The organism is Actinokineospora sp. NPDC004072, from assembly GCF_053604195.1.
Map to the genome: position 1 here is coordinate 117,077 of NZ_JBSGHB010000001.1, position 57,671 is coordinate 174,747.

The window sequence follows — 57,671 nt, forward strand, 5'->3', positions numbered from 1 at the left end:
ACGACCCCGCTCGCCGTCGCGCCGCCGTGCCTTCCGCCGCTACCGCGCCCCCGCTGCTACCCGCCCGCTGCCGGGTCGCCCGCCACGACCCCGCTCGCCGCCGCGCCGCCGTGCCTTCCGCCGCTACCGCGCCCCCGCTGCTACTCACCCGCTGCCGGGTCGCCCGCCGCGACCCCGCTCGCCGTCGTGCCTTCCGCCGCTACTGCGCCCCCGCTACTACCACGCCACCGCTTCTACCCACCCACTGCCGCCCCGCCCGCCACCGCCCCGCCCGCCACCGCCCCGCCCGTCGCTGCGCTTCTTTGCTGCCCACTCACCTCGTTGCGGCACTAGCTGCGCCGCCTCGCCTCCGTGCCTTGTCTCGGCACCTGCGTCTTTCCGCTGCCCGCCCCCTCTCGGTCACACAATTTTCCTTTCCACTATTCACTATCTTGATAACGGGGAATCCCCCCCAGGGTGATGTGGAGGAGAGGGGCAAGGTGGAGTAGCTCCAGGCCCAAACAAAAGCGCCTCGAAGGGAGACCCGCTAAGGCCGACTCGCGTGAGGGCCGCTGCCTACACCAGTCGGCCGCCGCGGAGGCGGATGGTGAAGCCGGTGGGGGAGGGGGTGAGGGTGACCTCGATGTCCAACTGGTGGGTCAGCCAGAGGCCGAGGCCGCCCGATTCCTTCTGGACCGGCTGCAAGCCCGCGTACGGGTCCGCAGGACCGGGGCCCGTGTCGTGGACCGTGATCAACATTCGATCCGCCGTGGACCAGATTCGCAGGGTCGTCGGGGCTCCGCCGTGGATCAGGGCGTTGGTGGTGGCTTCGGAGGTGCCGAAGACCAGGTCGTCCTGGACTTGGGGTGGGAGGGCGGTGGGGGTGGTGGCTTCGACGGCTCGGCGGGCTTGGGCTGGGGACGGGTTGGTGAGGCTGACCTGGGGCGGGGTGGATTCCAGGGGATCGGGGATGGTGGGGGGCGGGGTGTAGGCGCTGGTGTAGCGGGGGTTGGGGACGCTCCGGCCGGACGGGGAGAGCAGGTGCGGATGGGTTCGCTCGACGGCGGATCTGACGTGGGGGGAGATCGCCGTCGCGTCGTAGAGGCAGACGCTGCGGATGGGGTAGTCGTCCCAGAGGGTGTTGACCGCCCATTCGTAGCGGTCCCAGCCGGTGAAGCGGCCGCCGTTGCCCTCGTGCGGGACGTCGCCCGCGATCCTGATCCGGGGGGCGCCCGCGGTGGTGTGCTCCTGGAACAGCTTGCGGTAGGAGGCGATCGCCCGCGCCGGGGTCGCGTACAGGGTGCGGCCGATGAAGCGGACGCCCGACGGGTTCGACACCCAGGTGCGCAGCAGCTCGGACTTGCGGTCGTCGTAGCCGATGATGATCGGCTCCCCGCAGGCCAGGCCCTCCTCGACGAACGGGACGATGAGCGCGCGGAACTCCGCGTCGGAGGCGTAGAAGCCCGCCTCGTGGTGGTGCCCTGCTCTCATGCCGCCACCCGTTCGACCCGCACGTGGCGCAGGTCGATGAAGTCGGACAGCCGGGCGGCGACCGGGCAGGGCGTCCACAGCACCGCCGACGAGCCCGCCCCGCCGAGGAGCGCGTCGAGGCGGGTGAGGGCGCGGTGGTCGATGAAGTGCAGGCCGCGGCCGTCGATCCGCAGCACGTCGGTGCGGAACAGGGGCAGGGTGCGGTCGAGGGTGGTGGTGAACGCGGTGACGCTGGAGGCGTCCAGCTCGCCGCTCAAGGCGAACTCGGCGGGGCCGTCGGCGTAGATGCGGAACAGGCTGGACCCGGCGTTGGTGAACGGGTGCAGGCAGACCAGCTCGGCGGCGGCCGACCGGCCCATCCGGTCGAGGTCGAAGGCGCAGGCCGCGGAGACCGGCCGCGTGCTCATCTGCTGGTCCATGAGGTACTCGAACCGCGCGTACGCCGCCCGGTGCTCGGGGGTGAGCGCCACGGCGGTGGCGTCCACGACCGAGCGGAGCCCGGTGCGCCCGTCGGCCACGGCCGCGTCCACCGCCCGCAGCCGCTTGCGGACCGTCGCGGCCGGGTCCACGGCGTCACCGTCGAAGTCGAAGAAGTCCTCGACCGCCGCGACCCGCAGGCCCGGCAGGTCGGCCAGCTCCCCGTCCCCGCCGACGAACTCCACGCGCTGGCCCTCCGCGATCCCGTCGGCGAGGTACTCCCGGGCCCGGGCGATGAACTCGGCGCGGTCCCGGTACGCCCAGCCCAGATGTCCGAACGGGCGCAGCCCGGCGGCCGAATCGACGACGCCGTGTGCGCGCATACGGGCACGATACCTCCCCCAGGTGCCTGCTCACCCGTCGGTGAGGAGCGCGTACGCCCGGACCGGGAACGTCCCCATCCCGACCATCGCCACCGGCGCGGCGTGGAAGCGGAACCCGGTGGCGGGCAGCCGGTCGAGGCCGCGCAGGTGCTCGACGACCGGCACGCCCGCGGCCAGCAGCGCGGTGTGGGTGGGCCGGGCCAGGTCGGCGAGGTCGTCGATGTTCACCGAGTCGATGCCGACCAGCGCGGGCTGCCGCTCGGCCAGCCACGCCGCGGCCGCCGCGGTGACGAACGGGTGGTCGGCCCCGCCGTAGGCCGGGGTGCGCCAGTGCCGGTCCCAGCCGGTGCGCACGAGCACGGCGCGGCCGGTCACGTCGTGGTCGGCGAAGGCGTCGACGTCGACGGCGCGGCCGGCGGCCTCGACCACCAGGCCGTCGAGGTCGACCAGCCGGGCGAGGTCGAGCCCGGCCAGGTCGGCGCCGCCGGGGAAGCGGTGGAAGGGGGCGTCGAGGTAGGTGCCGGTGTTGGAGAGCAGGGTGACGGTCCCGATCTGGAACTCCACGCCCTCGGCGTAGCGGCCGCGGGAGTCGGCGCGGCTGAGGTGGTCGCCGATCACCGGGCCGGGCAGTCCGGGGTAGGTGGTCATGCCGTGCTCGACCGCGTGGGCCAGATCGATGACTCGCTTCATGCGCCCATCATCGACGTATCGATGATGACTTCGAGCGTGCGGGGCCCGTGCACGCCCTCGACCCGCTCCAGCTCGATGTCGCTGGTGGCCGACGGGCCGCTGATCCAGGTCTGGGTGCGCACCCCGGCCAGCGCGGCCACCGCGTCGGGGACGCCGGGCACGACCTGGTCGGCGCGCACGACCACGACGTGGTGGTCGGGGACCAGGGTGAACGCGCGGGCGCCCTGGTCGGGGGCGTCGTGGTCGATGACGATCGTGCCGGTGTCGGCGATGGCGACCGCGCAGCCGGTGATGACCCCGGCGACCTGGTCCAGCTCGGCGACGGTGCGCGGGCGCCGGTCGCCGCCCCACGCGCGCGGGCAGCCGGGGGCGGCGGCGAAGGGCCTGCCGCCGATCGCGGCGGGGACGTCGTCGGTGAGGTGCACGATCGCCCGGTAGTCGCGCAGCACCTCGGCGAAGCGGTCGAGGTCGCCGGGGCCGCGGGAGCCCGCACGGCGGTACTCGCGGGGCACGATGGCGGTGGGCCGGTCGGTCAGGGCGCCGCGGATGCGGGCGAGGATGACGTCGCGGGCTGAGGTGGTCATCGGCTCTCCCACCAGTCGCGGAAGGGCTGGCGCGGGAACGGGGGCAGGTCGCGGGCGCGGGTCCAGCTCGACAGCGGGGGCGGCAGGGCGGAGCCGCGGCCGAGCAGGCGGCCGAGGCGGCCGGCGCGCAGGAGCCGCCGCCACCGCTTGTGGTCGGACATCGCCCACGCCGCGACGCGCATCGCGGCGGCCTCGGGGGCGGGCTTGGGGGCGCGGTCGCGCAGGTGCACCAGCATCGACGGGATGTCGATGGCGACCGGGCAGACCTCGTAGCAGACCCCGCACAGCGACGAGGCGAACGGCAGGGTCGCGTTGCGGTCGACCCCGGTGAGCTGGGGGGACAGGACCGCGCCGATGGGCCCGGGGTAGGTGGAGCCGTAGGCGTGGCCGCCGGTGCGCTCGTAGACCGGGCAGGAGTTGAGGCAGGCCGAGCAGCGGATGCAGCGCAGGGCGGCGCGGCCGCGGGGGTCGGCGAGGGTGGCGGTGCGGCCGTTGTCGACCAGCACGACGTGGCTGGTCTGGCCCTCGGTCGGCCCGGTCCACACCGAGGTGTAGGGGTTCATCCGCTCGCCGGTGGAGGAGCGGGGGAGCAGCTGCAGGAAGACCTCCAGGTCCTGCCAGCTGGGGAGCAGCTTCTCGATGCCGACCACGCTGATGAGGGTGCGCGGCAGCGTCAGGCACATGCGCCCGTTGCCCTCGGACTCGACCACGACCAGCGCGCCGGTCTCGGCGATGGCGAAGTTGGCCCCGGAGATGGCCACGTCCACGGTCAGGAATTTGTGGCGCAGGTGGGCGCGGGCGGCGTCGGCCAGCGCGCTGGGCTCGTCGGTCAGGCCGGTGGCGCCCATGCCGCGCTCGAAGATCTCGCGGATCTCGGCGCGGTTGCGGTGGATGGCCGGGACCAGGATGTGGCTGGGCCGGTCGTGCCCGAGCTGGATGATCAGCTCGGCGAGGTCGGTCTCCACGGCGTCGACGCCCGCGGCGGCCAGCGCCTCGTTGAGGCCGATCTCGGCGGTGGCCATCGACTTGACCTTGATGACCTCGCGCGTGCCGGTCGCGGTGACCAGGTCGGTGACGATGCGGGTGGCCTCGGCGGCGTCGCGGGCCCAGTGGACGGTCGTGCCGCGCTCGGTGAGGGCGGACTCGAACCGCAGCAGGTGGGTGTCGAGGTTGGCCAGCACGTCGTCCTTGATGGCCGCCCCGGCGGCGCGCAGGGCGGCCCAGTCGGGCAGCTCGTCGACGACGGCGGCGCGCTTGGCGCGGATCGTGCCGGTGGCCTTGGCCAGGTTGCGCCGCAGCTGCGGGTTGTCCAGCGCGGTGCGGGCGGCCTCGGGGAAGGGGGCGCCGGTGAGGTTGCCGGTGCCGCGGGGCATGCCGAGGTAGGTCATGTCGCCGCCAGGATCTCGGCCAGGTGCCGGGTCCGCACGCCGCTGCGCAGCCGGGACAGGCCGCCGCCGATGTGCATCAGGCAGGAGGAGTCCCCCGCGGTGAGCACCTTCGCGCCGGTGGCGGCGACGGCGGTCATCTTGTCGGCGAGCATGGCGGTGGAGGTGTCGGCGTTCTTCACCGCGAAGGTGCCGCCGAAGCCGCAGCAGGTCTCGGCGGCGGGCAGCTCCACCAGGTCGATGCCGCGCACGGCCCGCAGCAGCCGCAGCGGCCGGTCGCCGACGCCGAGGATGCGCAGCGAGTGGCAGGTGGGGTGGTAGGTGACGCGGTACGGGAAGTACGCCCCGACGTCGGTCACCCCGAGGATGTCGACCAGGAACTCCGAGAGCTCGTAGGTCTTGGCGGCGACGGCGGCCGCCGCGTCGGCCAGGCCGGGGTCGCCGTGCTCGCGGGCGACGGACTCGTGCTGGTGGCGGATCGAGCCCGCGCAGGAGCCCGACGGCGCGACCACGACGTCGGCGTCGGCGAAGGCGGCGACGTGGTTGGCCACCAGCGGCACGGCCTGCTCGGCGTAGCCGGTGTTGATGTGCATCTGCCCGCAGCAGGTCTGCCGCTGCGGCACGACCACCTCGTGGCCCAACCGCTCCAGCAGCGCCACGGTCGCCTTGCCGACGTCGGGGAACAGCCCGTCGACCAGGCACGTGACGAACAGCGCGACCCTCACACCCCGGCACTCTAGACGGCGATCGCCGAACCGACCCGCGGTGTCATTCGCGCGTGAGCAGGTCGGCGACGGCGTCCACCGAAAGGGTGCGGTAGCCGGCGTCGTCGAACAGGACGGTGATCCGGTCCTGACTGGACTCGGTGACCACGCCGTGCCCCCACTTGCTGTGGCGCACGGAGGCGTTCAGCGGGAACTCGGCGCTGGCCGGTCCCGTGGGGCGGGCGGTGCCCGCGTCGCAGTTGTCGCAGTTGCCGCACGGGTCGGGCAGGTCCTCGCCGAAGTAGGCGAGCAGGCGGATGCGCCTGCACCCGGTCGTCTCGGCGTAGGCGCGGACCATCTCCACCCGGGTGCGGACCAGCCGCTCGCGGGCCTCTGCGGTCTCGACCGCCCGGTCGACCGGGTCCGGGGCGTCGGTGGGGCGCAGCCTCCCCTCGGCGTCGGCGGTGACCGCGCCCGCCTCCTCCAGCAGGTTCATCGCCCGGGTGGTGCGGCCGGGGGCGGCGTCGACGGCGGCGCGGACCTCGCCCGGCGCCAGCGGCTCGTCGTGGGCGTCCAGCACGCGGGCGACCTCGCCGATGGTGTCCTCGGGGGTGCCCGACGCGGTGAGGAAGCGTTGCAGGCCCAGGTCCTCGGACCGGTAGCAGAGCACGGCGTCGGCGGGCTCGCCGTCGCGGCCCGCGCGGCCGATCTGCTGGTAGTAGGAGTCGAGGGAATCGGGCACCGAGGCGTGCACGACGAACCGCACGTCCGGCTTGTCGATGCCCATGCCGAACGCGGAGGTGGCCACCACGACGTCGACCGCGCCGCTCAGGAAGTCCTCGTGCACCCGCTCGCGGTCGCCCGCGGCCATGCCGGCGTGGTAGTGCGCCACCCGCACACCCGCGGCCGCCAGTTCCCCCGCGTAGTACTCGGTGTCCTTGCGCGTGGCGGCGTACAGCAAGCCGACGCCGGAGCGCTCGCGCACGGCGTCGACCACGGCGGCGCGCTTGCGGTCGTCGGAGGTGAACCGGTCGACGGCCAGGTGCAGGTTGGGCCGGTCGAAGCTGGCCATGACCTCGCGGTGGTCGCGCAGGCCCAGCCTGCGCGCGATGTCCTGGCGCACCGGCGGGGCGGCGGTGGCGGTGAGCGCGACGGCCCTGGGGTGGCCGAGCCGCTGCAGCACCGGTCCCAGGCGCAGGTAGTCGGGGCGGAAGTCGTGGCCCCAGGTGGAGACGCAGTGCGCCTCGTCCACCACGAACAGCGAGACCCCCAGCTCGGCCAGGGCGTCGACCAGCTCGTCCTTGGCCAGCTGCTCGGGGGAGAGGAAGACGTACTCGGCGGTGCCGTCGCCGAGCGCGGCCCACGCCGCGCGGTTCTCGGCCTCGGACTGCGCGGAGTTGAGCACCACGGCGTCGGGGGCGCGGCTGCCCTCGATGCCCTCCTGCTGGTCCTGCTGCAGGGCGATCAGCGGCGAGACGACCACCGTCGGGCCGTCGAGCAGCAGCGCGGGCACCTGGTAGATCGCCGACTTGCCCGCCCCGGTCGGCAGCACGGCGAGCACGTCGCGGCCCGCCATGATGTGCTCCATCGCCGCGAGCTGCTCGGGGTGCAGCCGGGGCCAGCCGAAGGTCTCCGCGGCCAGCCGCCGCAGCCGATCGCTTTGCGTCACCGCCCCGGCGTACCACCCGGGGCCGCGGTTCATGCCGGTCAGCGGGGGTGGTTGGGCAGGTTGTCCGGCGGCTCGATGCGCAGCGCCTTGGCGACGGGCACATCGGTGGAGGAGTGCAGGGCGATCGAGAGGGCGATGGTGACCGCCACCAGGTCGAACACCTCCTGGGCGTTGGGGATGCCCGACTGGAGGGCGAGCAGGCCGTAGATGACCGAGGCGAAGCCCTTGGGCCCGAACCAGGCCACGACGGTGCGCTCGGCGGGCGGCAGCGGGGTGCGCACCAGCGACAGCCCCATCGCCGCGGGCCGGACCACCAGGATGGCCAGGACCGCCACTGCCCAGGCGCCCGCGCCCAGGTGCAGCAGCCGGTCGGGGGTGATGAGCGCGCCGAAGACCAGCAGCGCGGCGAACTTGGTGACCTCGGAGAGCAGGTCACCGAAGCGCTCGAAGCAGGCGGCGGCCGTGGGGTCCAGGGTGGCCAGGGTGGACCCGGCGGCGAAGGCGGCCAGGTAGGGGTTGGCGTCGGTGAGGTGGCAGGTGGCGTAGAGGACGACCGCGACGGCCAGCGGGCCGAGGGCGTGCAGCCGCGGCTCCGCGGTGAGCACCCGCAGCCGCCACGCCGCGGTGACCACCGCGGGCACCGCGATCCCCAGCGCCAGCCCGGCGACCAGCTCCAGCGCGATCGTCCCCGGGTGCGGGTCCTGGTGGGCGGCGACGGCGAGGAAGACCAGCACGAACGGCAGCGCCAGCCCGTCGTTGAGCCCGGACTCGACGTTGAGCAGCCCCCGCACCCGGGCGGGGACGTCCCGGCGCCCGACGATCGCCGCGGCGAAGACCGGGTCGGTGGGCGACAGGATCGCCCCGAGCAGCAGCGCCGTCGCCCAGTCCAACCCGGCCAGGTAGTGCGCCGGGACCGCGATGCCGACCATCGTCAGCGGCATCGCCAGCCCCAGCGCCCGCCCGGACAGCCGCCACCCGTCCCGCAGCGCCCGCACGTTGGCCCGCTGCCCGTCGGTGAACAGCACGGTGAACAGCGCCAGGTCGGCCAGCCCGGTGAGGAACCCGCCGTCCACGGGCACCTCGACCCACCCCAACCCACCCGGCCCGATCACCGCCCCCGAGAGCAGGAACAGCAACGCCGTCGACAGCACCGTCCGCGCCGCCACCCCGGAGAGCGACACGCTCACCAGCAGCACCACGCCGAACGCCAGCACCAGGGCCACAGCCCCACCCTGCTGGACCCCGCCCCGCCGCGCTCGGCGGAGCTCCTCGCGCCGGTGCTCGACGCCTGCAACCACGCCACTGACGTGGCCTTCGGCGGTGGGGTGTTCTTCCGCCTACCGGCTGGCCTGCCACTCAGCCCGGGTGATGGCGTACTCGACCTCGCCGTGCTCGTCGCCGGGGATGGGGGTGGGCCAGGGCTGGTGGAAGGTGCGGATGTAGCGCAGGCCGGACTTCTCCATGACACGGCGGGAGGCGGTGTTGACGGTCATGGTCTCGGCGAAGACGCGGTGGACGCCGAGGGTGGTGAAGCCCTTGGCGATGAGCGCGCGGGAGCCCTCGGTGGCGAGGCCGCGGCCCCAGGCCGCGCGGCGCAGGCGGTAGCCCAGCTCGATGCCGTCGCGGTCGCCGTCGGGGTGCGGGCGGAAGTGGAACCAGCCGAGGAAGCCACCGCGCGCCTTGTCCACCGCGGCCCAGTAGCCGAAGTCGTCGCCGCGGTCGTAGTAGGACAGCCAGGCGGGGATGATCTCGTTGCGGACCTCCTCCCGCGGGGTGGGTTCGCCGCCGGAGAGGTAGCGCATCACCTCGGGGTCGCTGTCCAGGTCCACGATGAGGTCGACGTCGTCCGCGGTGAACCGGCGCAGGACCATCCGCTCGGTCTCCAGGTACACGTGCACGCGGCCATCGTCGGTGGCCGCGTGCACCGCGGGCCAGCGAATATCAGTAGACCGCCAGCTCGTAGAGCGAGTAGCCGTGCCGGGTGCCGCGCCGCTCGCCGTGCATCCGCACGTACCGCGCCTCGGTCGTCGGGAAGGTCAGCACGTCGAGGCCGCCGGTGCCTGCGGTCACCGCCGCTGCGGTGCGCCAGGTGGCGCCGTCGGTCGAGGTCTCGATGCGGTAGGCCGCGCCGTAGGCGGCCTCCCAGTGCAGGGCCACCCGGCTGACCGGCCGGACCGAGCCCAGGTCCACGCGCAGCCACTCGCCGTCGCGGTTGGTGCTGGCCCACCGGGTGCGCCGGTCGCCGTCGACGGCGCGGTGCGGCCGCAGGTCCTCCAGCAGGTTGAACTCCGAGCTGCTGGCCGTGGCGGCGCGCGCGAGGTTGACCGGCGGGGTGTGCGATTCCGCGGCGCCCATCGTGCGCAGGTACGCCTCCGCGCCGCGGATGAGGTCGTCGACGATCTCCGCGCCGCCCGCCTTGCGGATGTCCTCGATCCAGTCGGGCATCAGCCCGTAGTGGGCCATGCCGTCGTGGTTGACGTCCCAGGTGCGCTCGCCCATCGTGTACCGGTCGACCCGCACGGACCCGTCGGCGGAGGTGAACGGGTAGGTGACCGGGTCGCCGCCGGTGCGCGGGCCGGGCAGGCCGCCGATGCCGTTGGCGTCGATGCCGAAGCCGTAGCCGTCCACACCGTACTGGTCCCGTACCGGCTCGCTGCGCCGCCACTCCTGGGCGAACGCGGTCGCGCCGTGGCCGTACTGGGCGACCATGCCGCCGAGGGCGTAGATGCGCGGGAACAGCCGCGGGTCGCTCCAGCTGTGCGAGGACACCACGCCCGGGTAGCCCGCCTCCTCCAGGATGTCCAGCGTCCGGTCGGCGGCCTTGACGCTCATGTGGTCCAGCTCGACCAGCATCCCCCGCGCCATCATCCCGCGCACCATGTGCTCGCCGAGGTCCGACAGCCCGTTGACGTTGCAGTGCGGCGCGGGCGGGTACAGCGGCAGCGCGGGCACCAGCGGGGCGATCGGGTCGGGCAGGACGCCGTCGGGGGTGACGGTGTTGTCGGCCAGCTCGCCGGTGCACGTCCGCGCCTGCCAGAACCGGCCGGTGCTCAGGAAGTTGCCCGCGTTGACGAACACGCCCTGCGCCCCGGAGTCGAACCGCACGCCGCACAGCGCGTTGTCGTACTTGTGGCAGACGAACATCGACCGCACGCCCAGGGCGTGCATCTCGTCCAACCCGCGGTCGATGTCGGCCTTGCTGCACTGCGGGATGCCGAGGATCTGCCTGCACCCGAAGGGTTCCGAGGTCTCCACCCCGAGCAGCACGCCCAGCTTGCCGCTCTCGATGACCTGCCGGGCCTCCTCCTCGCTGCGCACGATCCGCAGCCACCCGCGCCCCGGGCCGCCGTTCTCGGCGTCGATGAACGCTTCCAGGTCGGTCATCATCCTGGCTTGCAGCCGCAGGGAGTCCATCTCCCCGCACGGCTGGCTCTTCAGCGGGTAGATCTCGCACAGCTGCCGGTTGGCCACCAGGTGGTTGACCATCAGCCGCAGCCCGCCGCGCCACGCCCGCTCAATCCACTTGTAGTAGGCGGCCTGGTGGGTCAGGGAGTCGTGGGCGGGCCAGTCGGCGAAGGTGGGCCAGCCGGTCGGGTCGTGGGTGCCCACGGGGCTGCCGTTGCGGGTGAAGTTCTCGAACCAGGCCAGCTCGCCGTTGGGGTGGTGGTCGCGGCAGTCGGTCAGCGCGGCGGCCGGGCCCTCCGGGTGGAACACCTCGCCGCAGATGAGGTTGCCGCCGAAGGCCACGTCCGACATGACGTGGTTGTGGGCGTCGAGCAGCCCGGAGACGCTCCCGTCGGGCAGCGTCCCGGCGAACGGCTCGCCGACCACCCCGACCTCCGACCCGGCGGCCGATGCCGGTGGCGACCCCTGCGCAGGCGGGGCGGCCAGCGCGCCGACGGCGGCCAGCACGGCCATCCCGAGGATCAGTGGACGACGGGACATGGCGGCCTCCTCCGCACCGGGGTGACGGCCGACCATACTCGTGAATCCGATTCACGTATAGGTCCGTTCCGGGGACGTGCGAAGGCCCGGCGCGCGGTGCGCGCCGGGCCTTGGCGGAAAGCGCCCGTCAGGCTTGCGTCGGGGACTTCAGGCAGTACAGCGTCTTCGGCTCCGGGTAGTCCAGCACGACGCCGTCCGGGCAGTCGTCCTCGGACTGGATCTTGGCGATCTTCATCGCGCCCGGGGTCGTGCACGGCGCCTTCGGGTAGCCCATCGACGAGCCCTCCAGCTGGTGGCACTCGCCGTCGAACAGGATCGGCACCAGGCACAGCTTCGAGTCCGGGCCGCGGCGGTTGCTCTCGGTGTACTCGTCGTACTTGCCGCCGCAGCTCTCCGAAGTGGACGACAGCACCTTGCCGACGGTGTAGTTCGCCTCCGGCGCGGTGCAGTCCACGGTGCTGAAGTCGGGGCTGCTCGCCGTGCCGGTCACGCTGGCGCAGTCACCCGCCTTCGTCTGCGCGGCGTCGCTGCCGAAGTAATTGATCGCGTAGGCCACGCCACCGGCAACCACGAGCGCGACGACGAAACCGAGCACGCGCTTGGCCACGCTCGGCTTCTTCCCGGGCGTGGTCGGCTGACCGGGCGTTTCAACAGTCATTTCAGAATCCCAGATATCCGTAGTTCCCCAGTACCTCGGTTGAGGTGCGCGGCGGATGTTAGCCAGGTCACGATCAGGTGTCGGACGCGGGGGCATCACCGGAACAGCCGGACCGGGACCGCGGCCGCCATCGCCGCCATGCCCGCGTCGTTGGGGTGCAGGTGGTCGCCGCTGTCGTAGTCGGGCCTGAGCCGCTGGTGATCGGCCGGATCGCGCAGCGCGCGGTCGAAATCGATCACGGCGTCGTAGTCGCCGCTGCCGCGGATCCAGGCGTTGACGGCTTGGCGCTTGGCCTCGTTCTCCGGGCTGTAGAAGCCGAGCGTGTCGTTCTTGAACGGCGTGATGGTGCCGCCGTAGACGCGCAGGCCAGCCGCGTGCGCGCGGGCGATGAGCTGCTGGTGCGCGCCGATGATCTCCTCGGCGGTGACCGCCTCCGACAGCGGGGCCGAGGTCCCCGGGTGGCCGAGGTCGTTGACCCCGAGCAGCACGATGACGTGCTCCACGCCGGGCTGGGCCAGCACATCCCGGTCGAAGCGGCGCAGCGCGGCCTGCCCGAAGTACGCCGCGTAGCCCTCGGCGGGGTGGCCTGCGGGCGGGTTCGGGTCGTGCAGCAGCCGGTTGCCCGCCACGCCCAGGTTGAGCATCCCGGTGTGCGGCAGGCGTTCGGCGAGCAGGTCGGGGTAGCGGTGGTTGGCGCCGACGGCGGTCTCGGCGCCGTTGGTGATCGAGTCGCCCAGCGCCACCACCGCGGCCGCACGCGGGTGTCGGGTGTGGACGATCACACCGGAGAGGAAGTACCACTGGGTGATCGTGTCCGTCGCCGTGACCGATCGATCACCCGTGGTGTTGCCCGATGAGATCACGTTCTCCTGGTAGGCGAATCCGTGCACAGTGGTCACCCGGGTGGCCGCCGGCAGGTAGATGCTGATCACCAGGTCGGCGGCCGCGGGCAGGCGCAGGTCCACCGGGTCGCTGAGCAGGGGGGCGCCCGCGGGGACCGCCACCGCGCGCAGGCCGCCGAAGGTCACCGCGCGGTCGGTCGCCGGATCGATGTCGGTGCCCGTCGCGCCCGCGCGGCGGGCGACCCGCACCTCGCCGACGCGCAGCGGGGTGCTGCCGAACTCGTTGGTCAGGCGCAGCCGCACCCGGTCGCCGCCGATGCTGGTGCGCACGACCTGCCGCACGGTCTGGTCGCGCAGCTCCCTGGTCGCGGACGCGGGCGTCGCGGTGGGCACGGCGGCCCAGGTGCCGACCCACTTCGGCTGCGGGCTGGCGGCGCCCGTCGTCGTCCAGCCGCCGAGCAGCAGGGCCAAGGCGGTCAACAGCAGGACCAGGCGAGAGGATCGGGGCATGGGACGCCTCCTCGGCGATCCGGAAAGTTTCCGGAAGAACCTAGAAGCGCTCGCCCCGCGGTGTCAACGATCGGCGGGCGGGGCCGTGCTGTCGCGGACCACCAGCTCGGTGGCCAGCTCCACGCGCGGGCTGTCGATCTCCTCGCCCGCCAGCAGCCGCCGCACCGTGCGCACGGCCAGCTTGCCCATCTCGGCCATCGGCTGGCGGATGGTGGTCAGCGGCGGGGCCGACCAGCGCGCCTCCGGCAGGTCGTCGAAGCCGACCACGCTGACGTCCTCGGGCACCCGCAGCCCCCGCCGCCGCAGCGCCTCGCACACCCCGAGCGCCATCTGGTCGCTGGCGGCGAACACCGCCGTCGGCGGCGCGTCCAGCGCCCACAGCCGCTCGCCTGCCCGGAACCCGGACTCGTAGTCGAACGCGCCCGGGGCGATCAGCTCCGGGTCGACGGCCAGGCCCGCGGTCTCCAGCCCGGCCCGGTAGCCGTCCAGCCGGGCCCGGCTGCACCACAGCTCCGGGCGCCCGGCGACGAACCCGATGCGCCGGTGGCCCAGCCGGATCAGGTGCTCGGTCGCGGTCAGCCCGCCCGCCCAGTTCGTCGCGCCGATGGTCGGCACGTCCAGGCTCGGCACGCCGGCCGGGTCGACCACGACCGCGGGCACGTGCAGGTCGCGCAGCTCGGCGTGCAGGGCGGGGTCGAGGTCGGTGGTCACCAGGATCGCCCCGTCGCTGGCCCGCGCGCGCACGTTGTCCAGCCACTGCCGCGTCGAGCCGGAGTGCCGGTGGATCGCGGAGACGACGGTGCCGATCCCGGCCGCGTGCGCGGCGTCCTCCACGCCCCGGATGATCTCCACCGCCCACGGGCTGTCCAGGTCGTTGAAGACCAGGTCGAGCAGGCCGATGCCGCTGGGGGCCGCCCCCCGCCTGCGGTAGCCGTGGTCGCGCAGCAGGGCCTCGACCCGCTCCCGGGTCGCCGGGGCGACGTCGCCCCGGCCGTTGAGCACACGCGAGACCGTGGGGGCGGAGACCCCGGCCGCCGCGGCGATGTCCGAGATCGTCACGGCGGGACGCTGGCTGGCCACGGGCTCCTCCTTCTCGACCGATCGGGCCTTGACGGTCGCACAGCGCGCACTCTAGCGTTCCGCGGCAGCGCATTCCGGAATATTGCCGAAATTTATCGCTGGGGATACCGGAGAAGCAGGAGACTCGATGAAGCCCCTCCGCATGGTCACCACCGCACTGCTCGCCACGGCGCTGGCCGTCCCGCTCGTGGTCCCGGCCACCGCGACGGCCCTGGAGCGCCCCCAGCCGCCCGGCCAGGCCAAGAAGGACACCCTGCGGTGGGCGGCGCCCAAGGGGTTCGTGATCGGCACGGCGGTCGCGGGCGGCGGCCACCACGAGAGCCAGCCCTACCCCGACCCCTTCAGCTCCGACCAGCCCTACCGCGCGGCGCTGGCCGCGGAGTTCAGCTCGGTCTCCCCCGAGAACCAGATGAAGTGGGAGTACATCCACCCCGAGCGCGACCGTTACAACTTCGCCGCCGCCGACGCCATCGTCGACTTCGCCCGCCGCAACGGCCAGGTCGTGCGCGGGCACACCCTGCTGTGGCACAGCCAGAACCCGGCATGGCTGGAGCAGGGCGACTTCACCGCCGAGGAGCTGCGCGCGATCCTGCGCGAGCACATCACCACCGTCGTCGGCCGCTACAAGGGCCGCATCCACCAGTGGGACGTCGCCAACGAGATCTTCGACGACGCGGGCAACCTGCGCACCCGGGACAACATCTGGATCCGCGAGCTCGGCCCGGGCATCGTCGCCGACGCCTTCCGCTGGGCCCGCCAGGCCGACCCCAAGGCGCAGCTGTTCTTCAACGACTACGGCGTCGAGGGCATCAACGCCAAGAGCAACGCCTACCTGGCGCTGGTCAAGCAGTTCCAGGCCGACGGCGTGCCGGTCGACGGCTTCTCCGCCCAGGCGCACCTGAGCCTGCGCTACGGCTTCCCCGCCGACCTCGCCGACAACCTGCGCCGCTTCGCCCGCTTGGGCCTGCGCACCGCGATCACCGAGGTGGACGTGCGGATGGACCTGCCTGCGAGCGGCGCCCCGACCCAGGAGCAGCTGGCCAAGCAGGCCGAGTACTACCAGCGCGCGCTGGACGCCTGCCTGAGCGTGCGCGGCTGCGACTCCTTCACCATCTGGGGCTTCACCGACAAGTACTCGTGGGTGCCGGTGTTCTTCCCCGCCGAGGGCGCGGCCACGGTCATGTGGGACGACCTGACCCGCAAGCCCGCCTACTCCGCGCTGCGGCAGTCGTTGCAGGAAGCCGCGGACTGGCGCAGGTAGCCCCCGCCCGCTCCGCTAGCCCCAGATCCGGCGCCCCGCGAGCCAGGTGCCCAGCACCTCGACGTCCGCGGGGCGCTCGGCCGTGGTCGGGTCGGCCGACAGCAGCACCAGGTCGGCCTGCTTGCCCACGGCGATGGCGCCGCGCTCGTGCTCGGCGAAGGCCTGGTAGGCCGAGCCCGCGGTGTAGGCGGTCAGCGCGGTCTCGCCGTCGATGCGCTGCTCGGGGACCCAGCCGCCGGGCGGGTCGCCCGCGAGGGTCTGCCGGGTCATGGCGACGTGGATGCCGTCGAGCGGGCGCAGCGAGTCCACCGGCCAGTCGCTGCCGAAGGACACCCGGGTCGCCGCGGCCAGGGTCCGGATCGGGTACTGGGCCGCGGCGCGCTCGGGTCCGATGCGGGGGATGGTCAGCTCGGTCTGGGCCGGGTCGAGCTGGGCCCAGTACGGCTGCAGGTTGGCGATCACCCCCAGCGCGGCGAACCTCGGCACGTCGGCCGGGTCGACCAGCTGCACGTGGGTGATCACCGGCCTGCGGTCCCGCGGCGGGTTCACCGCGGCCGCGTGCTCGATGGCGTCGAGCGCCATCCGCACGCCCGCGTCGCCGATGGCGTGCAGGTGCAGCTGGAAGCCGTCGGCGTCGAAGGCGGCCGCCGCGGCCAGCAGCTCGGGCCGGGGCCACACCGGCGCGCCGTGGGTGCACGAGCCCGCGTAGGGGGCGAGCAGCGCGGCGGTCTCGGTCTCGATCACCCCGTCGGTGAAGAACTTGACCGCGCCCGCGGTGACCAGGTCGGTGCGCACCCGCTCGCGTTCGAGCCGGAAGAGGGGGCGCTGGTCGCGCCAGTGGTCGGGGTCGGCGCGCAGGGCCAGCGACACCCGCAGGCCGGGGTTGGCCAGGTAGGCGTCGGCGAACCCGGAGCCGAGGTCGACCCAGGCGTCCTGCACCCAGGTCACCCCGGCGGCGGCGTAGTCGGCGAAAGCCGAGCGCACCGCGGCGCCCAGGTCGGACAGGCCGGGCGGGACACGGCGCAGCACCAGGTCGCAGGCCGCCCACTCGCGCAGCGTGCCCATCGGCTCCCGCACGATGCCCTCGACCGGCGAGTCGAGCGCCCCGGCCAGCTCCAGCGCCACCGTGTTGCACCAGACCGCGTGGTAGTCGCCCGCCCGCAGCACCACGGGCCGGTCGGGCACCGCGGCGTCGAGCCAGCGGGCGTCGAAGACCCCGTCGGGCGCCAGGGTCGGGTCGTAGCCCGCGCCCACGATCCACGGCTCGTCCGGGTGGGCGTCGGCGTAGTCCCGTACGGCCGCGACGACGGCATCGATGCTGCCGCGGCCGCTGACCGGCGGGCCCTGCCGCTGGAGCCCGCCGAAGATCGGGTGGGCGTGCCCGTCGCCGAAGGCGGGCATGAGGAAGCCGCCCGCCAGGTCGACTTCCACGTCACCGCGCGCGTCCGCCCCGACGGCGACCACCCGCCCACCACGCACGGCAATTGCGTCGGTGCGCCCAGTTCGCCCGGTCCACACGGTCCCGCCGCGGAAGACGGCGGTCGAGGTCTCGATCACGCCCGTATCCTGCCCGGCAGTGCTCCACGTCATGGGGTGCGGGGCAGTTGATCACGTAGTATGCCCAACCGAGTACTCGCGTCCCCCGGGGGAAGTCCGGTCGAATTCCGGCGCTGTCCCGCAACGGTAGGCCACCTCGTGGCGAGCCCGAACACCCGAGGACGCGATCTGCTCCGGACACCGTCGAGGACAGCGGGTCGGGGCCTGGCAACCGGGCTTCGTTCGCGCCATTTGAAGGGCGTGATCACATGGGCGTGCGCACAGCCGCCGGGGTCGCCATCGCGTTGGCGCTGGTCGTGGGGACCGCGCCGGTCGCAGCGGCGCAGCAGGAGCGGGTGGCCCCCGCCGAGGCCGCGGCCGCCTGGCTGGCGGGCCGGTTGGTCGGCGGCACCCACATGACCACCGAGTTCGACGGCACCGCCTACCCCGACCACGGCCTGACCGCCGATGTCGTGCTGGCCCTCGACGCGGGCGGCGTCGCCCAGGACGCCGCCGCGGCGGCCACCGGCTGGCTGGCCGCCAACAGCGGCGCCTACCTCGGCGAAGGCGGCGAGGCCTACGCCGGGGCGCACGCCAAGCTCGCCATCGTCGCCCAGGCCCAGGGCGCCGACCCCACCGACTTCGGCGGCGTCGACCTGATCGCCCGGCTCAAGTCCCTGCAGACCGAATCCGGCCGGTTCAGCGACAAGTCGGAGTTCGGCGACTACAGCAACGGCATCAGCCAGTCCCTCGCCGTGCTGGCCCTGCACCGCGCGGGCGGCGCGCCCGCCGAGGCCGTCGACTTCCTCGCAGGCGCGGCCTGCCCGGACGGCGGCTTCCGGCTGTTCATCGACGACAGCCCCTGCGTGTCCGATGTGGACACCACCGGCTACGCCGTCCAGGCGCTGCTGGCCGTCGGCCGCGACGCGGACGCGGCGCTGGACTGGCTGGAGGCCAAGCAGCAGGCCGACGGCGGCTTCCCCGGCTCGGGCCCGACCCCGGGCGTCAACGCCAACAGCACCGGCCTCGCCGCGACCGCGCTGGCCGCGGGCGGCCGCGACGCCGCCGCGGCCAAGGCGGTGGCCTACCTGCTCAAGCGCCAGGTCGACTGCGGCGGCGCGCCCGCCGCGCGCGGCGCGATCGCCTACGACACCAGCGGCTTCGACGCCGCGACCGCCGCCCGCGCCACCTCGCAGGCGATCTCGGGCTTCACCGGCGTGTCCCTGGCCGAGGTGACCGCCGACGGCGCGTCGGCCGACGCGCGCGGGCTGGTCTGCGCCACCCGGCCGCCCGCGTCCAGCACCACCACGACCACCACGACCGCGACCACCACGCCCGTGACGACCGCGCCTGCCGCGACCACGACGACGACCGCCGGGGGCGTCGTGCCCGCCGGGGACATCGACGACCTGGCCGACACCGGCGTGGAGGTCGGCCCTGCGGTCGGCCTGGGCGCGCTGCTGGTGCTCGCCGGCGCCGGGCTGCTGATCGTCGTCCGCCGCCGACTCGCGTCGTGAGGCGCTGGTCCGCCCTGGTCGCCGCGCTGGCCGCGATCGCATCCGCCGCGGCGTGGACGCCCGCCGCGGCGGCCGCGCCGTGCTCGGCGGGCGGCGGGGTGACCGTCGTGGTCGACTTCGGCGCCCTGGGCGGGGGAGCCCAGGTCGGCTGCGCCCCCGGCGACCCGGCCAGCGGGCTGCGGGCGTTGGCCGGTGCGGGCTACGGCTACACCGGGGTGCAGAGCCACCCCGGCATGGTGTGCAAGATCAACGGCCAGCCCGCGGCCGACCCGTGCAGGCGACCGCCGCCGACCACGGCGTACTGGTCGTACTGGTACGCCACCCCGGGCGGCTCCTGGACCTACAGCTCGGCCGGGGGCGGCTACCGCGACCCGGCCCCGGGCACGGTCGACGGCTGGGCGTTCGGCGCGGGCTCCCCGCCCGGCATCGCCCCGCCCGCCGCCCCGGCCCCGCCCAAGCCGCCCGCGCCGAAGCCGCCCGCGGCCACGGAGACCGCCCAGCCCACCCAGCGCCCGGAGCCGACGAGCCGGGGCCAGGCCGCGGGCAGGCCCTCGACCAGCGCCGCCACGGCGACGCCTACGGCAACGTCCACCGCGTCGTCGCCGACAACCGCATCGGCGACGACCGCCCCGGCGACCAGCTCAACGGCCACGACGACCACCACGACAGCGGTCCTGGCCGACGTGGCCCCGAGCGCGGCCGAGCCCGCGGGCGGCGGGCCGACCGGGTTCGTCATCGGCGCAGGCGCCGTGGTCCTGCTCGGCGGGCTCGCCGTCGGCGCGGCGCGGCGGCGGGCCAAGGCCGACCGGTGACGATCCACCCCGGCGCGTGGTGGCTGTGGGCGCTCGGCCTGGCCGCGCTGGCCGGGCGCACCACGAACCCGCTGCTGCTGGGGCTGGTCGCCGCCGTCGCGGGCTACGTCGTCGTGCGCTGCCGCACGCCCGCGCCGTGGGCGGCGGCCTACGGCATGTTCCTCAAGCTCGGGCTGGTCGTCATCGCGATCCGGGTGCTGTTCCACGTCCTGATCGGCGGGGTGACCGGGCCGACGGTGCTGTTCAGCCTGCCGGAGGTGCCGCTGCCGGGGGACATCAGCGTTGGCGGGCCGGTCAGCGCGGAGGGGCTGGTCTTGGCGCTCTGCCAGGGCATGCAGCTGGCGGTGCTGCTCGGCTGCGTGGGCGCGGCCAACGCCCTGGCCAACCCCAAGCGCCTGCTCAAGACGCTGCCCGCCGCGCTGTACGAGGTGAGCGTCGCGGTGGTGGTCGCGCTGACCGTGGCTCCGCAGCTCGCCGTCGCCGCGCGCGATGTGCGCCGGGCGCGGCAGCTGCGCGGTGATCCCGCGCGCGGGCGCCGGGCCGTGCGGACGCTGCTGGTGCCGGTGCTGGAGGACGCCCTGGAGCGCTCGCTGACCCTGGCCGCGGCGATGGACTCGCGCGGCTACGGGCGCACCGCCGGGCTCCCGCCGCGCACCCGGCTGCTGACCTCCGCCCTGGTCGTGGGCGGTCTGCTGGGGCTGTGCGTGGGCGCGTACGGTCTGCTGGACGTGAGCGCGCCCGCGGTCGTGGGGGTGCCGATGCTCGTGGCGGGCGTCCTGCTCGCCGTCGCCGGGCTGCGGCTCGGGGCGCGCCGGGTGCGGCGCACGACCTACCGGCCCGACCGGTGGAGCGCGCCCGCCGCGCTGATCGCCGCCTCGGGCCTGGCCGCGCTCGCCGTCACCGTCGTCGCCGAGATCATGGGGGTGGGCCTGGTGCCGCCGACCGTCCCGCTGACCTGGCCGCAGCTGCCGCTGCTGCCCGCGGCCGGGGTGCTGCTCGCGCTCGCGCCGATCGCCGTGCGGGGGCGGGCGTGATCCGCTTCAGCGACGTCACCTTCGGCTACGGCGGGCCGCCGGTGCTCTCCGGCGTGGACTTCGAGCTGCCCGAGGGCGAGCTGTGCCTGGTCGTGGGCGGCACGGGCGCGGGCAAGTCGACGCTGCTGCGCGCGATCAACGGGCTGGTCCCGCACTTCACCGGCGGCACGATGACCGGCCGGGTGACCGTCGCCGGGCGCAGCACGCGCGAGCACCCGCCGCGCGAGCTGGCCGACGTGGTCGGGATCGTGGGGCAGGACCCGGCGGCCGGGTTCGTCACCGGCACCGTGGAGGAGGAGCTGGCGTACTCGATGGAGTCGCTGGCCCTGCCCGAGCCGGTGATGCGCAAGCGCGTCGAGGAGACGCTGGACCTGCTGGGCCTGGCCGACCTGCGCGCCCGCACGCTCAGCACGCTGTCGGGCGGGCAGCAGCAGCGCGTCGCCATCGGCGCGGCGCTGACCGCCCACCCGCGGGTGCTGGTGCTCGACGAGCCGACCAGCGCGCTGGACCCGGGCGCGGCCGACGACGTGCTGGCCGCCCTGCACCGCCTGGTCCACGACCTGGGCATGACGGTGGTGATCGCCGAGCACCGGCTGGAGCGCGTCGCCCAGTACGCCGACCAGGTGCTGTGGCTGCCGGGCGGGGCGGGCGCCCCGGTGCTCGGCGACCCGGGCCCGGTGCTGGCCGCCGCGCCGGTCGCCCCGCCGGTGGTGCGGCTGGGCAGCCTGGCGGGCTGGTCGCCGCCGCCGGTGTCCATCCGGGACGCCCGGCGCAAGGCGGGTCCGCTGCGCGAGCGGCTGGCGGGGGTGGAGCCGGTCGCCCCGGTGGCCGCGGTCGGCGACGTGCTGCTGACCGCGGAGCAGGTCAGCGTCCGCTACGGCGACGCGGTGGCCGTGCGCTCGGCAGGCCTGGCGGTGCGGGCGGGGGAGCGGGTCGCCCTGATGGGCCGCAACGGGTCTGGCAAGTCCAGCCTGCTGTGGGCGCTGCAGGGGACTGGCAAACGTTCCGGAGGGACGGTCGAGGTCCTGGGGGACGACCCGGCAGCGCTCAAGCCGGCCCGCCGCCGCGCCCGCGTCGGACTGGTCCCGCAGCGCCCCGCCGACCTGCTCTACCTGCACACCACCGCGGCCGAGTGCGCCCAGGCCGACCGCGAGTCCGGCAAGCCTGCGGGCACCTGCCGGGGGATCCTCGACCGGCTGGCCCCGGGCATCGCCGGCGACAGCCACCCGCGCGACCTGTCCGAGGGCCAGCGGCTGGCCCTGGTGCTGGCGATCGCGCTCACCCCGGAGCCCGACGTGCTGCTGCTGGACGAGCCCACCCGGGGTCTGGACTACCCGGCCAAGTCCCGCTTGGCCGAGGCGCTGCGCGAGCTGGCCGCCGCGGGCCACGCCGTCGTGCTGGCCACCCACGACGTCGAGTTCGTCGCCGAGACCGCCACCCGGGTCGTGGTGCTGGCCGACGGCGAGGTCGTCGCCGACGGCTCGGCCGCCGAGGTCGTGACCGCGTCGCCGGTGTTCGCCCCGCAGGTGGCCAAGGTCCTCGCGCCTGCCCCGTGGCTCACCGTCGCCGACGTGCGCATGGCGCTGGAATCGGTCAGGGCGGGGGAATGAGCAGCCGAGTCAACGCTGTGCGCATCGGGCCGCGGGCGGCGGTCGCGGTCGGGCTGTCCGGGGTGCTGGGGATCGCCGCGTTCTGCTGGCCGCTGCTGGTCGACCCGGGCGCGGGCGTGGCGCAGGGCGGCCACGCGCCGCTGACCTTCGCGCTGCTGCTGCCGATGGCGCTGGCCGTGGTGCTCGCCGAGGTCGGCGAGGGCGGGATGGACGCCAAGGCCGTCGCCATGCTCGGGGTGCTCAGCGCCCTGGGCGCGGCCATCCGCACGCTCGGCGCGGGGACGGCCGGGATCGAGACGGTGTTCTTCCTGATCATCCTGGCCGGGCGGGTGTTCGGGCCCGGCTTCGGCTGGGTGCTGGGCAACACCACGCTGTTCGCCTCGGCGCTGCTGACCGGGGGCGTGGGGCCGTGGCTGCCCTACCAGATGCTCGGCGCCGCGTGGGTCGGCATGGTCGCCGGTCTGCTGCCCCGGGCGCGCGGCTGGCTGGAGCTGGCCATGCTCGCCTGCTACGGGATGGTGGCCTCGCTGGTCTACGGGATGCTGCTGAACCTGTCCTTCTGGCCGTTCGCCCTGGGGGCGGGCACCGAGCTGTCGTTCGTGCCGGGCGACCCGGTGTGGGACAACCTCGGCAGGCTCGTGGCGTTCAGCCTGGCCACCTCGCTGGGCTGGGACATCGGCCGGGCGGTCACCACCGTCGTCCTGGTGCTGGCCACCGGCGCCGTCCTGCTGCGCGTGTTCCGCCGGGCGGCCCGGCGCGCGAGCTGGGGTGTGGCGCAGGACGCTTGATCGGCCCTATGGGCGGACGCGGCCTTCCGTTATGTTAGGCACGCCTAACTAAGGCTAGCTTTACCGATGTCGGGGCGCGCCGTTCGAAGGGAAGTCCATGTCCATCATGTCCACCGGGTCGAGGCGCCTGCGCCTGGTCGCCGCCGTCCTCACCGCGGGCTTCGCGCTCGCCGCGTGCGGGGGTGGCGGCGGGGCCGCCCAGCCGCCCGCCGAGTCGATTACCGCCCCGACCGCGGCCGCGGGCAACTCCCTGCCGGTGACCGTCGAGCACAAGTACGGCAGCACGACCGTGGAGAAGGCCGACCGGATCGTCACCCTGGGGCTCTCCGACCACGAGATCGTGCTGGCGCTCGGGGTCAAGCCGGTCGGCGTGGTGGACTGGTTCGGCGAGCGGCCCTTCGGCGTGTTCCCGTGGCAGGCCGAGAAGTGGGCGGGCACCCAGCCCGAGATCGTCGGCGTGCGCGACGACTACGACATCGAGAAGATCATCGCCCTGCAGCCCGACCTGATCGTCGCGCAGTACTCGGGCATGTCCAAGGAGCAGTACGACACGCTCTCGGAGCTGTTCGACGTCGTCGCCCAGCCCAAGGACCACGCCGACTACGCCGCCCCGTGGCAGGCCATGACCCGCGCCGTCGGCGCCGCGATGGGCAAGGCCGACCAGGCCGAGGCGCTGATCAAGGGCATCGACGAGAAGTTCGCCGAGGTTCGCGCCGAGCATCCGGAGTTCGCGGGCAAGACCGTCGTGGTCGCCGACGCCTTCCAGCCCGGCACCTACTCCGCCTTCGCCGCGCACGACCCCAAGGTGGTGTTCATGAACGAGATCGGCTTCCAGTCCCCGCAGCGCATCAAGGACGTGCCCAAGGAGAAGAACGTCATCGATGTGAGCTCCGAGGGCCTGGACCTGTTCGAGTCCGACAAGCTCATCTGGCTGACCTCGGACCCGGAGGCGGAGAAGCGCATCAAGGCCGACCCGCTCTACGGCAAGCTCAAGGTCGCCAGCGAGGGCCGCGACCTCTTCGTGCCCTACTCCGACCCGCCGGTCGGCGCCGCGATCTCCTTCAACACCGTCCTGAGCATCCCGTACGCCATCGACAACATGGTGCCGCTGCTCGTCGGCAAGTCCTAACTCGACCTCGCACGTGATCCCCGCCCACTACGGGGGCAGCCCGGCCGAGTCGTGCCGACCAAGCTATCGATCACGTGTTCGACATGTCAAGCGAGTTTCTTAGTCCGAAAGGGACAATGGTGGGGATCTCCGCGGCAGGCCTTCCGCTGACCGGCGCCCAGCTGGGCGTCTGGCAGGCGCAGCGCATCGACCCGGACGGCGCGACCTTCCGGATCGCGGGGGTGCTGGAGATCGCCGCCGACACCGCGGTCGACGTCGACCGCCTGGCCGCCGCGGTGCGCCGGGCGGTCGACGAGACCGAGTGCCTGCACGTGGTGTTCGCCGAGGTCGACGGCGAGCCGCGGCAGTTCCCCACCGCGCCCGCCTGCCCGCTGCCGGTCGTGGACCTGCGCGCCGAGGCCGACCCGCAGGCCGCGGCGCTGGCGTGGGTGGCCGCCGAGCGGGCCCGGCCGCTGGACCTGGCCACCGGGCCGCTGTTCGCCCACGCCCTGCTGCGCCTGGCCGACGGCCTCGTGTGGTGGTACGTCGGCGGCCACCACCTGCTCTACGACGCCACCGGCTCGATGCTGCTGGCCCACCGCGCCGCGGCCCGCTACTCGGGCCGGGAGATCGACCCCGCCCCGTCCTACGCGGCCCTGGTCCACGCCGAGCAGGACTACCTGGCGGGCCCGAAGCACCGCACCGACGCCGACTTCTGGACCGGGGTGATGGCGGGCGTCGGCGAACCCGCCCGCGTCCTGCCCGCCGCCGAGCGCCCGGCCGACCACTCGCACCGGGAAACGGTGTGGCTCGACGCCGAGCGGACGGCGGCCCTGCGCGCGGTCGCGGCCGCCCGCGGCACGCGCCTGTCCCGCCTGCTGATCGCGGGCGTCGCCGCCTACACCCACCGCGTCACCGGCGCGTCGGACATCGTCATCGGCCTGCCGGTCACCGCCCGCCCCGATCCGGTCACCCGCGCGACGCCCGCCATGCTGGCCAACGTCGTTCCGCTGCGGCTGACGGTGACCCCGGACCAGAGCGTCGGTGACCTGCTCGACCACGTGGCCGCCCGCATCAGCGGGGCGCTGCGGCACAGCCGCTTCCGCGGCGAGGAGGTCGCCCGCCTGGTCGACGCGGCCGCGGGCGTGCACGGCCTGGTCGGCCCGTCGGTCAACGTGATCCCCTACCACCCGCCGCTGCGCTTCGACGGCCTGCGCACCACCGTCCGCCCGCTCTGGTACGGCCCGGTCAGCGACCTGAGCGTCTCCGTCTACGACGATCCCGCCGAGGGCACGCCCACCCGCGTCGACCTCGACGCCGACCCGGGGGTCTGCCAGCCGCGGGAGCTGGCGGCCCACGCCGCCCGGCTGGCGGCCGTGCTCGACGCGCTCGCCGAGCCCGATCGCCGCATCGCCGACATCGAGCTGCTCGCCGCCGACGAGCGCGCCCAGGTGCTCGCCTTCGGCGTCGACGAGCACGACTCGCCGGAGGTGACCTGGCCGGAGGCGTTCGAGCTGCAGGCCGCGCGCGACCCGGACGCCGTCGCCGTGGTGTGCGAGGACGTCCGGCTCACCTACGGCGAGCTGGACGCGCGGGCCAACCGGCTGGCCCGGCTGCTGGCCGCGCGCGGCATCGGCGACGAGGACGTCGTGGCCGTCGCCGTGTCCCGCTCGGCCGACCTGGTCGTGGCGCTGCTCGGCGTGCTCAAGTCGGGCGCGGCCTACCTGCCGCTGGATGCCGACCACCCCGTCGACCGGCTGTCCTACATGGTCTCCGACGCCTGCGCCGCCGCCGTCCTCACCGACGGGGAGCTGCCCGACCTGGGCGCCCCGGTGCTGGACCTGGCCGACCTGGCGGGCTTCGACCCGACCCCGCTGGACGTGCCGCGCCGCCTCGACGCCGCCGCCTACGTCATCTACACCTCCGGCTCGACCGGCAGGCCCAAGGGCGTGGTGGTCACCCACGACGGCATCGGCAGCCTGATCACCACCGCCGTCGAGCGGCTGGGCGTGGACCGCGGCAGCCGGGTCGCCCAGTTCGCCTCGGTCGGCTTCGACGTGGCGGTGTGGGACCTGGTCATGGCGCTGGGCACCGGCGCGCGGGTCGTCGTCGTGCCCGTCGAGCGGCGCGTGGCGGGCCCCGAGCTGACGCAGTACCTGGCCGACCACGGCGTCACGCACATGATCCTGCCGCCGTCGCTGGTGGCCGCGCTGCCCGCCGGGTGCGCGCTGCCCGAGGGCGGCGTGCTGGTCGTGGGCACCGAGATGGTGCCCAACGAGCTGATCGCCCGCTGGTCGGACCGCATGCGCGTGGTCGTGGCCTACGGCCTGACCGAGGCGACGGTCAACTCCACGCTCTGGCCCGCGCAGCAGGCGTGGGAAGGCGCCCCGCCGATCGGCGGCCCCGACCCCAACACCCGCTGCTACATCCTGGACTCCGCGCTGCGCCCGGTCCCGGTCGGCGCGGTCGGCGAGCTGTACGTGGGCGGGCGCGGCCTGGCCCGCGGCTACCGCGGCAGGCCCGACCTGACCAGCGCCCGCTTCGTCGCCGACCCCTACGGCCCGCCGGGCGCGCGGATGTACCGCACCGGCGACCGCGCCCGCTGGCGCGCCGACGGCGCCATCGACTTCCTCGGCCGCTCCGACGGCCAGCTCAAGATCCGCGGCCACCGCATCGAGCCGGGCGAGGTGGAGAACGCGCTGATGACCCACCCCGCGGTCGCCGCGGCGGCGATCGCGGTGCGCAAGGACCACCGGGGGACCGACCGGCTCGTCGGCTACGTCGTCGCCGCGGGGGCCACCCCCGCGCAGGTGCGCGCCCACGTCGGCGGGCTGCTGCCCGCGGCGATGGTCCCCTCGGCCGTGGTGCTGCTTGACCGGCTGCCGCTGACGCCCAACGGCAAGACCGACACCGCCGCCCTGCCCGACCCGGACTGGGCCGCAGGCGCCTCCGACGTCGCCCCGCGCACCCCGGCCGAGGCGGTGCTGGCCGACTGCTTCGCCGCCGTGCTCGGCCTGGAGTCGGTCGGCGCGCACGACGGCTTCTTCGACCTCGGCGGCGACAGCATCGTCGCCATGCAGCTGGTCAGCCGGGCCCGCGCGGCCGGGCTGGCCATCACCCCCCGGCAGGTCTTCCAGCACCGGACCGTCGCCGCGCTCGCCGCGGTGGCGACCCCGGTCGAGACCGCGCCGGACGAGTCGGGCGTGGGCGAATCGGGCGTGGGCGAGGTGCCGGTGACGCCGATCGTCGGCTGGCTGCGGAACTTGGGCGCGGCCTCGATCGACCGCTTCCACCAGTCGGTGCGCGTGCGCGTGCCCGCATCGGCCGACCACGCGCGCCTGACGGCCGCCCTGCAGGCGGTGCTCGACCGCCACGACGCGCTGCGCGCGACCCTCATGCCCGACTGGGAGCTGCGCATCGCCCCGGTCGGGGCGGTGCGGGCGCAGGTCGAGGTGTCCGACGAACCGGTCGACGCCGCGGCCGGGCTGGACCCGGCGGGCGGGGTGATGCTGCGGGCGGTCTGGTCGCCCGCGGCGGGCACCCTGCTGCTGGCCGTCCACCACCTCGTGGTCGACGGCGTTTCCTGGCGGATCCTGCTGGAGGACCTGGCCGCCGCCTGGGCTGGCGAGCCGCTGCCCGCCGGGGCGCCGCTGCTGCGCTGGGCGCGCACCCTCACCGAGGCGTCCTTCGAGGACGAGCTGCCGCACTGGCTGGCGATCGAGCCCGACGCGCCGATCGGGGCGCGCGCGCTGGACCCGGCGCTCGACCTGGCGGCCACCGCGCGCCACCGGGAGATCGCCCTCGACGCCGCGACCACCGAGCCGCTGCTGACCACCCTGCCCGCCGCCTACCACCTCGGCACGCACGACGTGCTGCTGACCGCGTTCGCCGCCGCCGTGGCGCGCTGGCGCGGCGGCGGGTCGCGGGTGCTGGTCGACGTCGAGGGGCACGGCCGCGAGCCGATCGCGGGCGTGGAGCTGGACACCACCCGCACGGTCGGCTGGTTCACCAGCGTGCACCCGGTCGCGCTGGACCCGGGCGCGCTCGACTGGGCCGAGTTCGCCGCGGGCGGGCCGGTCGCCGGGCGGGCGCTGGCCGCGGTCAAGGAGCAGCTGCGCGCCGTCCCCGGGCACGGGCTCGGCTACGGCGTGCTGCGCCACCTGCGCGGGCAGGACCTGCCGCAGGCCCACTACCTGGTCAACTACCTCGGCCGCCTCCCGGCGACCGGCGGCGACTGGACCCCGGACGGGCCGCTGGGCGCCGGACCGGACCCGGCGATGCCGCTGGGCCACGCCGTCGAGCTGAACGCCGCGGTCGCAGGCGAGCGGCTGACCGCGACCCTGTCCTGGGCGGCCGGGGTCCTCACCGACGCCGAGGCCGCCGAACTGGCCGAGCACTGGCTGACCGCGCTGCGCGGGCTCGCCGCGCACGCCGCCCGCCCCGGCATCGGCGGGCACACCCCGTCGGACTTCCCGCTGGCCGGGCTCGACCAGTCCGGTGTGGACGAGCTGGCCGGGCCGGGGGTGGTCGACATCCTCCCGGTCACCCCCGCCCAGCGCGGCATCTACTTCCACTCGGCGACGACCGCCGACGACGTCTACACCGTCCAGCAGGTCATCGAGCTGGCCGAGCCGGTCGACCCGGGCGCGCTCGGCGCCGCGGTCACCGCGCTGGTCGCCCGGCACGCGCCGCTGCGCACCGGGTTCGTCCGCGCGGGCGACGGCCGGGTGCGGCAGGTCGTGGCCGCGCCCATGCCGATCCCGGTCAGCGCGGTCGACGCCGACCCCGCCGCCTTCGCCGCCCGGGAGAAGGCCGCCGGGTTCGACCTGGCCACCCCGCCGCTGCTGCGCTGCGCGCTGGTCGGCGGCCGGACGGTCGTGCTCACCCTGCACCACATCGTCGCCGACGGCTGGTCGGTCCCGCTGATGCTGCGCGACCTGCTGGCCCTGCTGCGCGGCGCGGCGCTGCCGCCGGTCGCGCCCTACCGCGACCACATCGCCTGGCTCGCCGCCCAGGACGCCGAGGCCACCCGCGCGGCGTGGCGCTCGGCGCTGGCAGGCGCGGAGCCGACGCTCCTGGTCGACCCGGGGCCGCCGTCCGGGCGGACGCGGGCGGTCGACGTGCCGCTGTCGGCGCCTGCCGCGGTGCTGGCCGCCGCGCGCGAGCTGGGCCTGACCGCGAGCACGGTCGTGCACGGCGCGTGGGGCCTGCTCCTGGCCGCCGAGACCGGCAGGCCGGACGTCGTGCTGGGCAGCACGGTGTCCGGGCGGAACACGCCGGTGCCGGGGGTGGCCGACATGGTGGGCCTGTTCATCAACACCGTGCCCGTGCGGGTGCGCGCCGCGGCGGGGGAGACGCTGGCCGCGGTGCTGACCCGGCTGCAGGACGAGCAGTCCGCGCTGATCGAGCACCAGCACCACGGCCTCGGCGACATCCAGCGGGAGACCGGCGAGCTGTTCGACACCCTCGTGGTCGTCGAGAACTACCCGGTCGACCCCGAATCGCTGCGCGCGGCCGGGATCGCCGACGTGCAGGTGCACGACGCCACCCACTACCCGGTGTCGCTGATGGCGGTCCCGGACCCCGCGCGCGGGCTCGTGCTGACGCTGGAGCACGACCCGGCGCGCGTCGGCGTGCGCGCCGCCGACGGGCTGGCCGCCCGCCTGGGGCTGCTGCTGGACACCTTCGCCGCCGACGCGGCCACCCCGGTCGCCGCCGTGCCGCGCACGGCGGACCCGGCGAGCGGCACGCTGGCGGGCGCGGTCGTCCCGCTGCCCGAGGAGTCCATCGTGGACATGGTCGCCCGGGTCGTCGCGGCGACGCCCGACGCGATCGCCGTGCAGGGCGACGGCGGCGCGCTGTCCTACCGCGAGCTGGACGAGCGCTCGGACGCGGTCGCGGGCGCGCTGCTGGAGCGGGGCGTGGTCCCCGGCGACGTGGTGGCGGTGGAGCTGCCGCGATCCCCGGAGTGGGTCGTGGCGCTGCTGGGCGTGCTCAAGACCGGCGCCGCCTACCTGCCCGTCGACGGCGACCTGCCCGCCGAGCGGCGGGAGTTCCTGCTGGCCGACTCCCGCGCCCGCGTCGTCATCGACGCCGGGTTCACGCCGCGCCCGGGTTCCGCGGGCATCCGCCCGCACCCCGACCACGGCGCCTACGTGATCTACACCTCCGGGTCCACGGGCAGGCCCAAGGGCGTGGAGGTGACCCACCGCGCGGTGGTCAACCAGCTCGCCTGGCTGGAGGGCGCCTTCGGCCTCGCGCCGGGCGACCGCGTGCTGCAGAAGGCCCCCGGCGGCTTCGACGTCGCCGTGTGGGAGCTGTTCTGGCCGCTGGTGCGCGGGGCGACGGTGGTGCTGGCCCGCCCCGGCGGCCACCGCGACCCCGCCTACCTCGCCGAGCTGATCCGCCGCGAGCGGATCACGGCGGTGGAGTTCGTGCCGTCGCTGCTGGCGGCTTTCCTCGACGGCGACCCCGGTCCGCTGCCCGGCCTGCGCCTGGTCTTCAGCGGCGGTGAGGCCCTCCCCGGCGAGCTGGCCCGCCGCTGGGTCGACACCACCGGCATCCCGTTGCACAACATGTACGGGCCGACGGAGACGACCATCGGCGTCACCAGCCACACCTTCGCCGAGGACGCGCCGCAGGTGCCCATCGGCGGCCCGGTGTGGAACACGACCCTGCACGTGCTGGACGCCTGCCTGCGCCCGGTGCCCCCGGGCACGCCCGGGGAGCTGTACGTCGCGGGCGTGCAGCTCGCGCGCGGCTACCTCGGGCAGCCCGCGCTCACCGCGGCCCGGTTCGTGGCCGACCCCTTCGCCGCCGACGGCTCCCGGCTGTACCGCACCGGCGATGTCGTCGTGCGCGGCGACGACGGCGCGCTGACCTACCTGGGCCGCACCGACGACCAGGTCAAGATCCGCGGCAACCGGGTCGAGCTGGGCGAGGTGGAGGCCCGCGTGGCCGCCCTGCCCGGCGTCGCCCGCGCCGCGGCCGCGGCCCGCGGCGGCAGGCTCGTCGCCTGGGTCGTCCCGTCCGGCCGCGACCTCGACGTGCGCGCCTTGGCGGCCGCGGCGGGGGAGCGGCTGCCCTCGGCCCTGGTGCCCTCGGCGTTCGTGGTCGTCGACGACTTCCCGGTGACCGCGGCGGGCAAGCTCGACCGCGCCGCCTTGCCGGAGCCCGCGGCGCGCCCCGCCCCGGTGCCCCAGCCGTCGCGCAGCGCTCCCACCAGCGCAGTTCAGATGCTGTGCGAGGTGTTCTCCGAAGTCCTCAACGTCGCCTCCGTCGAGGCCGACGACGATTTCTTCATCCTTGGCGGCGACAGCATCCTGTCCATGTCCGTCTCGACGCAGGCGCGTCGACGCGGGCTGGACGTCAGCCCCACCGACGTCTTCACCCACCGCACCCCGGCCGCCTTGGCCGCGCGCCTGCCCGAAGCACCCCCGGCGCCCGCGCCGGTCGCCGACTCCGACGGCGTCGGCGACGTGCCGCCGCTGCCGATCGTGCACCAGCTCCGCGAGGACGGCGGCGGGATCGACCGCTTCACCCTCCCCGTCCTGGTCCGCACCCCCGCCGACGCCACGCTGGAGCGGCTCACCCGCGCCCTCGACGCGCTGATCGCCACCCACGACGCCCTGCGCCTGCGGCTGACCCGCATCGCCTCGGTGCTGTGGACGCAGGAGATCACCGCGTCGGCGCAGGCCGAGATCACCCGCGTCGACGCCCGCGGCCTCGGCGACGCCGACCTGCGCGCCCTGATCGCCGCCGAGGCCGACGCCGCCGCTGGCAGGCTCGCCCCCGACGCCGGGGTGGTCCTGCAGGCGGTCTGGTTCGACCGCGGCAACCAGCCCGGCAGGCTCGCGCTCATCGCCCACCACCTCGTGGTCGACGGGGTGTCCTGGCGCGTGCTGCTCGGCGACCTCGCCCGCGCGTACGCGGGGCTGCCGCTGGAGCCGGTGCCGACCTCGCTGCGCCGCTTCGCCCGCATCGCCCACGAGCAGGCCGCCAGCCCCGCCCGGCTCGGCGAGCTGGCCCACTGGGCCGAGACCCTCGCCCCCGGCGCCGACCTCGTCCCCGCGCACACCCCGGCGACCGCGGCCGAGGCCGCGGTCCACCGGGTGGCGCTGTCCGTCGAGGACACGCTGCCGCTGCTGACCACCGTCCCCGCGGCCGCCGACGCCGATGTCACCGAGGTGCTGCTCGCCGCCCTGCGGGTGGCGGTGCGCCGCTGGCAGCAGGCCCCCACCGACGACCTGTTGGTCGACCTCGAACGCCACGGCCGTGAACCCCTCGACGGGGTGGACCTGTCCCGCACGGTCGGCTGGTTCACCAGCGTCCAGCCGGTCCGCCTCCCGGCGGCCGGCACCGCGGCGGCCACCCTCGACCTGGTGCGCGCCGCCGTCCGGGCCGCGCCCGACCACGGCATCGGCCACGGCCTGCTGCGCCACCTCAACGCCCAGGCCGCGCCGGTGCTGGCCCGCATGGCCCGCGCCCAGGTGCTGTTCAACTACTACGGCCGCTTCGCCGCAGGCCACGACGCCGACTTCGCACCCGCGCCCGAACCGCTGGTCATCCACCCCGACGCCGACCTCGCCCTGCCCTACGCGCTGCAGGTCGACGCGGTCTGCGACGACACCCCCGACGGCCCGGCCCTCACCGCGGCCTTCACCCGCGGCCCGAGCCTGCCTGCCGCCGACGCCGCCGCCATCGCCGAGGGCTGGATCGCCGCGCTCAAGGAGCTGTCGGCGCAGGTCAAGCCGCGCGCGCTGATCGAGCTCACCGACGCCGAGGTCGAGCGGGTCACCGCCCGCGGGGACGTCGAGGACATCTGGCCGCTGTCGCCGCTGCAGGAGGGCCTGTACTTCCACGCGGGCTACGACCAGGGCGACATCGACGTCTACACCGCCCAGGACTGCTACGACTTCGCCACCCCGATCGACGTCGACCGGCTCAAGGCCGCGCTGCGCGCCTTGGCCCGCCGCCACCCCAGCGTCCGGGTCGGGTTCACCAGCGACGGGCTGTCCCGGCCGGTGCAGTTCGTCGCAGCCGACCCGCAGATCCCGGTCACCGAGATCACCACCGACGAGGCGGGGCTGGACCGCATCCTCGCCGAGGACCGCACCACCCGCTTCGACCTGGCCAGCCCGCCGCTGCTGCGGGTGCTGGTGCTGCGCCTGCCCGACCGCGACCGCCTGGTCGTCAGCCACCACCTGCTGCTGTGGGACGGCTGGTCGGCCGGGATCTTCACCAGCCAGCTGCTGGCCCTCTACCGCGACCCGCACGCCGACCTGCCCCCGGCAGGCACCTACCGCGACTACCTGGCCTGGCTCGCCGAGCAGGACGAGCGCTCGGCCCGCGAGGCGTGGAAGGCCGCGCTCGCCGGGCTGGCGGAGCCCACCCTGGTCGCCCCCGACCCCGGCCACCCGGCGGTCCCGCGGCAGCGCCGGATCGCGCTGTCCGAAGCGGACACCCGGCGGCTGCGGGAGGCGGCCAGGGCCAACGGCGTCACCCTCAACACCCTGCTCAGCGCGGCGTGGGCGCTCACCCTCACCGCCGAGACCGGCCGCGACGACGTCGTCTTCGGCACCACCGTCGCGGGCAGGCCCGCCAGCGTGGCGCATGTCGAGACCGTCATCGGCATGTTCCTCAACACCGTCCCGCACCGGGTCGCGCTGCGCCCGGACGAGTCGGTCGCCGCCCTGCTGCGCCGGATGCAGGACGAGCGCACCGCGCTCATGGCCCACGACTACCTCGGCCTGGGCGAGATCCAGCGCGAGGCGGGCCACGACCGGCTCTTCGACACCCTCTACGTGCTGCAGAACTTCGCCGACGAGGACGCCTCCGCCGCGCTCATGGCCGAGCACGGCATCACCGCGGGCACCGGGGTCGACGCGACCCACTACCCGCTGACCGTCGTCATCACCCCCGGCACGGCGATCAAGGTCAAGCTCGACCACCGCCCCGACCTGATCGACGACGAGCGCGCCGAGGCGATCCTGACCCGGTTCGCCACCATCGCGGGCAGGCTCGCCGAGCAGCCGGGCGCCCTCGTCGGCGCGATGGACCTGCTGCTGGAGCGCGAACGCGCCGAGCTGGCCGCCGAATGGGGGGCCAGCGCCAACCCGGTGGTCGACAAGACCATCGCCCAGCTCTTGGCCGAGCAGGCCGGGCGCACTCCGGACGCCACCGCGCTGGTCTTCGGCGAGCAGCGCCTGACCTACGCCGAGCTCGACGCCCGCATCAACCGGCTCGCCCGCCTGCTCATCGAGCGCGGCGCGGGGCCGGAGCAGGTGGTGGCGCTCGCGCTGCCGCGGTCGGTGGAGATGGTCGTCGCCCTGTTCGCCGTGCTGCGCACGGGCGCTGCCTACCTGCCGCTGGACCTCGACCACCCGGTCGACCGGCTCCAGCTGATGATCGACGACACCCGCCCGCTATGCCTGCTGACCACCTCGGCGCAGCGCTTCACCGCCGACACCGTGTGCCTGGACCAGGTGGACCTCGACGCCTACGACCCCGGCCCGGTCGAGGTCGCGCCGTTCAGCCTCGACCACCCGGCCTACGTCATCTACACCTCCGGGTCCACCGGCCGCCCCAAGGGCGTCGTCACCCCCTACCGGGGCCTGACGAACATGCAGCTCAACCACCAGGAGGCGATCTTCGGCCCGGCCATCGCGGCCGCGGGCGGGCGCAGGCTGCGCATCGCCCACACCGTGTCCTTCGCCTTCGACATGTCGTGGGAGGAGCTGCTCTGGCTGGTCGAGGGCCACGAGGTGCACGTCTGCGACGAGGACCTGCGCCGCGACGCCGAAGCGCTGGTCGCCTACTGCCAGGCCCACCGCGTCGACGTGGTGAACGTGACCCCGACCTACGCCGCGCTGCTCATCGAGCAGGGCCTGCTGCGCGGGCACGTGCCGCCGCTGGTCCTGCTCGGCGGCGAGGCCGTGGCGGACTCGGTGTGGACGGCGCTGCGCGACACCGACGGGACCTACGGCTACAACCTGTACGGCCCGACCGAGTACACGATCAACACCCTCGGGGCGTCCACGGAGGACAGCGAGACCCCGGCCGTCGGGCGGCCCATCTGGAACACCCGCGCCTACGTCCTCGACCCGCACCTGCGGCCCGTGCCGCCGGGCACCCCGGGTGAGCTGCACATCGCGGGCATCGGCCTGGCCCGCGGCTACCACGACCGCCCCGCCCTGACCGCCGCCCGGTTCGTGGCCGACCCGTTCGGCGCGCCCGGCGACCGCATGTACCGCACCGGCGACCTCGTGCGGGCCCGCCGCGACGGCATCATCGACTTCCTCGGCCGCACCGACGACCAGGTGAAGATCCGCGGCTACCGGGTCGAGCTGGGCGAGGTCACCTCGGCGGTCAGCGCCCACCCGGCGGTCGCCCACGCCGCCGTGGTCGCCACCGGCGAGGTCAAGAAGCTGGTCGCCTACGTCGTGTGGGCGGGGCAGGAGCGCCCCGACGAGCTGCGCGCCCACCTGCGGACCCGGCTGCCGGACTACATGGTCCCCGCCGCGATCATGGCCGTCGAGCGCATCCCGCTGACCGTCAACGGCAAGCTCGACGTCCGCGCCCTGCCCGCCCCGCGGGTCGAGGCCGCCGCGGCCGGGCGCGAGCCCGCCACCGAAGCCGAGCGCGTGCTCTGCCAGCTGTTCGCCGAGGTGCTCGGCGTGCCGCGCGTCGGGCCGCTGGACAACTTCTTCGAGCTGGGCGGGCACTCGCTGCTGGCCACCCGGGTGATCAGCCGCGCGCGCACCGCCCTGGGCGCGGAGCTGGCCATCCGCGACCTGTTCGAGGCGCCCACCCCGGAGGAGCTGGCGGTGCGCGCGGGGCGCACGGGCGAGACCCGGCCCGCCCCGGTCGCCGCCGCGCGCCCGGCGCGGCTGCCGCTCTCGCCTGCGCAGCGGCGGCTGTGGCTGCTCCAGCAGTGGGAGGCGGGCTCGCCCGCCTACAACTTCCCGCTGGCGCTGCGGCTGCGCGGCCCGCTGCACGTGCCCGCCTTCCGCGCCGCCGTCCGCGACGTGGTGGGCAGGCACGAGGCGCTGCGCACCCGCGTCGAGGTGCACGAGGGCGTGCCCTACCAGCACATCGTGCCCGCGGCCGCCGCCGACCCGGCCTTCGAGCTGGCCCGCGTCGACGACCTGGCCGCCTTCGTCCAGGAGCGCGTGGACCGGCCCTTCGACCTCGCCGCCGAGCTGCCCATCCGGGTGTCGGTGGGCCGCATCGGGCCCGACGACCACGTGGTCGTGGTGCTGCTGCACCACATCACCACCGACGAGTGGTCCGACCTGCCGTTCCTGCGCGACCTCAGCCACGCCTACACCGCCCGCGCCGCGGGCCGGACCCCGCAGTGGACGCCGCTGCCGCTGCAGTACGCCGACTACACCCTCTGGCAGCACCGCCTGCTCGGCGACCCGGCCGACCCGACGAGCCTGGCCGCCCGCCAGCTCGACTTCTGGCACCGCGCCCTCGACGGCGCGCCCGAGGACCTGGAGCTGCCCGCCGACCGCGGCAGGCCTGCCCGGCCGACGTTCACCGGGGGCGAGGTCGACTTCGCGCTCTCGGCCGCCGGGCTGCGCGCGATCGCCGCCGACACCGGCGCCAGCATGTTCATGGTCCTGCACGCCGCCGTCGCCGCGCTGCTGCACCGGCTCGGCGCGGGCACCGACATCCCGCTGGGCGCGCCGGTGGCAGGCCGCACCGACGACGCCTTCGACGACCTCATCGGGTTCTTCGTCAACACCCTGGTGCTGCGCGCCGACGTCTCCGGCGACCCGCGCTTCACCGAGCTGGTCGGCCGCGTCCGGGAGACCGCGCTGGCCGCGCTGGAGAACCAGGACGTGCCGTTCGAGGCGGTCGTGGAGAAGGTCAACCCGGCCCGCTCGCCCGCCCGCAACCCGCTGTTCCAGGTGATGGTCGGCTACCACGCCCGCACCGGCGACGGGCCGCGGCTGGGCGGCATGCGCGCGGAGTGGGTCGACCACGAGACCCGCGGGGCCAAGTTCGACCTGGTCTTCAGCTTCACCGACCAGCTCGACGCCGACAGCCTGCACTGCCGCCTGGAGTTCGCCCGCGACCGCTTCGACCCCGCCACCGCCGCCCGCCTGGCCGAGCGGCTGCGCGGCCTGCTCGACGCGGCCGCAGCCGACCCCGGCATCCGCGTCAGCGCGCTGGACGTGGTCACCGACGCCGAGCGCAAGCAGGTCGTCGACCTGTTCAACGCCACCGACCGGGTCGTCCCGGCCCTGACCCTGCCCGAGCTGTTCGCCCGCTGCGTGGCCGACGGCCCGGCCAAGACCGCGGTCGTGGACGGCTCCGGGGTCACCGACTACGCCACCCTCGACGCCGAGTCCGACCGCATCGCCGCGCTGCTGGCCGCGGGCGGCGTCGGGGAGGGCGCGGTCGTCGCCATCGCCGTGCCGCGCTCGGCCCGCATGGTCGCCACCGTGCTCGCGGTGCTCAAGCTGGGCGCGGCCTACCTGCCGCTGGACCTGGCCCACCCGGCCGACCGCATCGCCTACATGCTCGCCGACTCCGGCGCGGCGGCGATGGTCGCCACCGCGGCCGAGGCCGCGCGCGTGCCCGAGGTGGGCGGTGTGCGGCGGATCGTGGTGGACCACGTGCCCGACGCACCGGCCCCGGCCTACCCGGAGCTGACGCTGGCGCACCCGGCGTACGTGATCTACACCTCCGGGTCGACCGGCAGGCCCAAGGGCGTCGTCGTCCCGCACGACGGCATCGCCAGCCTGGCCGCGACCGCGCTCGACCGCATGCGCCTGACCCCGGACGCCCGGGTGCTCCAGTTCGCCTCCGTCGGGTTCGACGTGGCGGTGTTCGAGCTGGTCATGGCGCTGACCGTCGGGGGAGCGCTGGTGTTCTGCCCGGCCGAGGCGCGGGTGGCCGGACCGGCGCTGACCGACTTCCTCGCCGCCCAGCGGATCACCCACATGATCCTGCCGCCGTCGCTGGTGGCCGCGCTGCCCGCTGACTGCGAGCTGCCCGCGGGGTCGACGATCCTGGTCGGCACCGAGGTCGTCCCGCCCGCGGTCATGGAGCGCTGGGCAGGCAAGGTCAACATCCTGTGCGCGTACGGGCTGACCGAGGCCACGGTCAACTCGACGCTGTGGCAGGCCGAGCCGGGCTGGACCGGCGCGGTCCCGATCGGCGTCCCCGACCCCAACACCCGCTGCTACATCCTCGACGAGTACCTGCGGCCGGTGCCGCCCGGCGTCGTCGGCGAGCTGTACGTCGGCGGGCGCGGCCTGGCCCTGGGCTACCTGGGCAAGCCGGGGATGACCGCGGGCCGGTTCGTGCCGAGCCCGTTCGGCCCGCCCGGGGCGCGGGTCTACCGCACCGGCGACCGGGCCCGCTGGCGCGCCGACGGCAACATCGACTTCCTGGGCCGGGCCGACGACCAGGTCAAGGTGCGCGGCTTCCGGGTCGAGCTCGGCGAGATCGAGGCCGCCCTCGCCGCCGACCCGGCGGTCAAGCAGGCCGTGGTCGTGCCCGACCGCGACGGCGACATCGTGCGCCTGGCCGGGTACGTCGTGCCCGCCGACGGCGCGACCCCCGACCCGGCTGCCCTGCGCGCCGCGGTGGCCGACGCGCTGCCGGAGTACATGGTCCCGGCGGTCGTGCTGGTCCTCGACGGCCCGCTGCCGCTGACCCCCAACGGCAAGCTCGACCGGCGGCGGCTGCCCAAGCCCGACTTCGCCGCGCTCGCGGGCGCCGACGCCCCGACCACCCCGCAGCAGGCGGCGCTGGCCGCGCTGTTCGCCGAGGTCCTGGGCCTGCCCCGGGTCGGCGTCCGGGACGGGTTCTTCGACCTGGGCGGGCATTCGATGGCCGCGATGCGCCTGCTCAGCCGCATCCGCGCCACCTTGGGCGTCGACCTGTCCATCCGGGACGTGTTCGACGCGCCCTCGGTGGCCGCGCTGGCCGAACGCCTCGCGGGCGCCACCGCGGCCCGCCCGCCGCTGGTGGCCACCGGCATCACCGGGCCGCGCCCGCTGGCTCCGGTCCAGCGGCTGCACCTGGGCGGCGACCGCTACGACCACACGCTGCTGCTGCGCCTGCCCGAGCCGTTCGACGTGCCCGCGCTGCGCGCCGCGCTGGCCGACGTCGCCGCCCGGCACGCGCCGCTGCGCACCTCTGTGGACGCCACCGGCCAGACCCCGTGCGACCCGCCCGAGCTGGAGATCGCGCTCGGCGCGGACCCCGCCGCGACGGCGCGCGCGGCGGTGACGACGCCGTGGCGGCCGGTCCTGGTCGCCGAGGACGCGCTGCTGCTCCTGCTGCGCTACACCGTCGTCGACGAGTGGTCGGTCGTCCCGCTGGTCCGCGACGTGGGCACCGCCTACACCGCCCGCCGATCCGGCTCCGCCCCCGCGTGGGCGCCGCTGCCGGTGTCCTATGGGGACTACACCGACTGGGCGCTGCGCGTGGCCGCCGACCCGGCCCAGCTGGCGTACTGGCGCCGGGAGCTGGCCGGGCTGCCCGACGCCGGGCTGGCGACCGGGCAGCGGCGGGGCAGCGGGGACGCCGTGGCCTTCGCGCTGCCCGCGGACCTGCGCGCCGACCTCGACCGGCTGGCCGCGGCCACCGGCACGAGCCTGTTCATGCTGCTGCACACCGCCTTCGCCACCCTGGCCGCCCGCCACGGCGCGGGCACCGACCTGGGCATCACCGCCCAGGTCGCCGGGCGCGGCGACGACCAGCTGCTCGACCTGGTGGGCTCCTTCGCCAACCACGTCGTGCTGCGCGTGGACGCCGCCGGGGACTTCCCGGACGTGCTGGCCCGGGTCCGCGCGGCCACGCTGCGGGCGCTGGAGCACCAGGACGTGCCGCTGACCGACGTCCTGGCCGACCTGGGCCTGCCCCGGCCGCGGCTGGCCGTGGTGCACCACGAGCAGACCGTGCTCGGCGGCGAGGCGGGCGCGCGGGTCGACGCCCTGCCCACCGGCGTGGTGCACGCCGACCTCACCCTCAGCGGCTACGAGACCCCGGCGGGCCAGCCCGTGCCCTGCTACCTGGAGTACGCCGACGACCTGTTCGACCGCACGACGGTCGAGGGCTGGTCGCGCGAACTCCTGCGGATCTTGCGCCGGGCCGCGGGCAGGGAAGGCTAGGCTAACCACATGGCGGTCCTGTCCCCACCGGCCAAACGGGCCGACGCGGCGCGCGTCGCCGGGCTGCTCATCGCCCTGGGCGTGCTCGTGCTCGTCGTCGGCCTGAGCGTGTGGGTGGGGCTCAAGGACATCCCGTTCGCCACCGTGCTCGCCGCCCTGTTCGACGGCGGCGACAGCACCGCCGCGGTCACCATCCGCGAGGTGCGGCTGCCGCGCGCGCTGCTCGGCGTCCTGGTCGGCGCGGCGCTCGGCCTGGCAGGCGCGGTCATGCAGGCGCTGACCCGCAACCCGCTGGCCGACCCCGGCCTGCTCGGCGTCACGATGGGCGCCTCGACCTCGGTCGTGCTGGCCATCGCCGTCTTCGGGGTCGGCAGCGTCCTCGGACACGTGTGGTTCGGCCTCGTCGGCGCGGCCCTCGCCGCGCTGCTGGTCTACGCCCTCGGCGCGGTCGGCAGGCAGGTCGCCAGCCCCGACCGGCTGGTCCTGGCAGGCGCGGCGGTGACGGCGGTGCTGCTGGCCGTCAACTCCGCGATCCTGCTGCTGGACCCGCAGGCGTTCAACCAGTTCCGGTTTTGGAACGTCGGCTCGCTGGCCGGGCGCGAGGTCGGCGTGCTGCCGGTCGTCGCCTGGTTCCTGGTGCCCGGGATCGCGCTGGCGGTGCTCATGGGCCGCTCGCTCAACGCCCTGGCCCTCGGCGACGCCGCCGGGCGCGGCCTGGGCGCCAACGTCGGCCGCATCCGGCTGGTCGGCGTGGTGGCGATCATGGTCCTGTGCGGGGCGGCCACCGCGGCCGTCGGGCCGCTGGTCTTCGTCGGGCTGGTGGTGCCGCTGGTCGCCCGGCTCATCGTCGGCGTCGACCAGCGGTGGGTGCTGGCCTACTCCGCCGTCCTCGCCCCCATCCTGCTGGTGGCCGCCGACATCGTGGGCAGGCTCGTCGTGCAGCCCTCCGAGTTGCAGGTCGGGATCGTGACCGCGGTGCTGGGCGCGCCGGTGTTCATCGCGCTGTGCCTGCGCAAGCGGGTGGGCCAGTGGTGAGCGGGCGGGTCACCTCCGGGGTGATCGTCGAGGGCTTCGGCGTCAGCCTGCGCATCGCGCCCCGCGCGCTGGTCGTCACCGCGGTGCTGGCCGGGCTCGCCGCGGTCGTCTCGGTGCTGTCCATGACCGTGGGCAACGTCCCGCTCAGCCCCGGCGAGGTCGTCGCGGCGCTGTTCGGCGACGGCACGCCCGTCTCCGAGACCGTCGTGCTCAAGCTGCGGCTGCCCCGCGCCCTGACCGCGCTGCTGGCGGGCGCTGCGCTCGCGGCCAGCGGCGCGCTGCTGCAGAGCATCACCCGCAACGTCCTGGGCAGCCCCGACTTCATCGGCATCACCACCGGCTCGGCCACCGGCGCGCTCATCACGATCCTGCTGCTCGGCGGCGGCCTGCACCAGACCTCCATCGGCGCGCTCGTCGGCGGACTGGCCACCGCCGCGGTGATGTACGCGCTGGTGCTGCGCCGGGGCATGCAGGGCTTCCGGTTCGTGCTCGTCGGTGTGGGCGTCTCCGCGCTGCTGCTCGCGCTCAACCACTACCTGATCACCCGCGCCACCCTCTACGACGCCGTGGCCGCCCAGGAGTGGCTGACCGGCAGCCTCAACCTGCGCACCTGGCCGCAGGTGGTCGCCGTCGCCATCGCCGTCGCGCTGCTGCTGCCGCTGGGCGCGGCGTGGTCGCGCAGGCTCACCGCGATGGAGATGGGCGACCCGCTCGCGGGCGCGCTCGGCGTGCCCGTCGTGCCCACCCGGCTCGCGCTGATCGCCGCGTCGACCGGCCTGGCCGCCGTCGCCACCGCCGCCACCGGCCCGATCGCCTTCGTCGCGCTCGCCGCGCCGCAGCTGGCCCGCGCCCTGGTGCGGGCCACCGGGCCCGCCGTGCTGACCTCCGCGCTCATGGGCGCGGTGCTGCTGGGCGCCAGCGACTTCGCCGTCCAGCGGATCTTCGGCTCCGCCCAACTGCCCGTCGGCATCGTGACCAGCGCCGTCGGCGGGCTCTACCTGGCCTGGCTGCTCGCCGCGCGCTGGCGCGGCCGGACCTAGAGGAGACCCCGTGACCCGGCTGACCGCGGAGCACCTGACCCTGGCCTACGACCGGCGCATCGTCGCCCGGGACCTGGACGTGGCCATCCCCGACGGCTCGTTCACCGTCATCATCGGACCCAACGCCTGCGGCAAGTCCACCCTGCTCAACGCCTTCGCCCGGCTGCTGCCGCCCGCCGCGGGCCGGGTGCTGCTGGACGGGCGGCTGATCTCCGACTACCGCTCCAAGGAGGTCGCCCGCAGGCTCGGCCTGCTGCCGCAGTCCTCCACCGCGCCCGGCGGCATCACCGTCGGCGACCTGGTGGCCCGCGGCCGCTACCCGCACCAGAAGCTGCTGCGCCAGTGGTCGGCGGCCGACGAGGAGATCGTGCGCGACGCGATGGCCCGCACCGGGGTGCTCGACCTGGCGGGCAGGCCGGTCGACGAGCTGTCCGGCGGGCAGCGCCAGCGGGTCTGGCTGGCGCTGGTGCTCGCCCAGCAGACCGACATCCTGCTGCTGGACGAGCCGACGACCTTCCTCGACATCGCCCACCAGTTCGAGGTGCTCGACCTCTGCGCCGACCTCAACGAGCGCGAGGGCCACACGCTGGTCGCCGTGCTGCACGACATCAACCAGGCGTGCCGCTACGCCACCCACCTCATCGCGCTGCGCCCCGGCGGGGTCGTCGCCGCGGCGGGCCACCCGTCGGAGGTCGTCGACGCCGAGCTGATCGCCGAGGTGTTCGGCATCCAGGCCCGGGTGCTCCCCGACCCGGAGAGCGGCACGCCGATGATCGTGCCGATGGCCAGGACCCGGGTGTCAGCCCCGAGCCTGGCCTAGCTTCCAGTAGCCGGAGTAGAGCACCTGCCTGCGGTCCATGCCGCACTCGTGCAGCAGGTGCCTGCGCACCCGCGCCACCATCCCGGCCTCGCCGCACACCCAGGCGAACTCGGGGGCCGCAGGCGGGTCCGCCACGAGCGCTGCGACGACCTGCTCACCGTGCTCACCATCGCGGCGCAGCACGGTCGGCTGGACGGCCGCGGCGATGGGGGAGGGGGCGAAGTCCGCGCCGACCTCCAGGTAGACGCGCAGGTCGGGCGCCTCGGCGGGCAGCGCCTCCAGGATGGCCGAGAGCGCGGGCAGCGCGGCCTCGTCGGCGACCAGCACCTGCGTGCCGTCCGACCGCTGGTAGCCCGAGCCGCCCCCGCGGAAGCCGACCTCGTCGCCCTGGCGCGCGCCAGCGGCCCAGCGGGTGCCGGGGCCCGCGTGCTCGTGCAGCACGAAGTCGACGTCGATCTCGCACACCGCGGGCCGATGGGCGCGCACGGAGTACCAGCGCAGCTCGGGCCGCTCGTGCTCGGCGATGCGGTGCACGGCCTGGCGGGTGTTGAGCCGGTGCGGGTCCGGCATGACCAGACCGGCGGCCGGGTGCGGGATCAGCAGGCCGAAGTACTCGTCGGGGCCGGTGAGGGCGAAGTCGGCGAACTCCGGGGCGGTCAGCGTGATGCGGCGCTGGTGGGCGCTCAGCTCCTCGACGCCCGCGACCCGGGCGCGGAACTGAACGGGCGTCTCCCGCCTGCGGGAGGGCGCGGTGACCAGGTTGTTGACCTTGTCGGCGAGCTTCATCTGCAACCGATCCACTCTGTGCACGCGGGCTCCTCCCCCAGCAGATTAGGCAAGCCTAACTTATCTCCTCCTGCTTCGGGGTGGGAAGAGCAACACGGCGAAGGCCGCCACGTCGTGCTTGGCGGCCTTGTGGAGGGGCGTGGGGGAGTGGTCAGTGCGGGCTGTAGACCTTGCCGACGAACTCGGCGATCTTCTCGTCGCTGAGGTTCCGCGCGATCTCGGCCTCGCTGATGATGCCGACCAGGCGCATGCCGTCCTTGTCGATCACCGGCAGCCGCTTGATCTGGTGGCGCTCCATCAGGTCGAGCACCTCGTCGACGCCCGCGTCGGCGTCGATCCACCGCGGCGTCCCCTTCGCCAGCTCCTGGGCCTTCACCCTGCTCGGGTCGCCCCCGTCGGCAATGCAGCCGACCACGATGTCCCGGTCGGTGATCATGCCGCCGAGGCGGTCGTTGTCGCAGATGGGCAGCGCGCCCACGTCCAGCTCGCGCATCATCCGCGCGGCGTCCTGCAGGCTGCTGTCCGGCGGGATGCAGCGCACGTCGCGGTGCATGATGTCGCGGGCCTTGAGCTTCCTCGAAGTCATCGTCCTTCCTCCGATGGTCCGTTCGGCCGAATGCGGCCACCTCCAGCATGAGCCGACTGCCCCACCCACGCACGATCGCCTCATTATCTATCTCCTATTCACTATCAAGATAATGGACTTTGCCACAGAGCTAGAACGGGCACCTAAGAGATGAGGGGGCAAACAACGCCTAGAGGAGGGGAGGTCGACCCGAAGCTTGACCGGTCGGTCGCGGGCACGCTAGAAAACCACTTGGTTATACAACTGAGAGGTTATTGATGAGCGCTGACGTGCTGGATGCGACGTTCGCGGCCTTGGCCGACCCGACCCGGCGGGCGATCATCGCCCGGCTGGCGCGGGGGGAGGCCACGGTCACCGAGCTGGCGGCGCCGTTCGCGATGAGCCAGCCCGCGGTGTCCAAGCACCTGAAGGTGCTGGAGCGGGCCGGGCTGGTGTCGCGGGGGCGGGACGCGCAGCGCAGGCCGTGCCGGTTGGAGGCGCGGCCGCTGCGCCTGGTCGCGGAGTGGCTGGAGAGCTACCGGGGACGTTGGGAAGAGCGGTTCGGGCAGCTCGACGGGCTGCTCGCGGAGCTGGAGGGCAAGGACCATGATGCTCACTGAGGTGGCGCTGGCGACCCCGTCGCCCACCGAGATCGTGCTGACCCGGTCGTTCGCCGCGGGGCGGGCAGCGGTGTTCGCGGCGTGGACGACGCCGGCGCTGCTGCGCCGCTGGTACGGCGCGCAGGGCTGGACGCTGGAGACGTGCGAGATCGATCTGCGGGTCGGCGGTGCGTGGCGGTTCGTCTCGCGCGGGCCGGGCGGGGAGCTGATGGGGCACGGCGGGACGTACCTGGAGATCGATGCCCCGGCCCGGCTGGTGCAGACCGAGTCCTACGACGAGCAGTGGGTGCCGGGGGAGATCCGGTCGACGCTGGAGCTGGTCGAGGTCGAGGGCGGCACCCGGTTGTCGATCATGATGGCGTTCCCGAGCGTGGAGGTGCGGGACGCGGTGCTGGCCTCGCCGATGCGCGAGGGGATCGCGCAGGGCTTCCTCCGGCTGGACGCGGTGCTGGCGGGGGTGGCGGCATGAACTGGACGCTGGAGGTGGTCGTGGTCCCGGTGTCGGATGTGGACCGGGCCAAGCGGTTCTACGCCGAGGTGCTGGGGTTCGCCGTCGACCACGACACCGATGTCGGCGGCGGCCAGCGGATCGTGCAGCTGACCCCGCCTGGGTCGGGCTGCTCCATCGTGGTCTCGGACGTCCTCACCGACATGGCGCCGGGTTCGCTCAAGGGCGTGCAGCTGGTGGTCAACGACGTGCGGGCGGCGCGGGAGGAGTTGCTGGGGCGCGGGTTCGACCCCGGTGAGGTGGTCGTGGTCGGCCCGGAGGGGATGCGCCCGGCTGCCGAGGACGACGATCTGAACAACCGGGGGTTCCTGTTCTTCGCCGATCCGGACGGCAACTCGTGGGGGGTGCAGCAGATCACCGCGCGGCCCTGAGCCCGCTGCTCCGTACGGCCCAACCTCCGTTTTGCTGGTCAGGGCCGGTGGTAGCCATCCGGCAAGCGACTGACAAGGAGATCCGATGTCCACTGGAGCCATCATCGGCATCGTCGTCGCCGCGGTCGTCGTGGTCGGGCTGCTGCTGCTGGTCGCGGCCCTGGTGCGGCGCACGCGGTCCGGTCCGGCGCTGCGGCCGCTGGACCCGCGGGCGCGGGAGCAGTTCAGCGCGCGGTGGGCGCGGGCGCAGGAGCGGTTCGTCGACCAGCCGGATGCGGCGCTGGCCGAGGCCGAGCGGATCGTCACCGATGTGATGACCGAGCGCGGCTACCCGGCCGACGCCGACCACGAGCGCCGGGAGGCCGATCTGCCGCGGGACGGCCGCGAGCACTTCCGGGCGGCGCACTCGGTGCTGGAGCGCGTGCCGCGTGGTGCGTCCACCGAGGACATGCGCGCGGCGATGGTGCGCTACCGCAGCCTGTTCCAGGACCTGATCGGCGACACCCCGGCTCGGACGAGCCACTAGAGGAGGCACACGATGCGGCCAACTGATCACCGCCGCGGCGTCGAGGACTGGCAGGGCGGTCCGGCGCGGGAGGGGCGGATGCGCCCCGATGACCATCCGACCCCGGCTGATGCGGGCACGACGGCCCGCCACGCTGAGGGGGCGGCGACCAACGGGCGCGCGGTCAACGGGCAGGCGTCCGCCGAGCGGTCTGCTGAGGCGACGCGGCACGTGCCTGCTGCGGGGCGTCGGGCGGCGGCTGCGGAGCGCCGCGATGGTGCGGGGTCCGCGGTGACGGATGCGATCCCGGCGCAGCGGGATGGTCTGTTCAGCAGGCAGGAGGCCGACAGCTACCGCGAGCGCTGGCAGCGGGTGCAGGGCGGTTTCGTCGATGATCCGGCCGAGGCGGTCGAGGAGGCGGACAAGCTGGTGGTCGATGCGATCCGGGCGCTGTCGGAGCGCAAGCGTTCGCTGGAGTCGTGGCGGGAGGGCGCGGAGACCGAGGATCTGCGCCAGGCGCTGCGCGAGTACCGGTCGTTCTTGGATCGGTTGTTGACTGTCTGATCTGGTGTGAGCAGCGGGAGCCCCGTCCGGGTTCGGGCGGGGCTCCCGTGTGTCCGGGGGGTGGGCGTCCGGGGGTGAGTGAGCGTGCGTTCATCTCTCAACCTCTACTTGAGGTTGAGGCTCAAGTAGAGGTTGAGGGTTGGTGCTGACCTGCTACAACCGGGTGCCGGTGAAGGTGGCGGTGTAGTCGAGCGGGTCGCCGTTCCCGCACGACCCGCGGGCGGTGATGGTGCCGGTGACGCGGCCGTTGAAGCCGAAGGTGACCTCCATGGCGCCGTCGGCGACCTGGTGCAGGCAGGTGCTGGCGAAGGCGTTGAGGCCGGGGATGGCGGTGTCGGGGCGCACGGTGACGGTCGCGCCGGAGACGGTCGTGTGGGCCAGGTCGAGGTCGGGCACGCCGACGCTGGGCAGGCAGCCTGTGTTGGTGCCGAACCAGGTCGCGCCGAGTTCGATGCCCGCGGCGGGGAAGCCGGAGATCAGGCACACGTCGATCTCGTTGACGCCGTTGGTGGTGCCGGTGGCGGTGATGGTGCCGGTGACCGAGAGCTGGGCGGGCCGCTCGAAGCCGCGCCCGCCTGCGGTCCCGGTGAGGACGACGGCGTACTCGCCGAGTTCGATCACCGGCGCGGCGGGGACGGCGGTGGTGGTCGTGGGGGCGGTGACGGCGCTGGTCGCGGTGGTCCTGCGCGCGGGGGCGGCGGTCGTCGTGGTGGTGGGGGCGGCCGCGGTGGTGGTGGTCGGGGCGAGGGTGGGCGCAGCGGCCGCGGGCACGCCGGGTTCGGGGCGGGCGCAGGCGCTGAGCGCGGCGACGGCGAGGATGAGCAGTGTTCGGACCATCGTTGGGCGGCGTCGGGGGCGGGGGGCGCGACGTTACCCGTGTGGGAGCGGTGTCGGGGTGCGGGGGGCCGATAGGCTGATCGGCATGGCGAGCACGGACCCCGACATCGCGCGTGACCGGTTGGAGCGAGCCCGGCAGGCGGCCGCGGCTGCGGGGGTGGACGCGCTGTTGGTCGCCCCCGGCTCGGATCTGCGGTACCTGATCGGGCGCGGCGGGCATTCCTTCGAGCGGCTGACGGTGTTGGTGGTGCCGGTCGCGGGGGAGCCGGTGCTGGTGGTGCCCAAGCTGGAGGCGCCGGGGTTCGGGCCGCTGGGCGATCTCGGTGTGCGCGTGGCGACCTGGGTGGACGGCGATGACCCGTACCGGCTGGCCGCGGGTGCGGTGGGGGGCGCCGCGCGAGTGGCGGTGGGGGATGTGCTGCCTGCGCTGCACGTGCTGGGGCTGCGTTCGGCGCTGCCGGGGGCCGAGCAGGTGCTGGCCGGTCCGGTGCTGGGGGAGCTGCGGATGCGCAAGGACGCCGCGGAGGTGGCGGCGCTGCGGGCGGCGGGTGCGGCGATCGACCGGGTGCACGCGCGGATGGGCGAGTGGCTGCGGCCGGGGCGCACGGAGGCGGAGGTGGCCGCGGACATCGCCGAGGCGATCGTGGCCGAGGGGCATGTGCGGGCGGAGTTCGTGATCGTCGGGTCGGGGCCGAACGGGGCCAGCCCGCACCACGAGGTGTCCGACCGGGTGGTCGAGGCCGGGGATGTGGTGGTGGTCGACATCGGCGGGGTGACCGAGGAGGGCTACAACTCCGACTGCACCCGCACCTACAGCCTCGGCGAGCCGCGGGAGCCGGATGTGGCGCAGGCGTATGCGGCGTTGGAGGCCGCGCAGCGGGCTGCGGTGGCGGCGGTGGCGCCGGGGGTGAGCGCGGAGTCGGTGGACGCCGCGGCGCGGCAGGTGCTCGCCGATGCGGGGTTGGCGGAGTTCTTCATCCACCGCACCGGGCACGGGATCGGGTTGGACGTGCACGAGCACCCCTACATCGTGGCCGGGAACGACCGGGTGCTGGAGCCGGGGATGGCCTTCAGCGTGGAGCCGGGGGTGTACCTGCCGGGGCGGTGGGGCGCGCGGATCGAGGACATCGTGGTGGTGACCGAGGACGGTGCGGTGGCGTTGAACGGGCGTCCGCACGGGCTGGCGGTGCTGTGACCGAGTTGGAGCCCATCGACGCCGCGATCGTGCGGGTGCTGTCGGGGGACGGGCGGTGCAGCTTCACCGACCTGGCCGAGCGGGTGGGGTTGAGCGTGTCGGCGGTGCACCAGCGGGTGCGCAGGCTGGAGCAGCGGGGTGTGGTGCGCGGGTACGCGGCGCGGTTGGACAGCGAGGCGATCGGGCTGCCGCTGACGGCGTTGATCTCGCTGACGCCGATCGATCCGGCGGCCCCGGACGACTACCCGCAGCGGTTGGAGCACATCGCCGAGATCGAGTCGTGCTATTCGGTGGCCGGGGACGAGTCGTACGTGCTGCTGGTGCGGGTGGCCGGGCCTGCGGCGCTGGAGGATCTGCTGCGCAAGATCCGGGAGTCGGCGAAGGTGTCCACGCGCACGACGGTGGTGCTGTCGACGCCGTACGAGGGCCGGTCACCGGCGCTCTAGCCGGAAGGTGACGACGGTCAGGCCGGGTTCGGGTTCGTAGCGGCCGGTCTCGGTGAAGCCGTGGCGGCGGTAGAGGGCGGTGGCCGGGGTGTTGGCGGCGGCGGTGGCGACGGTGGCGGGTCCGCGGGTGCGGGCGAGCAGGTCGGTCAGCAGCGCGGTGGCCAGGCCGCGGCGGAAGTGGTCGGGGTGCACGCAGAGCCGGTCGATGTCGGTGGTCCCGTCGGTGCCGGTCCAGGCGATGATGGCGTCGGGGGCGCCGATGCCCAGCCAGCGCAGCGGCAGGGCGCGCATCTGCTCCAGGGTCTGGTGGAGGGCGGGGATGGCGTTGGAGCCGATCAGGTCGGCCTCGACCTGGTAGGCCGCCCGCACCACCTCGTGGGCGGTGCGGGCGGTGGTGTCGTCGGTCAGGTCGAGTTCACGCGGGTTCACGGGTGCTTTCTACCCGGCGGGGCTGCGGGGCCAGGTAGAGGCGGTGCCAGAGGGCTTCGACGGGGCCGCGGTCGAAGCGGCGCAGCCACCCGCTCGCCCCGGCCATCAGCAGGGCGGTGACCGCGAGCCAGGTGGCGGCGGTGAACCAGGCGCCGTGGTGGCCGAGGCGGGCGGCCAGGTCCAGGCCCCACGGGTAGCAGAGCAGCGAGGCGATGAGGTTCTGCAGGATGTAGCAGCTCATGGCGGTGCGGCCGACGGCGGTGAGCCCGGCGCGCAGCGGGCCGGGGGTGGCGCGCATGCGGTGCACGAGGGTGGTGATGGCGCCGAGCAGGCCGAAGGCGACCAGCGGGGCGCACAGGTAGCGGTCGACGAGGAACCACTGCGGCCCGGCCAGGGCGGCGGCGAGGTTGAGCGGCAGGCCCAGGCCGATGCCCCAGCGGGCGAGGCGGGCGCGCAGGGCCGCGCCCGCGGGGGTGTCGGCCAGCGCCCCGGCCTGCCACAGCAGCACCCCGGCGAGGAAGAGCACGGTGGACAGGGGCAGCACGAACAGCCCTTCGGAGCGCAGCGGCCCCCAGTGCTCCAGGCGCAGGGCCACCTGCCCGGTCCAGGTGTCGGCGGTGGGCAGGCCGGTGCCGTCGATGGCCTGGTCGCTGGCCACCAGGGCGGCGGTCAGCAGCCCGACGACCGCGGTGTGGACGGCCGCGATGGTGATCATCCAGGCGCGGATGGCGCGCCGGGAGCGGGCGGCGAGGTAGGCCACGGGGATGGCGACGATGGCGTAGAAGGTCAGCACGTCGCCTTCGAAGACGAGGATGTAGTGCAGGACGCCTTCGATGAACAGCAGCGCCGCGCGCCACGGGTACCAGCCGGGCCAGCGGGCGCCGCGGCGGCGGGCGGAGCCGAGCTGGATGGCGATGCCGACGCCGAACAGGATCGACAGCAGGCCCAGGAACTTGCCGTTGCTGAGGGTGCGCAGGATGGTGCCGGTGGTGTCGGCGGTGGCGGCGTCGGTGAGGAACCCGGCGAAGCCGCCGGGGTTGGTGAAGATCCAGGCGTTGGTGCCGAGCGTGCCCAGGATGGCCACGCCGCGCAGCGTGTCCAGGGCGGTGACGCGGGTGCTCACGACAGGTGTTCCCCCTTCTCCCTGGCGAGCCACGCTAGGGGCGGGGGCGGGGGTGGGGCGTCCGTCGTCGGGGGGAGGCGGTGATCGTCGGTTGGGGGGAGCTAGGGGCCGACGGAGGGGGCGGGGTGCAGGTCGCCGTCGGCGCCGGGCAGGCAGGCCGCGGCGGGGTGGTCGGTGCCCAGGAACTCCCCGAGGCAGCGGCCGAACTGGGCGTGGCCTGCGGCGTTGGGGTGGAAGGACTCCTGCATGGCGTGCCCGGCGCGGACTTCGTCGCGCAGGTCCTCCCAGCGCACCGCCAGGCGGGAGAACCACTCCTGGGCGGGGTCGGTGTGCGAGCACGCCTCGCGGCCGACGCCTGCGCGGGAGAGGTCGAGGAAGCGGGCGCCTGCTTCGCGGGCGGCGCGGCGGACCCCGTCGGTGATCTGCGGGACGGCGCGCTCGCGCACCCACACGAGGTCTTCGCGGCGCAGCGGGCAGCCGTTGAGGTTGCGCAGCTCTTCGAGCATGTCGGGGCCGACGGGGGCGGCGTAGGACTGCAGGACGAGGGTGTAGTCGCCGCGGGCGTACCCGGCCTGCTCCATGACGTGGCGGATGTCGGCGAGGGCGGCGACGACCTTGGGCGTCATGGCCTCGACGCGGCGAGGCCACTCCTGGTCCATCTCGGTGGCGCAGCCGGGCTTGCCCGGGTCGAGCCAGGCCTGCACGCAGGCGTCGAGGACGCCGGAGAAGCGCGGGTCGTCGTTGGCGCCGACGGCGACCACGATGGCCACCACGCGCCGCTGGCGGGCGAGTGCCCCGAGCCGCTGGGCCTGGGAGGGTTCGCCGTACTGCTCGGCGTCGCCGAGGCCGAGCTGGGCCGAACCCGCGCCGGAGCAGGCGAGGTTGACGGTCTCGTCGATGCCGCGCAGCCCGGTGTGGTGGATGCTGGCGTTGCGGGAGCGGTGGCACCAGTTGCCGTCGAGGCCGTCGGTGTCGGGCTGGTAGTCCCCGGCCGCTTCGCCTGCGACGGTGCTGTCGCCCATGGCGACGAGCACGCGCGGCACCCCGGTGGGCGGGGCGGGGGCCGGTGGCGGGTCGGGGTCGCCGAGGATGAACAGCCCGCCGATCAGCGCGGCCACGGACAGCACTGCGACGGCCCAGACGATCTTGCGGTTCATCACCGCCGAGTCTAGCCGCGCGCTGCGGCCCTGCTCAGGCGGCGATGCGGCCCTCCACCAGGTTCAGCGTGCGGTCGGCGATGGTGTGGACCTGGTCGTGGTGGGTGGCCACCAGCACCGCGGTGCCCGCGTCGGCGACGCGGCGCAGCAGGCCGAGCACGGCGGGGATGCTGCCGTGGTCGAGGTGGGCGGTGGGCTCGTCGGCCAGCAGCACCGCGGGCCTGCCGACCACGGCGCGGGCCAGGGCGGCGCGCTGCTGCTGGCCGTAGGAGACCTCGCCGGGGTAGCGCTGGCCGAGGTGCCCGATGCCGAGCTCGCCGAGCACCTGGGCGACCCGGTCGGCGACCTCCTGGGGCGGGGTCCGGCCGGGCAGGCGCAGCGGCAGGGCGACGTTCTCGGCCAGGGTCAGCTCCGCCGACAGGCCCAGCGCCTGGGGCAGCACGGCGCAGTCGTGCCAGGGTGGGGCGTCGTCGACGACGGTGCCGCACACGGTGACGGTGCCGCTGTCGGGGCGGTCGAACCCGCACAGCAGGGCGAACAGGGCGCTCTTGCCGGAGCCGGAGCGGCCGGAGACGGTGACCAGCTCGCCGGGGGAGACCTCGAGGTCGACCCCGCGCAGCACCGGCACCGGCTGCCCGCCGGGGTGGGGGAAGGCGCGGGTGAGCCCGCGCGCGGTGAGCACGCTCATGCCGCCTCCTCGATCCGGCCCTCGCGCAGCCGCACGACGCGGTCGGCGCGGGCGATGACCTCGTCGTCGTGGGAGGCCACGACGACCGGGACGCCGTCGGCGACGAGGCGGTCCACCACGTCCAGGACCAGCCCGGCGCTGGTGGCGTCGAGCTGGGAGGTGGGTTCGTCGGCCAGCACCACGGCGGGTTTGCGGGCCAGGGCGCAGCCGAAGGCCAGGCGCTGCTGCTGGCCGCCGGAGAGCGCCTCGACCTTCCAGTCGGCGGTGCCGGGGATGCCCAGCCAGCCGAGCACGGCCTCGACGTCGGCGGGCACGCGGGCGGACTCGGCCGCGGCGCGCAGGTTCTGCCCGACGGTGAGGTGGGCGATCAGGTTCTCCGGCGGGTACTGCACGACCAGGGCGATGCGGTCGCGGCGCATCCGCCGCCGCTGCCGGTGGCCGAGGCCGACGACGTCGCGGCCGGAGACCGCGACCCGCCCGCGGGTGGGGCGGTCGATGAGGCCCAGCACGCGCAGCAGGGTGGACTTGCCGGAGCCGGAGGGCCCGGCCAGCACGGTCAGCCCGCCGCCGGGGACGGTGAGGCTGACCTCCTCCAGGGCGGGCACCGGCCCGGCGGGGGTCGGGTACTCCACGCGCACCCGCTCCACCTCGAACAGGGGCGCCGCTCCCCCGGGGAACAGGTCGGCGTCGGTCAGCAGCTCAGCCACGGATCAGCTCTCCCACTCGGGCGGTGGTCACCGACCGCACCGCCGACCAGCACACCAGGGCGACCACGACGATCGCCGAGCCCAGCGTCGTGGACACCAGCCCCACCAGGTCGGGGGCATCGGCCAGGGGCCGCAGCCACGGCGAGGGGTCCAGCATCGGGGCCGAGACCGCGGTGCACGCCCACCCGGCGGCCGCGCCCGCCAGCACCGACGCCCCGGCCAGCGAGCCCAGCTCCAGCAGGTGGCTGGCCACGAGGGTGCGCGGGCGCAGGCCCATGCGGGTGGCCAGGGCCCCGGCCAGGGCGTTCTGGCGCCTGCGCACCTCCACGGCCAGCAGCAGCGCGGCGGCGGCGACCACGGCGAGCACGAAGCCCAGCGCGGTCACGAAGTCGAAGGTCCAGCGCACGGTGAGGAACGGCAGCCCGTCGAGCGCCTCGGCCTTGCCGCGGGCGTGCAGGTGGTGCAGGCCTGCGGTGTCGAGCTTGGCGAGCAGGGCCTCCACCGGCTCGGCGGACCAGACCTGCCAGACGTCGATGTCGCCGGGGTCGGGCAGGGCGGCGGTGGAGACCACGTAGCCGCGGTCGCCGATGAGCGGGAAGGAGGCCAGGTGGTCGACGGGGTCGACCTCGCCGATGCGGGGCAGCCGCGCCTGGGCGTCGGGGGCGGCGCCGATGCGCAGCGCGGGCAGCGGGCCGCCCGCGGCGGGGGTGTCGAGGCGGGCCAGGCGCTGCGCCAGCTCGGCGCGGTCGCCTTCGACCCAGGCGGCCTGGGTGAAGGTGGCCGGGTCGACGGCGAGGATGATGGCGCCCTCGGTCTTGAGCACCCCGACGAGGGTGGCGGTGCCCGCCAGCTCGGGGGGCAGGCCCTGCTCGGTGGCCACGGCGGTGGAGATCTGGGCGCTGGACTCGGCGCCGACGAACAGCCCGGACTTGGTGTCGAAGGCGTCGTCCTGGGCGGTGGCGATGCCCACGCCGACGGTGAGGGTGCCGACGGCGAGCGTGCCGACCAGCAGGATGCCCACGGCCGATCCGGCGGCTGCGGCCAGGCGGCGCACGGCCAGCTGGGCGGCCGGGGCCGACCACCAGCGCAGCCGGTGGGAGGCGCGCAGCCCCCAGCGCAGCAGCCGCACGGCGACCAGGGCGACGGTGAGCACGACCAGCAGCGGGAAGGCCAGGCCCACGGCGTCGGGCTGCTCGGGCAGCGGCTGGCCGAAGGCCATGCGCACCGGGGTGGCGTCCAGCCGCGCCCACGCCAGGTAGGCGGCCACGCCGGTGACCAGCTCCCAGGGCAGGTAGCGCAGGCCGCGCCAGAGGCGCACGCGGCCGCCGCTGCCCTGGAAGGCGCGGTGGGTGTGGGCTGCGGTGACCGCGGCGGCGACGAGCAGGGCGGCGGCGAAGACGCCGGTGGCGATGAGCGCGGAGGTGGCGGCGGTGCCGGGGGTCAGGTGGGGGGAGGGGGCGTACCAGGGCAGGGCCAGGCGGGCTGCTCCCCAGCCCAGGCAGGCCCCGACCAGCAGCGGGACGGCCAGCTCCAGCACCGCGCGGGCGCCGAGGGCGGCCGGGCCCGCGCCGCGCGCCCACAGCAGGCGCAGCTCGGCGCGGCGGCGCTGGCACCACTGGACGGTGACGGCGGCGACCCCGGCCAGGCCGACGAGCAGGCTGATGATGGTCAGCGGCAGGACCGCGCCGAGCACGGTGTCCCCGGCTTCGCGGCCGACCTCGACGGGCTTGGCGAAGTAGTTGCCGGTGGTGACCATGTCCGGGCGGGGCAGCTGGTCCTCGATGTCGGGCAGCAGGGCCGCGCCGCGGGCGGCGATGTCGGCGCCCTCGTCGACGGTGCGGGGCAGCTGCTGCAGCGGGAAGCGCACCGAGACGGTCACCGAGTCGCCCGAGGGCGGGCCGAACAGCTGCACGAAGGTGTCGCGCTCGGGGACGAGCACGACCGGGCCGGAGCCGCCGTCGGGGGCCAGCACGTTGACCACGGCCTCGCGCTGCTCGGCGCACCAGTAGTCGCCGACCGGGGCGGCGAGGTCCTCGTAGATGGCGGTGACCTTGGGGAAGCCCGGGTCGGCGAGGGTGTCGCCGAGCTGGATGTCGCCGTTCTCGGCCAGCGAGCGCGGCACCCACAGCCCGTCGCGCGCCCCGCCCTGCAGGACGGTGACGTTGTCCATCGCGCCCTCGCGCCACAGGAACCGCGACCACGGGTGCAGCCCGCTGTCCCAGGTCCACTGGTAGACCGGGGAGTAGAGGGCGCCGATGGGGGCGGGGAAGCCGTGGCGGGGGGCCTGGGCGGCGGCGGCGTCGATGACGGCGGCGCCCTCCTCGGCGGTGACCCGGCGGTGGTCGAGCACCGGGGCGACCGACTGGGGGCACAGCCTGCCCGCCTGGTAGCCGATGGCGGCGTTGCCCGCGGCGTCGGAGTGCAGGACCGCGGCGGCGCCGACGAAGGTCAGCAGCAGGGACGCGACCACCGCGACCAGCACCGTCAGCGAGCTCGACAGCGCCGCGCGGGGCGCGGATCTCCAGGGCAGCTGCATGGCGGCACGCTACCCGGGGTTACCCCCGAACGGGTGGTGGCGCGATCGTTTCGATATCCACCGAACCGCATTCGGCCGGACCCGTTGCGCGCTCTGGCCCATGCGGGTGGCCGGGCCGCGGCGCGGCGTGCCCGGCCGGTCGCGGGCGGTGGTCAGGCCGGGTGCGGCTGGTGGTCGGGGTTGGCGGCCCAGAAGCGCTGCCCGGCCTCGGGCAGGGTGCTGATCGGGTCGTAGTAGGGGTAGCGGCGGGAGAGGATGGCCGCGGCGTCGGCGTCCTCGGTGCGCTCGGTGCCCGCCCGGTAGTTCTTGGTCCAGTAGGAGATGCCGCGCTCGCGGTCGTACTCGGCGATCTGGTGCACCCAGCGCTTCCCGACGTAGGGGACGTCGCAGATGATGCGGGGGGTGGCGTAGCCGGGCAGGTAGCCCATGATGGCGTGCTGGAGCTCCTGGGCCTCCCACACCGCCAGCCGCCAGTGCTCGGCGTTGGGGATCATGTCGCACATGTAGAAGTAGTAGGGCAGGATGTTCGCCTCGCCCTGCAGGGCGAAGCACAGGTCCAGCAGCGCCTCGGGGGTGGCGTTGACCCCGCGCATGAGCACGCCCTGGTTGCGCACGTCGCGCACGCCGACCTCCAGGGCGGTGCGGGCGGCCTCGGCGACCAGCGGGGTGACCGACTGGGCGTGGTTGACGTGGGTGTGGATGGCCAGGTTGACCCCGCGGCGGGCGGCGGTGCGGGCCACCCGCTCCAGGCCTTCGACGACGGTGGGCTGCAGCCAGTGCTGGGGCAGCCCGGCCAGGGCCTTGGTGGCCAGGCGGATGTCGCGCACGGTGGGGATGTCCAGCAGCCGCATGAGGAAGGACTCCAGCTGCTTCCACGGCACGTTGGCCACGTCGCCGCCGGAGACCACCACGTCGCGCACGCCCGGGGTGCGCTTGAGGTAGTCGATCATGGCGTCTTGGCGGTCGACCGGCTTGAGGGCCAGCTTGTGCTTGTCGACCTGCGGGGTGGAGTTGCCCACCAGGTCCATGCGGGTGCAGTGCCCGCAGTACTGGGGGCAGGTCGAGAGCAGCTCGGCGAGGACCTTGGTGGGGTAGCGGTGGGTCAGGCCCTCCACCACCCACATCTCGGCCTCGTGCAGGGAGTCGCGGGTGGAGTGCGGGTGGCTGGGCCAGTCGGGGTCGCGGTCGGAGGCCACGGGCAGCATGTAGCGGCGCACCGGGTCGGCCAGGAAGGCCGCGGTGAACTCCTGCGGGCCCGCGCCGGGGTCGAGCGCGGAGGCCATGGTGTTGAGCATCTGCGGGGGCAGCAGCATCGACATGGTGGCCAGGCGCTGCTGGTCGTCGGCGAGGTCGGCGTAGAAGGCGTCGGTGAGCAGGTCGCCGGTGACCGCGCGCAGCTGCTTGGCGTTCTTGACGCAGTTGACCCGCTGCCACTGCGCGTCGCGCCACTGCGCCTCGGTGACGTGCGCCCAGCCCGGGAAGCGGCGCCAGTCGGGCTCGACCAGTTCCTTGCGCTCGTACTCGTAGGGCTGGTGCCCGGCCCGGTCCAGGGCCTCGGACACGCTGGTGACCGGGGTGCCCGGGCCGCCAGCAACTTCACGCA

42 protein-coding genes and 1 riboswitch (1 of these 43 cut by a window edge) are annotated in these 57,671 nt (G+C 74.8%); of the genes, 18 read left to right on the forward strand and 24 right to left on the reverse strand.

The window, feature by feature from the left end:
• Positions 1-555: 555 nt before the first annotated feature.
• From ACWEPX_RS00545 to ACWEPX_RS00605, 13 genes are all read right to left on the reverse strand, one after another.
• On the reverse strand, positions 556-1,470 hold the full coding sequence (locus ACWEPX_RS00545) for an anti-sigma factor RsbA family regulatory protein (RefSeq protein WP_451894912.1): 915 nt from the start codon (positions 1,468-1,470) through the stop codon (positions 556-558).
• Positions 1,467-2,270, reverse strand: coding sequence for an MEDS domain-containing protein (locus ACWEPX_RS00550; protein WP_451894913.1), 804 nt, complete (start codon positions 2,268-2,270; stop codon positions 1,467-1,469). Before ACWEPX_RS00550 ends, ACWEPX_RS00545 begins: the two co-directional genes overlap by 4 nt.
• 30 nt (positions 2,271-2,300) lie before the next feature.
• Entirely contained in the window at positions 2,301-2,960 is a 660-nt protein-coding gene (locus ACWEPX_RS00555; protein WP_451894914.1) for a cyclase family protein, read from the reverse strand.
• Positions 2,957-3,544, reverse strand: a complete 588-nt coding sequence (locus tag ACWEPX_RS00560) for a LutC/YkgG family protein (RefSeq protein WP_451894915.1) — start codon at positions 3,542-3,544, stop codon at positions 2,957-2,959. Before ACWEPX_RS00560 ends, ACWEPX_RS00555 begins: the two co-directional genes overlap by 4 nt.
• Positions 3,541-4,932, reverse strand: a complete 1,392-nt coding sequence (locus ACWEPX_RS00565; protein ID WP_451894916.1) for a LutB/LldF family L-lactate oxidation iron-sulfur protein — start codon at positions 4,930-4,932, stop codon at positions 3,541-3,543. The genes ACWEPX_RS00560 and ACWEPX_RS00565 overlap by 4 nt, the downstream gene beginning before the upstream one ends.
• The gene (locus ACWEPX_RS00570; protein ID WP_451894917.1) at positions 4,929-5,654 is read right to left on the reverse strand and encodes a (Fe-S)-binding protein; all 726 of its coding nucleotides are present in this window, start codon (positions 5,652-5,654) and stop codon (positions 4,929-4,931) included. The genes ACWEPX_RS00565 and ACWEPX_RS00570 overlap by 4 nt, the downstream gene beginning before the upstream one ends.
• 43 nt (positions 5,655-5,697) lie before the next feature.
• Positions 5,698-7,302 carry a RecQ family ATP-dependent DNA helicase gene (locus tag ACWEPX_RS00575; RefSeq protein WP_451894918.1) on the reverse strand — a complete coding sequence of 535 codons (1,605 nt, stop codon included), beginning with the start codon at positions 7,300-7,302 and terminating at the stop codon, positions 5,698-5,700.
• A gap of 38 nt (positions 7,303-7,340) precedes the next feature.
• Positions 7,341-8,525: a cation:proton antiporter gene (locus tag ACWEPX_RS00580; protein WP_451894919.1), complete on the reverse strand. Its 1,185-nt coding sequence runs from the start codon at positions 8,523-8,525 to the stop codon at positions 7,341-7,343.
• Positions 8,526-8,639: 114 nt separating this feature from the next.
• Entirely contained in the window at positions 8,640-9,200 is a 561-nt protein-coding gene (locus ACWEPX_RS00585; RefSeq protein ID WP_451894920.1) for a GNAT family N-acetyltransferase, read from the reverse strand.
• Between the two features lie 43 nt (positions 9,201-9,243).
• Positions 9,244-11,247 carry a galactose-binding domain-containing protein gene (locus tag ACWEPX_RS00590; RefSeq protein WP_451894921.1) on the reverse strand — a complete coding sequence of 668 codons (2,004 nt, stop codon included), beginning with the start codon at positions 11,245-11,247 and terminating at the stop codon, positions 9,244-9,246.
• A gap of 127 nt (positions 11,248-11,374) precedes the next feature.
• Positions 11,375-11,905, reverse strand: a complete 531-nt coding sequence (locus tag ACWEPX_RS00595; RefSeq protein WP_451894922.1) for an LppU/SCO3897 family protein — start codon at positions 11,903-11,905, stop codon at positions 11,375-11,377.
• A gap of 95 nt (positions 11,906-12,000) precedes the next feature.
• Positions 12,001-13,257: an SGNH/GDSL hydrolase family protein gene (locus tag ACWEPX_RS00600; RefSeq protein WP_451894923.1), complete on the reverse strand. Its 1,257-nt coding sequence runs from the start codon at positions 13,255-13,257 to the stop codon at positions 12,001-12,003.
• Between the two features lie 63 nt (positions 13,258-13,320).
• A complete protein-coding gene (locus tag ACWEPX_RS00605) occupies positions 13,321-14,337 on the reverse strand; it encodes a LacI family DNA-binding transcriptional regulator (RefSeq protein WP_451894924.1) in 1,017 nt (338 codons plus the stop codon).
• Positions 14,338-14,464: 127 nt separating this feature from the next.
• Between ACWEPX_RS00605 and ACWEPX_RS00610 the strand changes: the two genes are divergently transcribed.
• Positions 14,465-15,598, forward strand: a complete 1,134-nt coding sequence (locus tag ACWEPX_RS00610; RefSeq protein ID WP_451894925.1) for an endo-1,4-beta-xylanase — start codon at positions 14,465-14,467, stop codon at positions 15,596-15,598.
• A gap of 15 nt (positions 15,599-15,613) precedes the next feature.
• Here ACWEPX_RS00610 and ACWEPX_RS00615 read toward each other — a convergent pair whose 3' ends face one another.
• On the reverse strand, positions 15,614-17,155 hold the full coding sequence (locus tag ACWEPX_RS00615; RefSeq protein ID WP_451894926.1) for an amidohydrolase: 1,542 nt from the start codon (positions 17,153-17,155) through the stop codon (positions 15,614-15,616).
• An 88-nt stretch (positions 17,156-17,243) separates the two neighbouring features.
• Positions 17,244-17,312: riboswitch (cobalamin riboswitch) on the forward strand.
• A gap of 91 nt (positions 17,313-17,403) precedes the next feature.
• On the opposite strand from ACWEPX_RS00615, the gene ACWEPX_RS00620 reads away from it, so the two are divergent.
• The 10 genes from ACWEPX_RS00620 to ACWEPX_RS00665 all read left to right on the forward strand — a co-directional run bounded on the left by ACWEPX_RS00620 (position 17,404) and on the right by ACWEPX_RS00665 (position 43,031).
• A complete protein-coding gene (locus ACWEPX_RS00620) occupies positions 17,404-18,651 on the forward strand; it encodes a peptidase (RefSeq protein WP_451894927.1) in 1,248 nt (415 codons plus the stop codon).
• The gene (locus tag ACWEPX_RS00625; protein ID WP_451894928.1) at positions 18,648-19,463 is read left to right on the forward strand and encodes a hypothetical protein; all 816 of its coding nucleotides are present in this window, start codon (positions 18,648-18,650) and stop codon (positions 19,461-19,463) included. Before ACWEPX_RS00620 ends, ACWEPX_RS00625 begins: the two co-directional genes overlap by 4 nt.
• Positions 19,460-20,497: a CbiQ family ECF transporter T component gene (locus ACWEPX_RS00630; RefSeq protein ID WP_451894929.1), complete on the forward strand. Its 1,038-nt coding sequence runs from the start codon at positions 19,460-19,462 to the stop codon at positions 20,495-20,497. The genes ACWEPX_RS00625 and ACWEPX_RS00630 overlap by 4 nt, the downstream gene beginning before the upstream one ends.
• Positions 20,494-22,107, forward strand: a complete 1,614-nt coding sequence (locus tag ACWEPX_RS00635) for an ABC transporter ATP-binding protein (RefSeq protein ID WP_451894930.1) — start codon at positions 20,494-20,496, stop codon at positions 22,105-22,107. The genes ACWEPX_RS00630 and ACWEPX_RS00635 overlap by 4 nt, the downstream gene beginning before the upstream one ends.
• Positions 22,104-22,895 (forward strand): ECF transporter S component, encoded by a 792-nt coding sequence (locus ACWEPX_RS00640; RefSeq protein WP_451894931.1) that lies wholly within the window; start codon positions 22,104-22,106, stop codon positions 22,893-22,895. Before ACWEPX_RS00635 ends, ACWEPX_RS00640 begins: the two co-directional genes overlap by 4 nt.
• A gap of 97 nt (positions 22,896-22,992) precedes the next feature.
• A complete protein-coding gene (locus tag ACWEPX_RS00645; protein WP_451894932.1) occupies positions 22,993-24,024 on the forward strand; it encodes an iron-siderophore ABC transporter substrate-binding protein in 1,032 nt (343 codons plus the stop codon).
• A gap of 119 nt (positions 24,025-24,143) precedes the next feature.
• Positions 24,144-40,136, forward strand: a complete 15,993-nt coding sequence (locus ACWEPX_RS00650; RefSeq protein WP_451894933.1) for an amino acid adenylation domain-containing protein — start codon at positions 24,144-24,146, stop codon at positions 40,134-40,136.
• 9 nt (positions 40,137-40,145) lie between these two features.
• Positions 40,146-41,171 carry a FecCD family ABC transporter permease gene (locus ACWEPX_RS00655; protein WP_451894934.1) on the forward strand — a complete coding sequence of 342 codons (1,026 nt, stop codon included), beginning with the start codon at positions 40,146-40,148 and terminating at the stop codon, positions 41,169-41,171.
• Complete coding sequence (locus ACWEPX_RS00660) at positions 41,168-42,211, forward strand: FecCD family ABC transporter permease (RefSeq protein WP_451894935.1); 1,044 nt, start codon at positions 41,168-41,170, stop codon at positions 42,209-42,211. The genes ACWEPX_RS00655 and ACWEPX_RS00660 overlap by 4 nt, the downstream gene beginning before the upstream one ends.
• A gap of 10 nt (positions 42,212-42,221) precedes the next feature.
• A complete protein-coding gene (locus ACWEPX_RS00665; protein WP_451894936.1) occupies positions 42,222-43,031 on the forward strand; it encodes an ABC transporter ATP-binding protein in 810 nt (269 codons plus the stop codon).
• On the opposite strand, the gene ACWEPX_RS00670 is transcribed toward ACWEPX_RS00665, so the two are convergent.
• Both ACWEPX_RS00670 and ACWEPX_RS00675 read right to left on the reverse strand, forming a co-directional pair.
• Positions 43,011-43,841 (reverse strand): siderophore-interacting protein, encoded by an 831-nt coding sequence (locus ACWEPX_RS00670; RefSeq protein ID WP_451894937.1) that lies wholly within the window; start codon positions 43,839-43,841, stop codon positions 43,011-43,013. The two genes, ACWEPX_RS00665 and ACWEPX_RS00670, sit on opposite strands and share 21 nt — an antisense overlap.
• A gap of 127 nt (positions 43,842-43,968) precedes the next feature.
• On the reverse strand, positions 43,969-44,403 hold the full coding sequence (locus tag ACWEPX_RS00675; RefSeq protein WP_451894938.1) for a CBS domain-containing protein: 435 nt from the start codon (positions 44,401-44,403) through the stop codon (positions 43,969-43,971).
• 257 nt (positions 44,404-44,660) lie between these two features.
• On the opposite strand from ACWEPX_RS00675, the gene ACWEPX_RS00680 reads away from it, so the two are divergent.
• The 5 genes from ACWEPX_RS00680 to ACWEPX_RS00700 all read left to right on the forward strand — a co-directional run bounded on the left by ACWEPX_RS00680 (position 44,661) and on the right by ACWEPX_RS00700 (position 46,950).
• Entirely contained in the window at positions 44,661-45,002 is a 342-nt protein-coding gene (locus ACWEPX_RS00680) for an ArsR/SmtB family transcription factor (protein ID WP_451894939.1), read from the forward strand.
• Positions 44,992-45,471, forward strand: a complete 480-nt coding sequence (locus tag ACWEPX_RS00685; RefSeq protein ID WP_451894940.1) for an SRPBCC domain-containing protein — start codon at positions 44,992-44,994, stop codon at positions 45,469-45,471. Before ACWEPX_RS00680 ends, ACWEPX_RS00685 begins: the two co-directional genes overlap by 11 nt.
• The gene (locus ACWEPX_RS00690; protein ID WP_451894941.1) at positions 45,468-45,881 is read left to right on the forward strand and encodes a VOC family protein; all 414 of its coding nucleotides are present in this window, start codon (positions 45,468-45,470) and stop codon (positions 45,879-45,881) included. The genes ACWEPX_RS00685 and ACWEPX_RS00690 overlap by 4 nt, the downstream gene beginning before the upstream one ends.
• 85 nt (positions 45,882-45,966) lie before the next feature.
• The gene (locus ACWEPX_RS00695) at positions 45,967-46,407 is read left to right on the forward strand and encodes a hypothetical protein (protein WP_451894942.1); all 441 of its coding nucleotides are present in this window, start codon (positions 45,967-45,969) and stop codon (positions 46,405-46,407) included.
• Positions 46,408-46,485: 78 nt separating this feature from the next.
• A complete protein-coding gene (locus ACWEPX_RS00700; RefSeq protein ID WP_451894943.1) occupies positions 46,486-46,950 on the forward strand; it encodes a hypothetical protein in 465 nt (154 codons plus the stop codon).
• 153 nt (positions 46,951-47,103) lie between these two features.
• Here the strand turns inward: ACWEPX_RS00700 and ACWEPX_RS00705 are convergent, their stop codons facing one another.
• On the reverse strand, positions 47,104-47,787 hold the full coding sequence (locus ACWEPX_RS00705) for a hypothetical protein (protein WP_451894944.1): 684 nt from the start codon (positions 47,785-47,787) through the stop codon (positions 47,104-47,106).
• Positions 47,788-47,872: 85 nt separating this feature from the next.
• Between ACWEPX_RS00705 and ACWEPX_RS00710 the strand changes: the two genes are divergently transcribed.
• Both ACWEPX_RS00710 and ACWEPX_RS00715 read left to right on the forward strand, forming a co-directional pair.
• Positions 47,873-48,982 (forward strand): M24 family metallopeptidase, encoded by a 1,110-nt coding sequence (locus ACWEPX_RS00710; RefSeq protein WP_451894945.1) that lies wholly within the window; start codon positions 47,873-47,875, stop codon positions 48,980-48,982.
• Positions 48,979-49,428: an Lrp/AsnC family transcriptional regulator gene (locus tag ACWEPX_RS00715; protein WP_451894946.1), complete on the forward strand. Its 450-nt coding sequence runs from the start codon at positions 48,979-48,981 to the stop codon at positions 49,426-49,428. Before ACWEPX_RS00710 ends, ACWEPX_RS00715 begins: the two co-directional genes overlap by 4 nt.
• Here the strand turns inward: ACWEPX_RS00715 and ACWEPX_RS00720 are convergent.
• The 7 genes from ACWEPX_RS00720 to ACWEPX_RS00750 form a co-directional block, all read right to left on the reverse strand.
• Complete coding sequence (locus tag ACWEPX_RS00720) at positions 49,414-49,857, reverse strand: GNAT family N-acetyltransferase (protein ID WP_451894947.1); 444 nt, start codon at positions 49,855-49,857, stop codon at positions 49,414-49,416. The genes ACWEPX_RS00715 and ACWEPX_RS00720 overlap by 15 nt on opposite strands.
• Complete coding sequence (locus ACWEPX_RS00725) at positions 49,844-50,980, reverse strand: DUF418 domain-containing protein (RefSeq protein WP_451894948.1); 1,137 nt, start codon at positions 50,978-50,980, stop codon at positions 49,844-49,846. Before ACWEPX_RS00725 ends, ACWEPX_RS00720 begins: the two co-directional genes overlap by 14 nt.
• 101 nt (positions 50,981-51,081) lie before the next feature.
• The gene (locus tag ACWEPX_RS00730) at positions 51,082-52,137 is read right to left on the reverse strand and encodes a GDSL-type esterase/lipase family protein (RefSeq protein ID WP_451894949.1); all 1,056 of its coding nucleotides are present in this window, start codon (positions 52,135-52,137) and stop codon (positions 51,082-51,084) included.
• Positions 52,138-52,171: 34 nt separating this feature from the next.
• On the reverse strand, positions 52,172-52,825 hold the full coding sequence (locus tag ACWEPX_RS00735) for an ABC transporter ATP-binding protein (RefSeq protein WP_451894950.1): 654 nt from the start codon (positions 52,823-52,825) through the stop codon (positions 52,172-52,174).
• Positions 52,822-53,532 carry an ABC transporter ATP-binding protein gene (locus ACWEPX_RS00740; protein ID WP_451894951.1) on the reverse strand — a complete coding sequence of 237 codons (711 nt, stop codon included), beginning with the start codon at positions 53,530-53,532 and terminating at the stop codon, positions 52,822-52,824. The genes ACWEPX_RS00735 and ACWEPX_RS00740 overlap by 4 nt, the downstream gene beginning before the upstream one ends.
• Positions 53,525-56,068, reverse strand: coding sequence for an FtsX-like permease family protein (locus ACWEPX_RS00745; RefSeq protein ID WP_451894952.1), 2,544 nt, complete (start codon positions 56,066-56,068; stop codon positions 53,525-53,527). The genes ACWEPX_RS00740 and ACWEPX_RS00745 overlap by 8 nt, the downstream gene beginning before the upstream one ends.
• Positions 56,069-56,220: 152 nt before the next feature.
• Positions 56,221-57,671: the 3' portion of a KamA family radical SAM protein gene (locus ACWEPX_RS00750; RefSeq protein WP_451894953.1), read on the reverse strand. The gene runs 10 nt beyond the window's last position; the window shows 1,451 of its 1,461 coding nt (coding positions 11-1,461); its start codon lies off the right edge, out of view; the stop codon is at positions 56,221-56,223.

Excerpts from the sequence above, each read along its gene's own strand:
- ACWEPX_RS00690 (WP_451894941.1), top strand. The coding sequence starts at position 45,468 with ATGAACTGGACGCTGGAGGTGGTCGTGGTCCCGGTGTCGGATGTGGAC.
- ACWEPX_RS00550 (WP_451894913.1), bottom strand. The coding sequence starts at position 2,270 with ATGCGCGCACACGGCGTCGTCGATTCGGCCGCCGGGCTGCGCCCGTTC.
- ACWEPX_RS00545 (WP_451894912.1), bottom strand. The coding sequence starts at position 1,470 with ATGAGAGCAGGGCACCACCACGAGGCGGGCTTCTACGCCTCCGACGCG.
- ACWEPX_RS00595 (WP_451894922.1), bottom strand. The coding sequence starts at position 11,905 with ATGACTGTTGAAACGCCCGGTCAGCCGACCACGCCCGGGAAGAAGCCG.
- ACWEPX_RS00735 (WP_451894950.1), bottom strand. The coding sequence starts at position 52,825 with ATGAGCGTGCTCACCGCGCGCGGGCTCACCCGCGCCTTCCCCCACCCC.
- ACWEPX_RS00655 (WP_451894934.1), top strand. The coding sequence starts at position 40,146 with ATGGCGGTCCTGTCCCCACCGGCCAAACGGGCCGACGCGGCGCGCGTC.
- ACWEPX_RS00560 (WP_451894915.1), bottom strand. The coding sequence starts at position 3,544 with ATGACCACCTCAGCCCGCGACGTCATCCTCGCCCGCATCCGCGGCGCC.
- ACWEPX_RS00730 (WP_451894949.1), bottom strand. The coding sequence starts at position 52,137 with ATGAACCGCAAGATCGTCTGGGCCGTCGCAGTGCTGTCCGTGGCCGCG.
- ACWEPX_RS00610 (WP_451894925.1), top strand. The coding sequence starts at position 14,465 with ATGAAGCCCCTCCGCATGGTCACCACCGCACTGCTCGCCACGGCGCTG.
- ACWEPX_RS00700 (WP_451894943.1), top strand. The coding sequence starts at position 46,486 with ATGCGCCCCGATGACCATCCGACCCCGGCTGATGCGGGCACGACGGCC.
- ACWEPX_RS00640 (WP_451894931.1), top strand. The coding sequence starts at position 22,104 with ATGAGCAGCCGAGTCAACGCTGTGCGCATCGGGCCGCGGGCGGCGGTC.
- ACWEPX_RS00710 (WP_451894945.1), top strand. The coding sequence starts at position 47,873 with ATGGCGAGCACGGACCCCGACATCGCGCGTGACCGGTTGGAGCGAGCC.
- ACWEPX_RS00695 (WP_451894942.1), top strand. The coding sequence starts at position 45,967 with ATGTCCACTGGAGCCATCATCGGCATCGTCGTCGCCGCGGTCGTCGTG.
- ACWEPX_RS00600 (WP_451894923.1), bottom strand. The coding sequence starts at position 13,257 with ATGCCCCGATCCTCTCGCCTGGTCCTGCTGTTGACCGCCTTGGCCCTG.
- ACWEPX_RS00675 (WP_451894938.1), bottom strand. The coding sequence starts at position 44,403 with ATGACTTCGAGGAAGCTCAAGGCCCGCGACATCATGCACCGCGACGTG.
- ACWEPX_RS00565 (WP_451894916.1), bottom strand. The coding sequence starts at position 4,932 with ATGACCTACCTCGGCATGCCCCGCGGCACCGGCAACCTCACCGGCGCC.
- ACWEPX_RS00685 (WP_451894940.1), top strand. The coding sequence starts at position 44,992 with ATGCTCACTGAGGTGGCGCTGGCGACCCCGTCGCCCACCGAGATCGTG.
- ACWEPX_RS00590 (WP_451894921.1), bottom strand. The coding sequence starts at position 11,247 with ATGTCCCGTCGTCCACTGATCCTCGGGATGGCCGTGCTGGCCGCCGTC.
- ACWEPX_RS00555 (WP_451894914.1), bottom strand. The coding sequence starts at position 2,960 with ATGAAGCGAGTCATCGATCTGGCCCACGCGGTCGAGCACGGCATGACC.
- ACWEPX_RS00645 (WP_451894932.1), top strand. The coding sequence starts at position 22,993 with ATGTCCATCATGTCCACCGGGTCGAGGCGCCTGCGCCTGGTCGCCGCC.
- ACWEPX_RS00680 (WP_451894939.1), top strand. The coding sequence starts at position 44,661 with ATGAGCGCTGACGTGCTGGATGCGACGTTCGCGGCCTTGGCCGACCCG.
- ACWEPX_RS00620 (WP_451894927.1), top strand. The coding sequence starts at position 17,404 with ATGGGCGTGCGCACAGCCGCCGGGGTCGCCATCGCGTTGGCGCTGGTC.
- ACWEPX_RS00705 (WP_451894944.1), bottom strand. The coding sequence starts at position 47,787 with ATGGTCCGAACACTGCTCATCCTCGCCGTCGCCGCGCTCAGCGCCTGC.
- ACWEPX_RS00745 (WP_451894952.1), bottom strand. The coding sequence starts at position 56,068 with ATGCAGCTGCCCTGGAGATCCGCGCCCCGCGCGGCGCTGTCGAGCTCG.